This window comes from Fibrobacter sp. UWH6 (assembly GCF_900142465.1).
GTDB lineage: Bacteria > Fibrobacterota > Fibrobacteria > Fibrobacterales > Fibrobacteraceae > Fibrobacter.
On the sequence record NZ_FRAX01000010.1, the window covers coordinates 1 to 57,671 of the forward strand.

The window sequence follows — 57,671 nt, forward strand, 5'->3', positions numbered from 1 at the left end:
GCATGTATAAGACACGCCACCAGCGTTCGTTCTGAGCCAGGATCAAACTCTTCATTAATTTTTTAAAGTCTTGGTCCCGTAATCACGTTCGTATTTGACTAATTCCAAGAAATTTCTTGGGCCGTCACTAAGCACATCTCCGATTCCTTCAATCTTCTCAAAAACCTCTCGGGCTTTTGTTTTGTTCTTGTTTCGTTTCGGCTTTCTCAGCCGTCCCTCTCAGGAACGACGCCAATTATAGAATTTTGCAGAAACTTTGCAAGGGCTGTTTTACAAAAAACCGCTGTTTTTTTGCTGTTTTTTCCAAAAAACGGAAAAAACACGAGTCTTACTCCGACAATTCCCGACGATTTCACAAACTATTCACAACTATTTTGAAAGATACTTTGCAAAGTCATCATTTTTTCCGAATTTTCCATGTCAATCGGCACGCAATCCAGCTGCCAGCGGAACCAAGTAAGCTGCCTTTTGGCATAATTTCTGGTTTTCTGCTTCACATTTTCTACGATTCTTGCCAAATCAGTATGACTTTTAGCCTCTAGAAGTTCCCTATACCCCAAACTTTGCCACGCCGGAGCGTCCAAAGGCACCGTTTTCGCCAGTTCTCGGGCTTCATCCACCCAACCACCTTCAATCATCTGGTCTACGCGGCTATTTATTCGACGATACAGTTCATCTCGGTCACGCTGCAAAGAAAAAACGGATAACTTGCCGACCCCGCCTTCACGTTCCTTCTGGAATTCAGACAATTTACGACCCGTCGATTCAAAAACCTCCAGCACGCGGGTAATTCGCTGGACATTTCCGGGCACCACCTTTTCCATGGCTTCGGGATCAACTTCACAGGCACGCTTATAGACAACATCTACCCCATCGCGCACAACCAATTCTTCAATTTTCTGGCGCAGGGCCGGTTCAATTTCAGGAATCTTAGGCAAGCCTAGCATCAGACTTTGCAAATAAAGTCCGGTACCACCCACAAGGATGAAGTTCTTCTCGGGATTCTCAGCCACCAGATTTTTTACCAGGCTACAAAACGCGCCCGCAGAGAAGTTATCTGTAGGGGGCACGAAATCAACCAGGTGATGTCGCACGCGATTTAAACTTTGGATGTCAGGCTGAGCAGTCCCAATGGAAAACCCCTTATAAATTTGACGGGAATCCACACCGATAATTTCAGCGTTGTAATGTTCTGCAAGTTCCAGAGAAAAATTGGATTTACCAATTCCCGTGGCTCCAACCAAGGCAAATAGAATAGGCATGGGTTCAATGTAGTTATATTTTACGGTAGAATGAGAAAGTACAAACACATTATTGCCATTATCATTGTTCTTGCCGTACTGATCGTGGGCATCAAATTCGCACTCCCCAAAATTGCGGAACTGCAAAACGGAACAAAGGAAACGGCAACCCAGAACACCGATTCTACCGCCACCGAAGTTTCCGCTTCAAATGTTCCCGAAGAAGAGCCTCTCTCCTTTGAGGAAAAAATGCAGCAGGAACTGCAAACCTTAAAGGCGGAGTACAGCAAGCGTCGAAAGAGAAACATCTGGACTCTGGGCCGAGGCAAGACCATTATCGTCTACCTGCTCCAGGCCCAGCGTTTCATCAACAAGACTGGCGGCCAGATTCTTCGCATGGAAGAAATCCATGACGACAGAAGTTCTGCATTCCAGACCGCCCAAATCGACCTCATCAAACCCACCGGCGACACACTTCTGCTGGAACTGCAGGTTTCCGAAAGCATCTTTAGGGACGACGCTTCCATGCTGGCTGTGGCATTCCAGGTTACAAGCCTCACCCCCGAGTTGATTGTGGCTCTGAACAAGCTGGATTATCCATTCGACTTACTGATTCCGCCTTTCGGTATGAAAGACGGTTTCTATCCTGATTTAGACAAAGTAAAAAGAAAGGAACTTGTATTATGGCTGACTATGGAATCAACCAAGTTGAACAAGGTCCATAACAAGCTGCGCCCCCTACGTATTCATCATACCGAGGAACAAATCGAGATGGTGATTGACGATGCGAAAAAATTAATGCCTAACGCAGTAGGTATCGTCTCACGTTATGGAGAACAGGCTGTTGAACACAAGCAACTTCTCCAGGCGATTCTTAAGCCGGCAGATAAAAACAACCTGTGGTTCCTCGACGCGACCATGAACAACTTATCCAAGGTTTCTGAAGCCTGCAAGGACCTGTCTATTTCCTGCAAGGCATCCAGCCCCTACAATCCCGACAACAGCGCTCTGGCAGACTATATGCGAAGCAAGATGCGGGAATCCACAAAGAAAGGCCTGGCGGTCATGATCCTCCCGTTAACATTGGATAACGTGAATAAGTTGAGCGACCTTTCTTCCAGGGCAAAAAATCAGGGCACCACCTTGGTCAATTTATCTACATTTATGAAGTATTGATAAGGAATCACGTATGACAGTAAAGCTCGGTTTTAACGTAGACCATATTGCAACAATCCGCGAAGCCCGCAAGATCTGCGAACCTGATCCGGTAGCGGCCGCAGTTATTGCCGAACTGGCAGGCGTCAGCGGCATCACCGCCCACCTCCGCGAAGACAAGCGCCACATTCAGGATCGCGACGTCCGCATGCTCCGTGGCACCGTCACCACCAAGATGAACTTGGAAATGGCCCCCACCCAGGAAATGGTCCAGGTGGCTATCAACAATCAGCCGGACACTGTTACATTCGTTCCTGAGGTCCACACCGACTACGCCACAGAAGATGGTCTGAATGTTGCCGCCAAGGCTGCAGAATTGGCAAAGCCTGCCATGACACTCAAGAGCAACGATATTGCCGTAGGCGTGTTCATCGATCCCGAAACCGAACAAGTGAAGGCCGCCAAGAAGATTGGCGCAGACTTTGTCGAATTCAATACCGGCAAGTACGCAACCTCCTGCACTCTGGGAAGCCGCGAAGAAATTGAACGTGAAATTTCCGCCCTCGAAGACATGGCCGTCCTCGCCCGCAAGTACGGCCTCAGGGTAAAGGCCGGCCGCGGTCTGAACTACCGCAACATTTCCGCCATCGCCGCCATCGAAGGCATTGACGAAGTGGTCATTGGCCACAGCATCGTCAGCAAGGCCGTTATGGTAGGTATGGACCGTGCCATCAAGGACATGCTGGACTTAATCAAGGACGCTTCCAAATAACAGGAAGCATTCCCTTTTGACGTCCAAAATAAAATTCTGAAATCAATAGTCCTTGTATTCTACGTTCTCAAGGACCAAACCCTGAGGGGGAGCCCATGTGCGCTCTCCCTTAAAATTTTTATCGAAGATCTGGTTCACCGTACCCATAGGGAGCTTACCGCGACCTACATCGTACAAGGTCCCCACCATGGCGCGGACCTGCCTGTGCAAGAAACGGTTCCCTCGGATATGGAACATGCAGCTCCAGTCGTTCAACCGCTCCAGGCGGAATTCCGTCAGGATGCAGTCCGTCGGTTTTCCATCATTGCGGGGAATGCAAAAATCGATAAAGTCGTGATGACCGAGGAAAGACTTCGCCTCTTCTGCCATGGCATCGAGATCCAGATTTTGAGAGCCGCACTCCCACCCGAAGTCCCGGAGCAGGGCCACAGGTCGGGTGTACATGGTATACTGGTAATACCGGCACGTCGCGTCGAAACGGGCATGGAATTCCGGATCGCAAGGTTGCAAGTCGCGAATACGGACAAGACGTTTCGTCAAGCCGTTGATGGAATTCACCGTACGCACCAAATCCAGTTCGCCGTCATAATCAAAATGAACACACTGACCGCGGGCATGAACGCCAGTATCCGTACGACCGGAACCGGTAATGCGGATAGGAGAACGAAGCGCAATGGAAAAAGCCTCTTCCAGCGCAGACTGCACCGTTACAAATTTGGTCTTGCCACCTTCATTCTGGGCCTGCCAGCCATGAAAGGCGCTACCCAGGTATTCACACCTGAAGCGATAACGCATTAGGCCTGGGCGTCCTTAATGACTGCTTCGACCTTTTCCTGAGGAATCTTCAACTGAGAAGCGATTGCAGAGGCGGGGAATCCACGGCGAGACAGCTGAAGGATTTTCAACTTTTCAGTAGCCTCGCGATCAAAGCGGGAAGTTTCCAGGGGGTTGCTCCCCTGCAAGTTGGGATCGCCTGTAGCATTGCGGCTCTGGGCACGCAACTTCATGGTGCGTTCACGAGAAAGCCCACGAGGAGTACGCAGCACGTCAGAAAGATTCTGCATGGCAGAAGTAATACGTTCCTTGGCCGTCGGGCGAAGGGTGGGCTTGGAACCCGGGAGTCCGGTCATAATCTTGTTTTCGGGAACTCCATTTTCGTCTTCGAAGGCTATCTTCGGTTCTTCGCCAGAAGGGCTGGGAGCAGAAGCATTCAACTGCTGCTGGGCCAAGGTCTCACGCTTGTGAGCTGCGTATTCCTCGGCATCGGCAATAATGGAACGCTTCTTGGGGCGGGGACGGGGAGCCAAAGTAGTGGCATCATCCAGATCAGCCTTGACTTCCTTGAAACGTTCAGCCTTGATAGCCTCCATACGGCGAGTAATAATTTCCTGGCGACGGCGAAGTACAAACACAAGAATCACGGCGCAGGCGATTACAGCCAGGACGCCTCCAATGATCCAGCCGATCACATCGGAAGACATACCGGCAATCTTGCCATCATCGGCAGGTTCTGCAACGGCCTCACCTTCGCCTCCCTCGGCAACAGGTTCTGCGGGAGTTTCACGCATGGCGGCCAGTTCGGTCCAGGCAGTTTCCAGCTGGGTACGGATCGTCATCTGGTCAGCCGGAGAATTCTGGGCGTCCCAGAGAGCAATTTCAAGAGAATCAATCCTTGCGCGGGCCTTCAAATAGGCGTCGGAATCAAAAGACGACCTAGGACCCGAAAAGTCAACAACTAGATATGCGGCCAGGCAACAGACCAGGACCAGCAATGCAATAGGTGCAGCAAACTTCTTCATGGGGCCAAATTTAGAAAAAACCTCATTGAGAATTTCGCAACACTTGTTTCAACCTAGAATAAAAAACATATTGCACGCCTCAAAAAAACTTTATAACTTTAGGTTCAAGAACTCTTTGTTCTCCTCCTAACCCCCAAAAAAGGCATCTCGGCGTCAGCTGGGATGCCTTTGGTTTTTTATAAAAACGAACCAGGGGTAACGTCAAACGAAGAACCTCATACTTTAAAAGGGAACGAAAAAAGGCTGGCCAGAGGCCAGCCTACCAAAACTCCTTATAAACGTTAGCGGTTAATCAATGCGTCCGCAATAGTCACGCGGTTTCCGCCAGCCTGCATGGCGTGTCTCAAGGAAGCCTCGGCCATGTAAAGCAGGGATCCACCATCAGCCGCATGGGCGGGCATCACCGCAACACCCAGGCTCAACGGAGTGGCAAGCACACCAGCACCATAGGCAATCTGCAACTGGGAAATCTCGTGTCTGATTTTTTCCGCACGCTGACGTGTAATTTTCAAGTCAGCTCCCGGCAGGATGATGCAGAACATCTCTCCGTCATAACGGCAGGGAATATCTTCTGTACGGATATAACCAGGCAAGCGCTGTCCAAGTTCCCAAAGGAGCTGTTCAACAGCATGGCGACCCTTAGTCTTCTGAATCTCGGCAATAGAATCGGGATACAGCATAATCAGGCCAATGGGAGTCTTGTGTCGAGTTGCAGCAGCAATTTCCCGAGCCAGGGATTCTTCCATATAACGTCTGTTAAACAAGCCAGTCAGATTATCCCTGATACTATGTTCCTTATAGCGGACATTCAAATTCTGGTTAGACACATAAAGACCAAAAGTCGTCGCCACAAAGCTAACCTTGGCATGCCAATCATCCAGGGATTCATTGTCGGGCAAGGCATCTACCTGCAGAGAGAAAATGCCGAAATGTTCTTCCAATCCTTCAATAGGAGCGCAGAAAGAAATTCCCTGGGGACGGTGGTGAAGATGGGTACAACCACCAGACAAGTCATGCTTGGAATAATCACAAACAACAATTTCACCAGAGTTATAGCTAGCACATTCACCAGGACGAATGGAAGCATCACTGATGACAGAAGGACCAAAGGAATACAGCTTGCGAAGGTCAGTCTGGGTACCTGCATACATATATAAGATACCAGAAGCCTTGGGGAACATGGCAGGCAACAACTTTTCAAGATTCGCCAGAACTTCACCGAAAGGTCTATCCTTCAGAATACTCTTGGCATAACGCTTCCAGACATCCAGGGGGAAATTCGCCCTCAGAGGAGCCCCAGCAATCTTTTCAAGAGCCTCCCTGGCGGAAACAGCGCCCTTGGGAAGGGGAATTTCATTTTTTGCCGTTACAGGCGGCGGCTCAGGAGCCTTTACCGCAGGTTTTTCTACCGGTTCTGCAGGCTTATTGGCCTGGATTCCAGTGACCAGATCTAGCTGAGAGGCCTTCAGAGATTCCAGATTTTCGTTAAACTCGGCCTCGGCAGTTTCCACCCTACGCTTGCAGAGAGTGTAAAGAACAAATCCGAGAACGGCACCCCAGGCGCCGATAAAGGCAAACTTTCCGCCCAGCGAAATAGTCGCTTCGGGAACGAAAAACGATACGCCCACCCCAGCTACAAAAGCTATGAGCCAAACAATGTAAGATACCATAGTCATACGAAAAATTTACTTATTTAATTTCTACATGGCACCCCTATTCCGTTATAAAGCACTAATATTCTAAATTTAGACCTATGACCATTCTCGAAAAAATCGCCCTAGCTCTCCCCGCTGTCGAATCCCCGGCCCGTTATATGGGTGGCGAAGCCAACAGCGTTGTCAAAGACCACAGCAAAATGCACTGCCGCATGGCCTTCGTGTTCCCCGACAAGTACGAAATCGGCATGAGCAATAACGGCATCCGCATCCTATACCATATAATCAACAAGGAACCGGACCTGCTATGTGAAGTGAGCTTTGCCCCCTGGGAAGACATGGCTCGAGAAATGGAAAAGTACGACATTCCCCTGTACAGCTACGCCAGCTACACACCCGTAAAGGATTTCGAAGTCCTGGCCATGACCTTGCAGACGGAACTGAACTTCACAAACGTGCCCTACGTGCTGGAACTCTCCCGAGTTCCCGTATGGAGCAAGGATCGTCGAGAAGAGGATCCCATTGTTATCGCCGGCGGCCCCGCCATGGCCAACCCGGAACCCGTAGCGGATTTCTTTGACGCCTTCCAGATTGGCGACGGTGAAGAACTGATGGTCAAGTTCCTCCGTTGCGTCGGCGATGGCAGAAAGGCTGGCCTTTCCCGCAAGCAGATTCTCGAGAATTTATCAAAACTGGACGGCGTATACGTCCCCAGCCTCCGTCCCACCGTTACCAACGAATTTGGCGACATCGTTCCTGCAGAACCCGCCACCGGCCCCTACGAAAAGACCACCGGCGTTCGCCGCCAGTTCATTCCCGTAATGGACCGCAAGAACTACCCCATCAAGAACCTCATCGCCAACATGCAGCTGGTCCACAACCGCTTCAGCGTAGAAGTCATGCGCGGTTGCGCCCAGGGTTGCCGTTTCTGCCAGGCAGGCATCTGGTACCGCCCCTGCCGCGAGCTGGATCCAGACGACGTTCTTGAAATCGCCAAGGAAGGCATCAAGGCCACAGGCGAACGCGAACTGGGCCTGCTCTCCCTTTCTACCGCCGACTACAAGCCGGTGGAAGGCCTTACCGACTCTATCATCGACGATCCGTTCTTCGATACCGTAGACGTAAGCCTCCCCTCCATCCGCGTCAACGCCTTCGGCGAAACATTGGCTCAGAAAATTTCCGCATTGAAGGGCGGCCGTAGCGCCACCTTCGCCCCAGAAACTGGTTCTGAACGAATCCGCAAGATGATCAACAAGACCATCAGCGACCAGGACATGTACAACGCCGCCGAACACGCCTTCAGCAGCGGATTCAACAAGATCAAGCTCTACACCATGATCGGCTTTCCCACCGAAAACCTGGAAGACATGGAAGCCTTCTGCGGCCTGATCGAGAACCTGGTAAAGATTGGCCGCAAGTATCTCCGCGGATGCCAGATTGCCGTTTCCATGGGCATCTTGATTCCCAAGTCCTTCACCGGCCTCCAGTGGGCTCCGTTTATGGACAAGGAAACCGCCCTAAAGCATATCCGTTTCGTTCGCGAAAGATTCTTTAGACACCCCAACGTGAAGGTGAACTGGGCTGGCTGGGAAATGAGCCACCTGGAAGCCGTATACAGCCGCGGTGACCGTCGTCTTGGCCCCGTGATTTATGCAGCCTACAAGAAAGGTCTAACCTTTGAAAGCGACGCCTATCGTTTCAACTACGACACTTGGCTCCAGGTCTGGGAAGAATGCGGCTACGACACCAGCTGGGTCTACCGCACCCGCGAAAAGGAAGAAGTCTTCCCCTGGGACGTCATCCATGCAGGAACCACCAAGCAGTACCTCCGCCGCGAATGGGAAAAGGCTTTCAAGGAAGATTCCGCTCCCGTTCCCAACTGCAAGTGGGGCGACTGCCAGAAGTGCGGCATTCCTGGCTTCGGTGCAGAAATCCATCTGGCCAACGATCCGGTACGCCATAAGGCTCCCAGCCGCACACCCGAAGAAATCAAGAAGCTGGTGGCAGAACGCCGTCCCAGCCAGAAGGTCTGCTATAGCTACAAGATTACCTTCAAGAAGACTGGCATCAGCCGCTTCCTGCCACACCAGAACATGCTCAGCTTCTTCGAGCGAACCTTCCTTTGCGCAGGAATCCCCATCAAGTTCAGTGAAGGTTTCAGCCCCAAGCCCCGTATCAGTAACATGGGCGCCCTCCCCCTCGGCCTTGAAACCTACTGCGAAATCATCAGCGTGGAACTGCTACAACCGCTGGACATCAGCAAGGAAGGCCTGGAAACAACCATGAAGCAGCTTTCCGCCCCCTTCCCCCGCGGCATGGAAATCGTGAACATCGAACCGCTACAGGGTAAGCTGAGCAAGAACATGCCCAAGGCCATGATTTACAGCTTCACTCCGGACAACCTGGATCCGGAAACGGCAGCAAAAATCATGAAGTCCTTCGACGAGAAGTCCCTGCCAGTGGTCACCAACCACCGCGGTCAGGAAATCAACCTGAACGAACATATTCTCGGCATCCAGATTCAGGGCGGCAACATCATGACCAAGATCAAGTGTAATGAGATGGGCGGCACCGCCAGCCCCTATAACATCTACGCAGGTCTGCTTGGAAAAACCTACGATCCCAAGAAACTTGACGATGACACTCGCAGGTTCCTCATCAAGAAAATCGCCATGGAATTCTAGGGAAACCTCCACGAAATTTAGCCGCTCCATTCGGGGCGGCATCTTATTTTGCGGAACTTCACCTAGTCTGCATTAAGAAATTATTCTGCGGGCAGGATAATTTCAATATGACTGGTACTCACATTCAAAAAGTGAGTACGGAACAAGTCCTTTTCAGTTCTGTCGCTGACCTTTACCTGGGTAACGGCGATAAAGTCCTTGTTTTCGCGAATATAATCTGTAAGGCGTTCGTCACGAAGAGTGTCGATTTCGCCAGTAATGATAAAACTATCGGTCCAAATCTTAACGAGCATATATCAAATATAAAGTTTTTCCACATTGGAAGAAGATTAAAAGCATTTTTTCGGAGCAAATTAGTGCCGTTTTACTTTTTGAAAGTATTTTAAATCGTGTCACCCCCTCATTTCGGGGATTTAATTTGAATTTTAAACGGAAATCCGCATGATTTCAAAAGGAGTGTGTACCATGGCAACTAAGAAAAAGCAACTCCAGCTCGTCCCCGGACAGATGATGTACTACAACAAGGCTTTTATGGATAGCAACATGGGCCGCCCCATCAGAATCCTGTCGGAATTCATGTGTCCGCAGCAGATTTTTGATCAGGAAGGCATCCAGAAAACCATCGTCTTCTTCGGTTCCGCACGAACCCTCCCCATGTCAGAAATCAAGAAGCGCCGCAAGAACTGCAAGAACAAGGCAGAACTGGCCCGTCTTAAATGTCTGGAACTCGTCGCCGAGTACTACGATGCCGCCCGTGAGCTAGGTGCAAAGCTTGGCAAGTGGGCAAACAAGCGCAACGAAGGATACGCCATCATGACCGGTGGCGGCCCCGGCATTATGGAAGCAGGAAACCGTGGAGCAAACGATGTGGGAACCCCCTCCGTCGGCCTCAACATCAAGCTGCCCTTCGAACAACATCCCAACGTCTACATCGACGACGAACTGAACTTCCAGTTCCGCTACTTCTTCATTAGAAAGTACTGGTTCCTCTGCATGGCCCAGGCACTGGTGGTATTCCCCGGCGGCTTTGGTACGCTTGACGAGATGTTCGAAATGCTCACTCTCATCCAGACTCACAAGTACGCTCAGAGAATGCCCGTTATCGTATACGGCGCCAAGTTCTGGAAAAAGGTCCTTAACTGGGAATACCTGGCAGAAACAGGTATGATCAACAAGGAAGACCTCAACCTGTTCCACTTCTGCGACTCCGTAGACGAAGCCTACAAAATCATTACCGAAACCTTGGAAAAAAGGGCCTCCGAAAAGAAATAATTTCAAACCAAATTTTTATGAACAAAGGACTCCGCAAATGCGGGGTCTCTTTGTTTTTACCCGACTCAAAAAAGCTATAATTGTAGCATGCTTCGGAACATCATTGCAGAAACGTTAGACCGTGTTTCAAGAAACCTTGCGCTGCGTCCAAATTATACCATGGACGAATACCAGCGGTGGTTTGACCAGAATCCTGAATTTCTGCACAACGGTGCCGCCCAGAGGATCAAGCTCATTGAACCTCTGACTCTAGAAGGTACCAACAACCTGTACAGGGCGAACTTCTGGATAGAACACCCGGGAGATTCCACCCACTACGCCGAAAAGGAAATCGTTGTCAAGATTTGCAAATTCTGGGCTCCTCCCGGAAAGAACCGCCTGCACCGCCTCAACATGCTGCTGAGCGCATTCCAGGACGAAATCAGAATTAACAACTTGATCCACGCCACCAATATCGAAGGCGTCGTTCAGAGCATGGGCGGTGGCATCGCTGGCCGCCATCCCTATCTCAAGATGGAATTCATCAAGGGGTGCTCCCTGGACCGCACGTTCCGCACAGACCTTACCGATGATGAAGTTCTCCACCGGGTATCCCAGTTAGCCTACCTGGCCAACACCATCAGCCAGCTCCACTACTATCAAGTGGTCCATAAGGATCTCAAGCCCAAGAACCTTCTCCTGTGCCAAAACCCGCAACACAAGAACAACCACAAGATTCTTGTATGCGACTTCGGTTACGCCCAGGCCAAAATGCGGGAAACCGTCACCGAATATGGTGGACAGATGACCCCCTGTTACAGCGCACCGGAACAGGCAATCATGGGAGAAAATCTTTCGGCATCCGTAGACTATTTCAGCTTCGGCATCATTGTCCACGAATACCTGACGGGCCGCAAACTCTTCCCCAAGTCCATGGACATCTTCGTGGAAGATGGGTACCGAGTCACAGACCGTTACCTGGAGCACCTGAAAACAGGCCGCGAAAACAGTTTTAACGACCCACGATTCCCAGAACTGTCTCAATGGATCGAAAACCTCACCATATTCGACAGCTTTGAACGCATGCAGAATTGTCCGAACCTGTTCGATATTGCGCATAAACTCCGTGAAAGGGTAAATGCTCAGGGATACCGAGACGTAAACACAGACTTTTTGTGGAATCAATTGCGCGAATACAATCGTTAGATTATATTTTGCTTATATGGCAAGTTTCCCAAATCGTGAAAGATCTGTATTTCTGCAAAACAAAACACCCCTAGCCCAAATCAAGCGACGGCTAAGGATATTTTTGAAATTTGCCAAGGATATTTTACAGCAGATGAAACCGTTACACTATGTAGCGCTCATCCTGGTTGTTTCGCTAGGTGTATTCAATGGAATCACCGGTGCATACCCATACATCAAGCAGCACCAAAGGGAAGGCAATATCGTCAAGACCTTTGATACCTGGTGGCATAACGCAGGCGCCCGTGAATTTAGATCCGTGGGCCTCGAACCCACAAAAGAATTAAAAGCCGAAGAATTCCAGCGCTATCGCGAAAAATACCTTCAGCAGAACCCGTCCTACATTGTAGAAGAACGCGTTGCTGGAATGAAGAAGGAATATCGCGAATGGTGGGAAAACAACGGAGGCCGCGAAGCCTACATCCAGGACCACGGTCACTATCCTAACGAAAGCGACTATCGAGCAAGTCTAGAGGAATGGATTAACAGCTTTACCGATAGATACCTTCGTTACAGTCTCGCCTTCGCCCCGAAATACGAACAATACGAAAGAGTTCTTACCAGCTGGATTTTGATTCCTGGAGTATGCAGTTTCCTTTCGTTTGCCGGGCTGTTCATGTTCGCTATCGTGCGACTGGCTAGACGTTGGAGCCTATGGATCATCTGTCTGACGACAGCGGCAGTGACACTCACCGGCCCCATATTGGTAAGTGTACTGACAACCACGAGTTTCTTCGACCACTACTCCACAGAACGCTACATGGGCATGAGTCTCACCGTGGCATTCCTATTGGGAGCGACCGCCTTCGGAAACCGCAAGAACCAGGTCACCCCTCTAACAAGGAACATCTGTTTCTCGGGCGTAATACTGGACATGGCCATCAACTGGTTCCTCAATCCGGGGATCTTTGGTGCGGTGGCCGCCCTTTCTCCCGTATGTTTTGGAATCGGCGCCTTCGCTGGCGTCCGAATCGAAACTCGCCTTAGGAGCCAAGCCGAAATCAACGCAGACCTTTTAAGGGAACGCCTTCTGGAAAAAGCCTCCCAGAATCCGATGGCCGAAAGAAAGGCCAAGACTAGAACCCTTATCGAAGATGGATTTACAAGCGCCAAGAACTGCAGACCGGAACAAGCCCATCAGCAGCTACGTCTTGCATTGACACAACTTCTTCAGGAACACCCCGTGGATGCAGCCCTCGTAAAACAGACCGTCATCCGAATGACCGCCCCCGACCAATACCTTGATTTTTCAAGCAACCAATGGATGGAATGGGGCGAAATCGCCAAGGCTAAAAATGCACCGGACGCCGCCATCCTCCTTCTGAAAAAATGTCTCAGCAAGGAAAAGGATCCGAATTTTGCAAGACGTTCGCTGTTCACTCTGGGCGAGACCTGCGTCACCAATAAAATTGAAGTTCAGGAAGGCATCGGCTACCTTCAGAAAGTCATTGAAATGAATGAAAACGATATCCTGGCAAAGCAGGCCCGTAAAACGTTGGAAGCACTGAAATAAGTTTTAAGTCTCGCCCCCGGGCGAGGCTTTTATTTTACCGTCAGAGTTAAATCGCAAACGTAAGTATTCCCTTCGATCCAAGTTCCGTAGGAGTATTTACCAGAGAACAACAGCTCAAGGCGTTTTTCAAACGTTGCCAGACCGAGTCCACTTGCACCAGGTTTCGGCTTACGGGGGAAGTTGCTGTTTACCGATTTGAAATGAATCTTGCCATCTTTCTGACTGATGCGAATATGAGCAAAGCTTTTCCCATCAGGGTTTACACAATGCTTCATTGCATTTTCAACAAGAGGCATCATCAAAAGAGGAGGAATCTGACAATGAGGGTTCTCCAGATCCGTCTCAAAGACATACTCAAAACTTTTAGGAAGACGAAGTTTTTCAAGTTCTCCGTACTTCTGTAGCAAATCAACATCATCCTTGATATCGATAAACTTGTCAGACGTCTGATAAAGCATTACGCGTAAAAGTTTACTCAGCTTTTCCATGCTGCTTTCTGCCAATTTCGGTTCAATCCTGATTAGGCTAGTAATATTGTTCAGCGTGTTAAACAGAAAATGGGGACTCAGTTGGCTCTTCAAAAAATCAAGTTCATACTCCAGCGCCACTTTCTTCTTTTCGCGAATAATAAAGGCTCGTATAAGCTGACGACTAAATACAGAGATAATGATACACAGGAAGCTAATGGTGCTTAAGATAATCATGAACGAAACAAGAGTCCAGACAGAAAAATGATCTCTAACCGTTCTGAAACAATAAGACCCGAAAAATTCAGCAACGCCACCACTAGATTCCGACATTGTCAGGAACGAATATAGTTCACGACAAAACAGCACAATGACAAACAGAATTGAATCACAGACAAAATAGCGAACATATTTTTTCTTGAAAAAGAATTTGGGAACAAGGATTCTCTGATTCAGGAAAAAGATCAGCATCGTAGACAACAAGGGCAGATAATAACGGCCCAACGCACCCATGGTAACGTCATCCCCAACAGATCCGCTAGGATCCAACAGGATAATCAAAGGGAAAAAAAGAATAAAGCTCCAAACAAGAACCATCAACAGCGTTGCCGGCACAGGAAAAAAGCTTTTCGATTCATCATCTCCCAATATGGCAATCAATTCCCGTTCGCCGCGGTCAAACTGATCTTCCTGTAAGGAGGAAAGACGCTCGTGAATAACCTGCCAGAAGTCTTTTAAACGTTTTTTTGTGCTTTCAATTGACATTTTGTCCTCTTTAGAACAACAAAAATAGGTCATTTTAAGCGTAATTTGGGCACTTCATGACAAAAGTATGACAAAACTACGGAAAAAATGACAAAATCTGTGAAAAACTTTTGCAAACCCTACACCAATCTATGACACTTCAACTAGAACATAGAGGTATCTTTGTAAACGTAAGAAACAATACAACAAACAAGAGGCTGATATGAATACAAATACACGTACAAGAAGCGAGAAGGACGCATACTTCCGTTATCTCGACGAGATTTCCAAATATCCGCTGCTTACCAAGGAACAGGAATACATTTTACTCCGTAAGATCCAGCAGCAGGGTAGCCGTTCTGCAATGGAAATGCTGGTCAATTCCAATCTCCGATTCGTTGTAAACATCGCCAATCTGTATAAGGGTCAGGGCGTTGACGTAATCGAACTGATTAACGAAGGTAATATGGGTTTGATGCACGCCGCCAAGCGTTTTGACCTTAGCACCAATCTTAAGTTTATCAGTTATGCCGTATGGTGGGTTCGTCAGAACATTGTACGCCACATCGCAGAAAACGGCCGCATCGTTCGCATCAGCGCTGAAAAGGAACTGGTAATTCGTAAGTTTTCAAAGCACGGAGGCACCCTCCGTCAGAATATCGGTGGAACACTATCCATTGACCCCAAGAGTCTTGAAGGTGTTTCCAAGTACAAGGCAGACTCTATTGAAAAGATCTTGATGATGGCTCAGCGTTCCTCCTCTCTCGACGCCCCCTTGAGCACCAATCAGGAACTCACCTTAGGCGACACCTTGTCTGATTCAGAAAACAAGGCTGACAACCTGGCCGCATATAGCTTTGTCAAGAAGCATATGGACAAGGCCATGAAGGACAACCTTTCCGAAGAAGAAATGCGAGTGATCAAGCTCTGCTTCGGCTTCGATCGGGACATCGAATACACCCTCAAGGATATCGGTCCCATGGTTGGTCTTTCTAAAGAAAGAGTTCGCCAGATCAAGAAGGCCGCCCTGGACAAGCTCCGCGGAGATTACAGGACTCACGACCTTCACGGCGCAGCCTAGTGAAACGCCACTTTTCTTACTGAAGTTTTTTCATCTCTCTCTCCTTAAATTAAAAACCGGCCTTACGGGGCCGGTTTTTCCGTTTTTCATACAACGACTTTCCTATGAAATTGTATTTTTTCGGTATGAAATTCTATATGCCGAACTTTCGCAATTTTTTCGTAGCTTCCCTTTCTGCACTTGCTCTTGCCAACGCAGCAGGTGACAAGCAGACACCCCCGGGTGATTTCTATGACGAAGTTTCCCGACTGAACAAGGTTCTTTCTGAAGTCAACCGCAAGTATGTCGAAGACGTGAACCCCACGGAACTGACGGACGCCGCCCTGGGTGGCATCCGCAACATCCTGGACCCCCATACTACGGTATTCAGCCCCAAGGACTACGAAAGCCTCAAGGTATCCATGGAAGGCAAGTTCGGCGGCGTAGGTATTACTATCAGCCTCCGCGACAACATTCTGACCGTGATTTCTCCGCTGTCTGGCACCCCGGCATTCCGTCTGGGCATCCGCGCAGGCGACCGCATCCGCAAAATTGACGGCAAGGACACCAAGGGTCTGACCCTGGATGACGCCGTCAGCAAGCTCCGCGGCAAGATCGGTACCGATGTGACCGTCTCTATTGAACGTGAAGGCGTTCCCGACCTGATGGATTTCACCATTACCCGTGCAGAAATCATTGTGCATGCAGTGCCCCATTACGGCATGGTGACCAAGGATATCGGCTATATCAAGTTGGCAACCTTTAGCGACAAGACCACCAGCGACGTGGAAAACGCCCTCCGCAGCCTGCAGAAACAGGGCATGAAGAAGGTGATTCTCGACATGCGCTACAACCCCGGTGGACTTTTGAACCAGGCTATCGAAATTAGCGAACTGTTCCTAAAGCAGGGCAATGTCATCGTAAGTACCCGCGGCCGTACCCAGCGTACCGAAAGCCGTGCCCGCAAAGACGGTATCATAAAGCAGGACATTCCCATGGTGGTCCTGGTAAACCAGGGTTCCGCCAGCGCAGCAGAAATTGTTTCTGGCGCACTGCAGGACTGGGACCGCGCTCTCATTATCGGTAAGACCTCCTTCGGTAAGGGTTCCGTACAGACCATCTTCCCGCTGGATAACCAGGGCAACGCCCTGAAGCTGACCACCGCATTCTACTACCTGCCTTTCGGACGTTGCATCAACAAGCCCGAAAACGGGATCAAGGGTCTGAAGTTGCAGGAAGCCGAATACGACGCCGAAGAATCCGGCGACGAGGCAAAGGTTGATTCCCTGAAAAAGGATACCGTAGCCCAGGATACCTTCTACACCAACAACGGCCGTATGATGTTCGGCAGCGGCGGCATCACTCCTGACGTTGAAGTTGAACTGGACCCCATGCCCTGGGTTGTTCAGGTTCAGGAAAGAATGTCTATGTACTTCAAGTTTGCTGTAAAGGCTCGCCCGGACCTGGAAAAGTCTGGCGCAAAGATCAGTGCAGAATGGGAAGTACCCGACAGCCTGTACCTGCAGTTCAAGGACTACTGCATGAAGGATACCAACTTCACGAAAATCAAGTCTAACGCACTTGTTGGCGTCGACCAGTTGGAAAAGAGCATTATCCGTGAACAGAACTACATGGGCGATTCCTCCAAGACCGTAACCGATTCCGTCTTGGCAGCCCGTCTGGCAGAAATGCGCACAGCCCTGGAAAACAACAGGAATGCCCAGTTCGACGAAAACAAGGATTATATCAAGGACGGCATCAAGCGTGAACTTCTGACTTCCTTCATTAACGATTCTGTAAGTACCGCATTCTCCCTGAAGCGCGACAAGCAGCTGAACGAAGCCATCAAGTATCTGAGCGACATGAGCCTTTACAACAAGGCTATCGCTCCGGCAAAAAAACAGCCCGCCAAGAAGCCCACCGCCGAAAAGGCCAAGGACTCCAAGAAGAAATAAGGACTGACCTTGATAAAGACAATGGACAGAGCCGCAGAAAGTCTGGGCAAATTCATCCGGAAATTTCTGTACACCGCCGTCGGTTATCTGCACTTCGTGTGGCAGATGTTTAAGAGTGTGCCTGGAGCCTTCAGCAACTTGCACACAACCGTAGAACAGATGCAGCATGTGGGTGTCACCAGTATCCCTGTGGTGGTGGCAGCCTCCCTTGCGACAGGAGCCATCATGTCTTGGCAGCTGGCTTACCAGTTCGCCGATATGATACCCCTGATGTTTGTGGGCATGGCCGTGGGAAAATCCGTGATGGTCGAGTTGTGTCCCATTCTTACAGCCATGGTGCTGGCAGGCCGAATCGGAGCCTCCATGTGTTCTGAGCTTGGCACTATGGCGGTCACGGAACAGCTTGATGCATACAAAGTATTAGGTCTCAGTCCCTATAAGTTCTTGCTGGCCCCCCGCCTGATTGCAACAGTCATCATGTTACCCACCCTGACGGTGTTGAGTATTTTTATCGGCATTATCGGCGGATACGAAGTCGCTCACCTGTACAAGGAAGTTTCTTTTTCCGTATTCTTCTACGGTGTTAGAATGTTCTACCAGGATTGGGACCTGATCGTGGGCTTGATCAAGGCCACTCTCTACGGATTCTTTATATCCAGTTACGCATGCTATTTCGGCTTTACCACCCATAGCGGCGCCGAAGGCGTAGGCAAGGCAACAAAGGCCACCGTGGTGGCAGGCATGACCAGTATTCTTATTGGTGGTTACGTGCTTTCACAGCTGTTGCTCCTGTAAAAATCAATGGCCGCATTTGAACAAAGACGACGGAAGAATGGAGTCTGCAAGAATGGTCCTGCAGACATTAGCGTTCTTCTGAAAATGGTTCTGGACAAGAGCAATATCACCGAAGATATGACCTTCAAGACACTGTCGGAAGGGTTCGAGAAAGTGGTCGGAACATTGCTTTTACCCCACGTAAAAATTGACCGTTTTAACAAGGGAATTTTGGTGCTAAAATGCGCCAACTCAGCCTGGAAACACGAGCTGTTCCTGCAAAAAAAAGCTATTATTGACAAGTGTAATTTACTGTTGGGCAAGCCTGCAGTGCGGGATGTCCGACTGATTTAGCCAGGTGGCTGAAATGCCATCTGCAAACGAGAAAAAGATGGCAGAAAATTTGGAAAATACAGAGAACGACGTTAAGGTCGATTCCATTGAAACAGTCAATCAGAACGTTTCTACCGAAGACCTGAAGAAGGCCGAAGAAGATTATAGCGGCTCCAACATTACCGTGTTGGAAGGTCTCGAAGCGGTGCGCGTGCGCCCGGCAATGTACATCGGTTCTACCGATATTCGCGGTTTGCATCACCTGGTGTGGGAAGTGGTGGACAACTCCGTGGACGAATCCCTGGCCGGATTCTGTAACCATATCGAAATTGCAATCCTTCCGGGTAACGGAATCCGCGTGACCGACAACGGCCGTGGCATTCCCACCGACATCCACCCCAAGGAAAAGGTGGGTACACTGGAAGTGGTGATGACCAAGCTCCATGCCGGTGGTAAGTTCGACAGCAATTCCTATAAGGTTTCTGCAGGTCTCCATGGCGTGGGTGTCAGCTGCGTTAACGCCCTTTCTACCAAGCTTGTGGCTACCGTTCGCCGTAAGGGCAAGGTAGTGACCCAGACCTTTAGCAAGGGTATTCCTTGCGGACCCCAGCAGGAAATCGGAACCTGCGCCGAAAACGAAACCGGAACCACCATCGAGTTCTATCCGGACGATACCATTTTCAGCGAAACCGTTTACGTTTACGACACCCTGGCTACCCGCTTCCGCGAACTGGCATTCTTGATGAGCGGCCTGCGCCTGACCTTGACCGACGAACGTACCGAAGAAAAGGTGAGTGAAACCTTCTGCTATCCGGGTGGCGTTTCTGAATTCGTGCGCTATGTGGATGAACACCGCACTCCGCTGTTCCAGGCCCCGATTCACCTGGTGCTCCCCGATGGCCAGTATCCTCTGGAAGTGGCCATGTGGTACAACGACGGCTATCAGGAAAACTTCTTTAGCTTCGTGAACAACGTGAACACCTACGATGGCGGTACCCACGTTACCGGTTTCAAGACCGCACTGACCCGCGTCATCAACAAGTTTGCCGCCGAAATGCCCAAGGGCAAGAAGGACATCCAGATTACCTCTGACGATATCCGCGAAGGTCTTACCGCCGTTATCGCCATCAAGGTTTCTCAGCCTCAGTTCGAAGGCCAGACCAAGCGTAAGCTGGGCAACTCCGAAATCACCAGCTATGTGGCAAGTGCATTCGGTGCCAAGCTGGAAGAATACTTCCAGGAAAATCCGGCTGCCGTGAGAGTCATTCTGGACAAGGTCTACAACGCAGCCCAGGCACGCGAAGCCGCCCATAAGGCTCGTAACCTGGCCCGCCGCAAGAACGTTCTTGAAAGTGGCGGACTTCCGGGTAAGCTGGCCGACTGCAGTAGCCGCGATCCCAAGGAATGCGAAATGTTCATTGTGGAAGGAGACTCTGCAGGTGGTTCTGCAAAGCAGGGCCGCAAGCGCGAATTCCAGGCCATCCTCCCCCTCCGCGGTAAGATCCTGAACGTAGAAAAGGCAAGCCTCCACCGCGTGCTGGACACCGAAGAAATCCAGAACCTGGTGAACGCCATCGGTTGCGGCCTCGGTTCTGAATGCAAGCTGGAAAAGCTCCGCTACCACAAGATCGTGATCATGACCGATGCTGATGTGGACGGCTCCCATATTCAGACTTTGCTGCTGACTTTCTTCTTCCGCTATATGCGTCCCCTTATCGACAACGGCCACGTGTTCCTGGCCATGCCTCCTCTGTACAAGCTGAAGGTGGGCCTCAAGGAGCAGTACCTGTTCGACGAAAACGCCAAGGAAGAAGCCATGGCCAAGCTGGAAGACAAGAAGAATGTCACCATCACCCGATTCAAAGGTCTTGGCGAAATGTCTGCTGAACAGCTTTTCGAAACCACCATGGATCCCGAAAAGCGCCTGCTGAAGCAGTGCTATGTGGAAGACGCCGTTGTGGCCGACCAGATCTTTAGCATGCTCATGGGCGAAGACGTGGAACCCCGCCGTAAGTTTATTGAAAATAATGCCTACAAGGTTCTTGACGAACTGGATGTTTAATCATGAATTCCAAGGATTCCCTTCAAAGTAAAGCTGATTTTCAGACCGTTCTAAACCAAGCCCGTGACCTCGTAAAGGACCAGCTCCAGCTGACGGAAGAGGTCATCATGGACGTGGCAAGGAAAGCCCCCGCAGGCATTTCTGAACGTTTGGTATCTCTGTTCCAGCGCAAGGGCAAACGCATTCGTTCTACCCTGCTTTGCCTGATTGCCCAGAGCGGCAGCGTAAAGCCCAACGCCGACCGCGTTGCACACGCTTGCGCAGGCATTGAATTGCTGCACCTGGCAAGCCTGGTCCACGACGATATTATCGACGGAACAGACATCCGCCGCGGTCAGAAGACAGCCCACAAGGAATGGGGAACTCAGGTTGCCGTTCTCATTGGCGACTACGTTCTTTCCCAGGCCATGCGTTGCGTCATCAACGAAGAATCCCGAGACGTGCCCGTGATTCTTTCTAACGCAGCCGACAAGCTGATTGCAGGTGAAATTCTCGAGCTGGACTATTCCGGCAATACCCACCTGTCCTTTGAAAAGTATGACGAAATCATCGATGGCAAGACCGCTGCCCTGATTGACGCAGCAGCCCGTATTGGCGGCATCCTGGCCGGCTTCGATGCAGAAAACGCAGACAAGTGCGCCCAGATGGGTAGCCATTTCGGCATCGCCTTCCAGATCGTGGATGACTTGCTGGACTACGGCTTTGGCAGCCAGAACCTGGACAAGGCCAAGTTCACCGACCTTGGCAACGGCCTGATTACCCTGCCCCTGCTGTACTACTTTGACGGATGCTCCGCAGCCGACCGCAACGAGATGGAAAGTCTCATCGCCAAGGCTTCCGAGGCTGGCGTTCCCGAAAAGATTATCGCCAAGCTGAACGAAAAGGAAGCATTCAAGAAGGCCAAGGTCTGCGCTCAGGACCACCTGGAAAAGGCTCTTGAAATTGCAAACCAGCTTCCGGCAAGCAATTTCACCGACGAAATCGTTGCCATGTTCGCCTCCATGAGCGATCGCGGAAACTGACTCTGCGGCAAGGCAATTCTCTATCAAACAAAAAAAACGACCGTTGTAGCGGACGTTTTTTTATTTCCCAGCTAGCGCTTGGGATTATGCGGTTCCCTATTTTTTTCTTGTCCAGATGGCCATGAACACAAGCACAGACAGGAAGCACATGGCAATGATAATCCAGAATGCCAGGTCGCTACCTCCGGTGGCATCGCCGTTCATGCCGAAGGGCAGGCGCACGTTCATGCCGAACAAGCTGGCGAAGAACGTCGGGAGGGAAATAGAAATGGTCACGATGGTCAGGTTCTTCATCAGCGTGTTCACGTTGTTGCTGATGACGCTAGCGCGGGCATCCATCATGGACGTCAAAATGTTGGCGTAGATGTTTGCCTGCTGCAGGCTCTGGCCGTTTTCAATCTGGATGTCTTCCAGCAATTCACGTTCGGCTTCGGTCCAGTTGAGGCTGCGGCCCATCTGGAGCTTGCGGAGCAGGGTATCGTTACTGTTCAGGGCGCTGACGTAGTAGATCAAGCCCTTGTTCAGGCTGAACATGGAAAGCAGGTACTTGTTTTCCATGGCGGTACGGAGCTTCTGTTCCAGTTCGTCGTTGATGCGATTGATGATCTTCAAGTGTTCGTTGAAGTGGTAAATCGCATAGCTAAGAACCTTAAGCACGAAAGTGTTCAGGCTGTCGATCTTGGAAAAACGCTTTTCGTCGGTAATGGGAATGTCGGAGTCCGTCAGGAGCAACACCCAGTCCTTGAAAATGAAGATACCGAAAGATTCTACGCGGAACTGGAAATTATCGGCCGCAGAATAGTTCTTGGGCTTCTTAAACACGATGGTGGTAAAGTCATCATCGTATTCTATACGGGAAAGTTCGTCGGAGTCGAATGCAGACGCAATGGTATGTTCCGTGATTTCGTATTCCTTAACCAGCACGCTTCGCTGTTCCTGGCTAAGAGAACCCATCATGACGATGTCTGCCACTTCTTCGTTCGGGGCACTAGCGAGGCGCCCTGATTCGATTTTATAGTACTTCTTGAGCATAGCGCCCCCTTGATCGAACGGACCCAAAAATAGAAAAATATGTAAAAGCAAAAAGGCCCGGAGCAAGTCCGAGCCTAAAAAATCTGATTTTTTTACCAGGCCTTTACAAAGCCTAAGCTGCTATTACACACCGGTCTTGAAGCGCTTGGAGTACCAGAGCACGAAGGGAGAGCAAATGCAGACAGAGGAGTAGGTACCGATGAAGATACCGAAGACCATCACCATACCGAAGTCGCGGATGGAGGAACCGCCCATGATAGCGAGAACCAAGCAGACGAAGAGGGTGGTGAGAGAGGTAATCACGGTACGGCTGAAGCACTGGTTGATAGAGCTGTTGAGAGTCTTGTCGAAGCCAGTGAGGCCATGGATGGCGGCGTTTTCACGAACACGGTCGAACACCACGATGGTATCGTTAACGGAGTAACCGATCATGGTGAGGAGAGATGCGATGAGAGCACCGTCGAAGGAAAGGCCGAAGAGGGAGATGAAGCCCAAGGTAATGAGGGAGTCGTGGACGAGGCCGACCACAGCACCGATACCGAAGCCAAGACCCAGCTTACCGAAGCGGAACCACACATAGAGACCGATGGCGATCCATGCGAGGATGATGGCCATGATAGCGTCGTTACGAAGTTCCTTACCGATGGTAGGACCAACGTTGTCCTTAGCCACAATTTCAACCTTCTGGTTTGCAGCTTCGAAGGCCTGAGCCATCTTGACTTCAAACTGAGCGTCTTCAGAAGCGCGCATGCTGATCTGGTAGGAGTTAGCGGAGGTACCACCCAGAGAGCGAACCTTTGCACCCTTGATACCAGCATCGGCGAGAGCCTTGTTCAGGTCGCCTTCATGCTTATCGGCATCCTGATACTGGACGGTATAAACCTGACCACCAGTGAAGTCGATGCTGAAGTCGAAGCCCTTAACAGCGATAGAGGCGATACTGACCACGATCATGATGATGGAGACCAGCTTGAACTTACCGCGGTTGGGAACAACAGGCAGGTTAGCGTTGTTGAGGAACTTGAAGCCGCCACCGATAGAGAGGGTGGTTGCGTCCTGCTTAGCAAGCTTCCAGTCGAACACGGCGCGGGTAACAGTAAGAGCGCAGAAGAGAGAAGTAATAATACCGATCATCAAGGTAAGACCGAAACCCTTCACGGAACCGGTACCGATCTTGTAAAGGATCAAGGCGGTAAGCACGGTGGTCAGGTTGGAGTCGAAAATGGCGCTGAATGCACGTTCGTAACCCTTGGCGACAGCGGCGCGGGCAGTGAGGCCGCCCTTGATTTCTTCGCGGATACGTTCGTAAATAATGACGTTTGCGTCGAGAGACATACCAAGCACCAGGATGAAGCCAGCGATGCCCGGGAGAGTCAGGGTAGCGTTAAACACAGACATAACGGCTGCGGTAACCAAAGTATTGATGATCATACCCAGGCTTGCGATGAAACCACCGAGGCGGTAGTAGCCGATCATGAACACGAGGCAGAGGATAAGGCCGACAGCGCCAGAACCGAAGCCCTGAACGATGTTTTCTTCACCGAGGGTAGCACCGACGCTACGAGATTCGATGATGTTCATGGGAGCCTTGAGAGCACCGGCACGGAGCACGACAGACAGACGGTTTGCTTCAGCCATGTCGTCGAGGCCAGTAATCTGAGCTTCGCCATTGGGGATACGGTCGCGGATCACCGGAGCGGAAATCACCTGGTTGTCGAGAACGATAGCCATCTGCTTGCCGATGTTTGCAGCAGTTACAGCGGAGAACTTCTTGGGGCCGATGCCACCGAACTTGAGGCTAACGGCAACTTCGCCGGCGCTGACACCATCGCTAACGCGGTGCGGCTGAGCGTCAACAACATCGTCACCGGACATTTCGGCGCGACGCTTCAGGAGGTAAAGACGCTTGGCCTTGATCTGGGAGCCGCGCTGGACAGGTTCCAGACCGCTACCGAAGGCAAAGTTCACGTCACGGGGAATCAGCTTCTGAACGCCTTCAGTAGCGAGAAGCTTCTTGACCTTTTCAACACTTTCTTCGGCGATGAAACCACCGTTGCCGAAGTTCATGTAGTAAGCGGAAAGAGCAGTGCCGACTTCGCTTGCCGGTTCAGCCTTGGCAGTTTCTGCAGTTTCTGCTGCGGGAGCGGCTTCAGCAACCTGAGTGTTACCGAGAAGTTCGTCATCGGAGAGAGCCTTGGTGGTGTCCTTAGCGGAATCCTTGGCTGCGGCGGCGGTAGTGTCGACGGTTGCGGCAGAGTCTGCAGCGATGTCAGTAGTCTGACGGGTCAGGTACTGGTCGATGAGCAGAACGACCTGCTGGAACTTTTCAGCTTCGGCCAGAATCTTGAATTCCAGCTTTGCGGTGGAACCCACGAGAGCCTTAGCGGTGGAGTCATCCACACCTGCCAGTTCAACCACGATACGGTCGTCGCCGCTGGGAGAAATCTGAGGTTCAGAAAGACCGTACTGGTCAACGCGGTTACGAATGATTTCCAGGGACTGTTCCTGAACGTCCTTGATATCTTCGTTCTTGATACCGGACTTCTCGATTTCGAGAGTAATGGCGGTACCACCAGCGAGGTCCAAACCGAAGTTGATGGACTTTGCACCCAGCTTCGGATTTTCCTTAAGGAAGGTCTTTTTCTCATCACCCGACTTGGAGTGAACCTGAATAGAAGGCCATACAGTGTAGGCCGAAAGAATAATGACGAGGAGAATGATGAATTCTCGCATGCCGAATTTGTTCTTGTTCATTTGTAATCCCTTAATAAGGTACTAAACGCTTAGTTGGGCGCAAAGATAGCAAAACTCGGGGAAGAACCGTCCTGGGCTCCGTAGACTTTCAGCTCCAAAACGTTCTTTTTCCCATTTTCTTCATAAAATCTGCGGATCTCGAATGCATTTTCCCCTATTTTTATAGAAAAATCGCCTTTTCTGAGGGCAACGTTCGATTTTCGGAGTTCGATCAGCTCTTTTATATATGGGTAAGCAGGATGTTTCCGCAAACTTTCAAGGGAATCCCAGGGGATGGTCCGCCTATTGTCGGGGTCCTTACCGCCCTTAAGACCCAATTCCTCACCATAATATATACAGGGGGCTCCCGGCATAAAGAATAGCAGGGTCAGGGCCAAGCGCACCCGTGCCCCGTCGGAACAAGGCAGGGACTGCAAACGGATCGTATCGTGACTCCCCAGCAAGTTCATGGGAATGTCGCCGGCAGGAGTCTCCCCCTCATCGCTCCCGTACCATCGGGTTTTGGGGAAGGCCTCTTCCAGACGTCGGCAGAACTCCTCGGTACTGATGGGATTTTCGTCAAAGAGGTAAGCCAGCACCGCCTTACGGAACATATAGTTCATGACGCCGTCAAACTGGTCGCCCATCAGCCAGCGGGAAGGCTCATCCCAGATTTCGCCTACGATATAGGCCTCGGGATTGATTGCCTTGATGCGGCGACGGAATTCCTGCCAGAAACTGTCGTCATTGATTTCGTTAGGCACATCCAGGCGCCACCCGTCGATTCCTCGTTTCATCCAGAACTCGCCTACGCTCATCAGGTATTCGCGGACCTCGGGATTGTCGGTATTGAACTTCGGCAGGGCCGGAAAATTCCACCAGCATTCGTAATTGGCTTTTTTTGAGTAAGCCTTCAGGGGCCATTTCTTTATATGGAACCAGTCCACATAAGGGGAATTGCGCCCCAATTCCAGCAGACTGTTAAACTGGAAAAAACCGCGGGAACAGTGATTGAACACGCCATCCAGAATTACACGAAGTCCTAGCTTGTGGGCCTTGGCGACAAGACGGTCGAAATCCTTAAGAGTCCCGAGCACCGGATCAATTTCAAAATAATCCACCGTATGGTAACGATGATTCGAATTGCTCTTGAATATGGGACAAAGGTAAATCGCATTGAAGCCCATGTCGGCGATATACTTCAGGCGGTCTTCAATACCGGCCAGATTGCCACCGAACATATTTTCGCGGGTAGGCCTGGCGTTCCAATCTACGAACTTGCCGGCAGCCTTGTAGCGTTCGGAACGACAGAATCGATCCGGGAAAATCTGGTAAAATATCGAATCTTTCACCCAAGCGGGAGCAAAATCTTTCATAGCAGTGAAGAGTGAACAGTGAATAGTGAAGAGTGAACAATTATGAGTTGATAAATTAGGCGTCTCCGGCACGATTATCAACCTCAAAGGAGCCGCAGGCTCCGACCTCATACCTGATACCTCATACCTCATTATATCTAATAAAAAAACGGCCCCAAAGCACAGCTTTGAGAACCATTTTTCAGACTTTTCGGTGGAGTTCCAAGGTTAATGAACACTTAGGACTTTAGTCCTTAGTGAGAATTATCCACTCTGTGGACGTAGCAGAGCCCCTTGCGTCTCATTAGAACTTCCACAAGGGTCTGCGCTTACGTACATCTACCAGCTTGCGGATGTCGGAACTGAGGGATGCGTAATCCAACAATTCGTCTACAGAGCAAGGCAGACGATAGCACCAGTTTGCACCACCCACGGTACCCGGCACATTGACGCGTTCCTTTTCAGGATCCACCTGAGAAAGGCTTGCAGAAAGGGCGAAGTAATCCTGAGCAGGGAGAATGCAGAACAAGCTATTGGAGCTGAACACATGGGTCAGAATGGTACGTGCGACCGTAGGAGTAATTTCCTGGGGCGCGCTGCCCGGCAAATGAGCATGAGACCAGTAAAGACCGCGGTCGAAATCCGGCTCCTTCCACAGGCCGCGAAGGCTGGAGGTATCGTGGCAGCTGGTGGTGCAAACGGAAAGGCGGGGATATTCATCCATATCGTAGTAGGGAGAATAAGGCACATTCCAATTACGGGCCCAGCGTTCGATACGCAGAGAAAGGATATTTAACTTGTTCAAAACCGTCGGCACGCAAGACGGGACTGCACCAAGGTCTTCGGCGCAGACCAGCATGTCGGTTTCCTTGGCAAGCACAGAGAGCAGCTTGGTAGCATTCTGTTCCCACAAGCCGTTCTGGGAATCTTCGTTGCGCTTAAGAATTTCGCGAAGCTTCTGCTGTTCGTTTTCGGGCAAGGTAAACAAAACCGGCTGATTGTACCAGTACCAGTAGGGGTAGAAGGTATTCTCGTCGCCAGAGGGAATGAATACTCTATTCCAGTAAACCTTCAACAGTTTGTCCTTCACTTCCTGAGGTTCACCCATAGAAAGGATTGCCTTTTCGGAAGAGAATTCCGGCTTCAGCACCAGACGGTCGAATTCCCCTTCCAACGGCTGGAAGCAGACCGGAGCAAGGCGATCCGTATCATCGCCCAGGAAACCGCGAAGCTGGTCAATGGAGTAGTTAGGACGGCGCAGGTATTCCAGCGTAGCCTGGCAGAAACCGGCACTCTGAAGTTCGTTCAAGGTCAGCGGGATACAGGGGTTGAAACGACCCATGATGCCAGTCACTTCGCACTGGGGAATAGACCAAATACGGAAGAAGCCCAGAACGTGGTCGATGCGGTAGGCATGATAGAACTTGCTAGCCTGGGCCAGACGACGACGCCACCAGTCAAAGTTATCCTGTTCGATTACGTCCCAACGGTAAGTGGGGAATCCCCAGTTCTGGCCACTGTAGCTGAACATGTCAGGAGGAGCACCGGCACGATCATCCAGTGAGAAGAAACGGCGTTCAGACCAGACGTCTGCACTGTCTTCGTTAATCAAGATAGGAATGTCGCCCTTCAGGCGAAGACCCATATTGGAAACTTCGGTAACGGCAGCGTTAAACTGCATTTCGGCGACACACTGCATCCAGGCCTGGAACAGGCAGTCCTTAATGAACTTCTTCCAAAGCTTTTCAATATCCTTATCGGTAGGATTGCGATATTCCGCCCAATCCTTCCAGCTGGATTCGCCATTCTGGGCCTTCAGGGTAGCATACACGCAGTAAGGCTTAGCCCAGCTGTTGGAATCAATCCAGCGAGTCAGAACCTTGTCCTTCTTCAGGTAATCGTAACGATTGTCAAAAATCTTTCTGAGGATGGAACGCTTCCAGGTAGAAATCTTGTAGTAGTCAATCTTACCTTCAGCATCGAACTTGGCCTTGGCCTCATGAATTTCCTCTTCGTATTCAGAGGATCCGTCCACGGCCTGCACATTGATGAACACCGGGTTCAGGGCAAAGGCACTGCGGGCGCTATAGGGGCTGGATTCAGCACCAGTATCGTTCACCGGCAGAAGCTGAATAATGTTGAAGTCACAGACCTGAGCCCAGCGAGCAAAGGGAATCAGATCCAGGTATTCGCCGATACCGATGCTCTGCTTGCTATAAAGGCTGAAGAGGGGAACGGCCACGCCGCTCTGGAAATAAGAAAGGTCACCATATCTCATGAGTTAAAATTTAAAAACAAAAGGCAGAAGTTTAAAGGTAAAAGGATAATTAGGTATGAGGTTCGAGGCATGAGGACTGCCCTTTGAGCTAAATAATCGCGACGACACCTCCATACTTTACAACTCATAATTCATATCTCACAACTCATATCTCATAACTATATTTACAGTATGAGTTATGAATGCCGAAATCTTAGAGGAACATTTTGCGTCAAGCGGAACAAGGAATGCGATCCCGGGGCACCGGGTTGCGTCTTGCGAGGACGTTTCGTTTTCCCCTTTAGCGAATCCGCACAGGGCAGAGGCAGCGCCCAACCCGCCAACAAGGAACAGCGCCTATTTCTAGAAAAGGAATACGAGAAAAAATAAAAGAAGCCCTCGTCTGCGAAACGAGGACTTTTAATTTAAACAAACTAACTTTTTGTTTTTGCTAACCCGATTAGGGATTAGATCATTCTCAAGATTTCCTGGGTGGTCTGTTCAGCAAAAGTATTGTCCTGAACAAAGCGACGAACTTCCTGAGGATTGATGCGGGCATATTCAGACAATGCGCGACCGATTCCATTACGGATATAATAGTCGTCGTCCTTAGCGCAGGTCAGGCAGAACTTACGGAGCAAAGGCCAATCAGTGCGGTCTTTGTACTGAATCTGGAAAATGATTGCACTACGGCGAACCCACACATTGGGATCACGGATCCAGGAAGCGATTTTGGTACGGAGAGCCGGCAGACGGAGAGCCAGGTCACCCAGCACGCATGCGGCCAAGGTGTCCACGGTATCACGCCAGGCACGAGTCTTGATCAGCTTCTTCAGGAACGACAAATGCTGGCCACCCAGAAGTCCGCGATGACGGAACAGGTAGTCGCAAGCGGCGTACTGAATTTCACGATAAGGCTGCGTCCACATGTCTTCGACTCTAGCAACAAGTTCATCGCCATCCTTCGGCGGATTCTTGTCAAAAAGGGGATAAGTCACTTCACGGCGGGGAACCAGACGAATTCCGAGGAAGTCGAACTGTTCGCGAGCCTTCTTAGACATTTCATGCGCTTCTTCTTCATTAGAGATAGCGCGGAGAGCAAGTAAGATATCTTGTGTAAAACGAAGCATTGTAGGCCAAAAATAGTCCCAAAAAAAATAAATTTCTAGACCTTGACAAACACTTTTTTCATTTTTTTTTAAATTTTAACAGAATTTTTACATCAAAAAAGTTTAAAAATACTCTTGACAAATCAAAAAGTTTCCAAAGACCTATTTTTGAACCCGCAAACGTACATAAAACACCTACAAAAATACAGATAAAGTTCGCAGGGGCAAAAAAAAACATTTCAACACTAGATTTGGTTGGACAGCCCAAAAAAAGAACATCATATTGTAAAATTAAAACATTAAGAAGTATATGAGTGAAATAGCAGACGTCAAGGAAGAAATGCTCCCCATCATCGAAGTTCCGCCGGAACTCAGGGGACTCTCCGACGAAGAAATAATCAAGCGTTCCGAAAAGGAACTGCGCGAAGTTTCCGGAAAACGCAAAAAAGGGGAACGTCGCCCCGGCAAGCGAGAACGAATCGCCGCCAAGGAGAGAAAATCCCACGAAGAGGCAGCAGCCCTTTTTAGAAGTTCGGTCGAAACGCTCCCTCCGCAAAAAAGCGAAATTTTCTGCAACGCATTTACCGAAAAAAGCCCCAGCTGTACAAAGATCGAACCGGAACAGCGACACCCCGGCACAACGAACTTTCTTATGACGGCCAAGAAAACTTTCCCCTCCGGGAACGAAAAATCCGCCACGACCAAAACCTTCTTGGGCCAGACTCCCAGTTCCGGCCGCGTGCTGAAGGCATCCTTCGGAGCAAAGGTCGGAGAAAAGCCCAAGGCCGTCATCGTCTCCGCAGCTGAACTGGCACTCCAGAAAGCCGAAGAACGGGCAAAGAAAATCCGCGAGGCCCTTTTCGCCAAGCGCACAACCGCTTCTGCAATTCAGACAGACGGACCCGCCGCCCAACCGGAGGGTCAACCGGTCAAACGCCCCAGAGGGCGACCCCGCAAAAATCCCCTGCCTGAGGCCTAGACAATCAAAGACCGCCACTCATACGAGCCGCGGTCTTTTTTATGCATTCCTTTTTAAAGTCTGCGGTTCCACACCTGACGTCCATCCCTATATTTTTATATCAATAGTTTTTATATAAAAAAAAGACCTCTCTTCCGAGAGATCTTTCTTTACTTTTAGAGGCAACGATCAGACTCGAACTGATGAATAAGAGTTTTGCAGACTCGCCCCTTACCAACTTGGGTACGTCGCCAAAGTGAACCGCAATATAGATAAAAAAACAAAACCTTTCAAGGGGTATTCTCTAATTTTTTTGATTTTTTTATTTTTTGCGCCATGAACAAAGCCACCCTGAAAGTCCGCGCCGCGTCATGGCTAGCCGCCCTGTGGATCCGCAGCCTCCGCATCCGTCTGCGAACCCCAGCAGATTTCGGCCCTGGCGTTCTGGGACTCTGGCACCAGGATTTGCTCGCCAGCACCGCCGCTTTCAAGGATCGGGGCGTTCACGTCTTGGTCTCCCAATCCGACGACGGGGCTTTCTTCGCCGAAACCGCACGACGTCTCGGCTACAAAGTCACCCGAGGCTCCGACACCCGAGGCGCCACCAACGTGCGGCACCTATTGGATTCCATGAAACAGGGCGGCTTCACCGGCATGGCATTGGACGGCCCCAAAGGCCCCGCCCACAAGGTCAAGTCCGGCTCCATCTGGCTCTCTAAGGTTAGCGGCACCCCTCTTTGGCATATTCAACCCCATTACGGGGCTCATTTTATGTTAAAAACATGGGATAATTTCATCCTCCCGCTGCCGTTGTCATCAATTGACATCGAAATTAAGTATCTTTGTACCGAAAAAAATCCGACCAAGTAATTTTTAAAGGAAAATAGGTAAAAAAGTGATTTTAATGCCGCCTAAATTTGTTGCGTTTGACTTGGAAACAACTGGCCTTAACAACCAGAAAGATGAAATTATCGAAATCGGTGCCGTAAAGTTCACGGTCACGGTAGAAAAGGGACGCGTCGTCCCCAAGCTGGAAAAGGAATTCGAGACTTTCGTCAAGCCCAATATGCTGATTCCCGCCGAAGCCTCCAACGTGAACCACATTTACGACAAGGACGTCCAGGACGCCCCGGCCGTTGGCGAAGCCATCAAGAAGTTCACCGCCTTCTGCGGACAGTCTTCCATCCTTATCGCCCATAACGCAAACTTCGACGCCAGTTTCCTCCGCGTGGCTTACCAGAAGAACCCCCAGATTATTCCGGGCAACCCCATCGTCGATAGCTTGGCCATCTCCAAGGCAATCCTCCCCGAAAGCCCCTCCCACAAGTTGGGCATTCTGGCCGCCGGTTTCCAGCGCCGCGACGAAATCAACATGAAGATCGAATCCGACAAGATGCACCGCGCCGTTTACGACTGCCTGATGCTCATGGAAGTCTTCGTGGCCCTGCTCCGCCGCCGTTTCAAGGAAAAGGACTGGGAAATGGCCACCATCCTGAAGAACATCGAAAAGTACAAGGGCGTACCCCAGTTCCTGAACAAGTAGGGAACTAGCAAAGCAGTCCGCCTTACGGGCAACTAGGCTGACTTTAAAAAAGAAGCTGGATAGTCGAACTATCCAGCTTCTTTTTCACAATATCCACAAGCAGGCTCGAAAACAACAACCCTGCGGAGCCCTTGATCTATAAGGGATGAACGCCGGCACCAGGTCCGACATTCAATTCTATCAACAGATTGTTAACAATCGTCTAAATACAGAAAAGACCACCTAACAGATTATTCATCCATTAGGCGGACTTAAAAGTCTAAACTCTACAAGAAATAGAATTAGATGCCGAGTTCGCGAGCAACAGCCAGGATACCGCGCTTATTGATAGTGCGGAGACCAGCGTTGGAAACGCGGAGAGAAACCCAGCGGTCTTCTTCAGCAATGTAGAAACGCTTGGTCTGAAGGTTCGGCAGCTGCTTCATCAACTTCTTGCGGTTAGAGTGGGAAACCATGTTGCCCACGAGACCGGCTTTGCCGGTAACTTCACAAATGCGGCTCATAAAAAACTCCGTTGTTTATAACAGAAGCCAATTGTAGAAAATAATTGGGATTCCGTCAAGGTTAATTTTATCATCTTCGTTAATCTTGTAGCGCCTTAGGCAAGTTGAATTTGGTAGATTCCACCAATTTCACGAAATTCTCGATTTCGACGCCACTAAATTTTTCCTTAATCCAGTCCACCACTTCCTGAACCAGCACTTCGGGAGCGCTGGCACCGCTGGAAATACCCACGGATTCAACGCCATCGAACCATTCCAGCTCCAGGTCGTTTACAGAGGCAATCAGATGGCTCTTGATTCCCTGTTCCAAACCCAGTTCCATCAGACGGCTAGAATTGGAGGAATTCTTGGCGCCAACCACCAAAAGCATATCTACTTTCTGGCACAGGTCAAGCACAGCGGCCTGACGATTGCCGGTCGCATAGCAGAGGTCACCAGCGTCCGGGCCGATAATTTCCGGGAAACGGGTCTTGAGGGCCTTGATAATTTCGCGGGTTTCGGCAACAGACAGGGTCGTCTGGGTAATGTAGGCCAATTCCTTATTTTCGGGAACATCCACCGTCGCCACGTCAGCCTCGTTACGGACCAGCGTAATGGCACCTTCCGGCAGCTGCCCCAAAGTACCGATCACTTCGGCATGACCCGCATGACCGATCATGATAATATGACGGCCTGCAGAGAAATGACGCTTGGCACTCAGGTGGACCTTGAGAACCAGAGGGCACGTGGCATCCAGCACCTGAAGTTCACGCTTTTCGGCATCGGCGTAAATTTCTTCGGCAACACCATGGGCAGAAAAGATCACCACGGAACCTGCCGGCACTTCATCCAGCTCATCTACAAAAACAACACCCTTGGACTTGAGGGTATCCACCACGAACTTGTTGTGCACGATTTCGTGACGCACATAGATAGGCGTACCAAATTTTTCAATAGCCTTTTCCACCACATGGATGGCGCGGTCAACGCCGGCGCAGAAGCCTCTGGGAGTTGCGAGAATCACTTTTTTCATGATGCAGGTTCCTTATACGGTCGCCAAAAGGAACTTCAGCAACCGTTCATAAGAATTTAGAATTTTTTCCCGTTCCTCTTGAAGACAGGCCTGAGCAACTGCGGGGTCAAGAGCCACATTCCACCAATCCGAGCCCACATCCCCCGCACAAGAAATCCGAGCCACCACGCCACGGGACACTAAATCAGAAACAGCCTCTTCCGCGCCTTTTGAAAACGGACCTACAAAAGTTTTGACACCCTCTCTCAGCGGTTCCCAAAAATCATGAATACCAGGATTCGCCACGAACGAGCCGCCCACCACGGCCACCCCACATGACCGGAGGATTTCAGGAACTAGGCCGAATCGGTTCACGATGGTGACGGAACCTTTCTGGACCGCAGGCCAATCAAGCGCTATCTTTTTTTGGGAAAGGAGGAATTCGCGGAAAAGTTCCGCTTCTTCGAGACGTCGGGGAGCGAGAACAACAGACTTACCTGCAGACGCCGCAGCAGAAACCAGCGCACCGAAAGCGGCAAGTTCTTCCTTATGAAAAGAAACCAAGGCGACGTCAATTAAGGGATTGTCTTTTGGAGCCGCAAATTCACCAGCAGACGATTTCGGGGCGGTTACGTCGCGGGTCCAGTCCAGCAATTTCCAGTTTCCACCGTCAGATTGCAGAGTCACAAAGCCAAGGTCATCGAGGCTCACACCGGGCGCCAGCTTACGGACCCGCCCAGAAACAAGAGCCACCGCCGGCTTTTTGCAATGGCGGTTCATCGCCTCCACATAGCCAGGCCACAGTTCGTTTTCGCCAAGCACAAGAGCCGCTGGATTCACTTCCTTCAAGAATCGCTCCAGGGTATCGGGCAAATCTGCAGGCGACATGGCGACACGACAAACACCTGCAGCCTTATTCCGCAAAGTTTCTAGTGCCTCCGCCTTTTGAGTCGTCAGCAAAATCTCAGGGCATTCACCGTCACAGGAAGGCCAGTCCGCCTTCAGGGCCCGAGCCACCGAAAGCAACATCTTGCACTCTCCGAGACTCGCTCCGTGAAGCCAAAGACGTTTTGAAATTTTCGGACGTTCGTACTGCGAGCCGCTCGTTGGCGAAGCCAGGTTCTTCGGACTTTCGCACCAGGGGCCGTCCAACCGCTCCCGCAATTTGTACTTGCGGTCTAACGCAGGAACACAGGTGCCCCCGCGGGCAACCAGGCGCAGACAAACTCGGGCAAACCACAAAGCAATTCGGGCCGTCAAGGAAAACTTCATCCGACTACCCCAGGAACTTGCGTCCAACAACGACCGCAATCATCACCAGCAGCCAGAGCCACGTAGACGTATCCGCCTTAAAGGCCGCCGCAAAAGAACGACGGGCAGGGGACTTCGCGGAACGTTCAGCCGAACCCGTTGCGGAACCTTCGCGAGCAGTCGCAGGCTGTCCGCCAACTGAAGGTCCCACACCCGAACCACTTAACCGCGGGAAAAAGGCAGGCGTCTCTGCGGCCCAGGTTCGCCATTCTTCGCCGAACCGATTTTCCAGGTAGCGGTCTTCCATCCGCGATAACAAATATTCAAAAGCAAAAAGTGCCACCACAAAAGCCAAGGCCACCAGGGCGAATCCAAAATGCAACACCACGAAAGCGTAACCGACCCCGGCGTTAGACAAGTACAGCGGGTGGCGAATGCGGGAGTACACGCCTTCCGTTACAAGTCGGTCCGCATCGTGAGAAAATCCGCGGGTATGTTCCCCGATGATGCGGCGGGCCTGCACACGCAAGAGCACGAAGGCAATCAAGCAAAGGGTTGGCAGCGGCAACATATCAAACCAATCGTCCGATATGGGCATTCCCGGCAAGGCCAGCATGGTTCCCGCCATGGCCCCAAGAATCCAGCCGCGATAGGCATAAAGAATTTTCATCGTTCCCCCGCGCCATCAAAGTTCACGATACTGAAGCGGCCTTCCATTTCGGGAGAAAGTACGTCGTGACTTACGATCACCACCCACTTGTCAAGAGCGGCAGCCGCCTGCAGGAACGCAGCCAACAACGGCTCCCGATCCGCCAAGGCGATGGACGCAAAAGGTTCATCCAGAAGGACCGTATCGCAGTCCGAAACGAGAGCCCACAGCAAGGCCACGCGGGAACGCTCGCCGCCTGAAAGCCCCTGCTTTTCTACCAGCGGAAGGATCCCGAAATTTTCCGCGAAAGCGAAAAGTTCGCGGCAGCCCGCAACGCTAAACCCACAACCCGCAGCGGTTGCAGACGAACCTTCCGCAGCGGCGCCCCCAACAGAGCCCGCGGCCCCCTGCTTCAAACTTTCCAAAATTCCGCGGAGCAAGCGTCGGGGAGGCAACTCCAAATCCTGAGCCACAAAAAATACGGCATTTGCGGCAACCGGCAACGACGAACAAATCCCGTCTGCGGCACCTTCAGCATCCCAGCTTTCCAGGCCCGCAAGCAACCGCAAGAGCGTCGACTTCCCTATCCCATTTTTTCCACGGACAAGAACCGGCTTCGAACGGGACCATTCCAGATTCAAGCCCGCAAAAACCGGACGTTCCGAACCAGCGTACTTAAACGAACCATTCTTCACGAACAGCCCGTCAGGGCTATAACCATTTGCGGAACCCGCCCCACGTCCACCAAAATCAGAACTCCTGATTTCGGCCTTTTCAAATTCTTCCAGGATTTTCAAGGCGCTTACCGCAGACCGGAATTGGGGCAGCACCCGGGCGCATTCCTTTACAGGCTTGTAACTGAGCAAGACCGCCGAGCAGAACAGCACCAAACCGGAGCCATTCATCCACCCGCAGCGAATCAGCACCGCGCAAAAACCCAGGACCAGGACCATGGCCACCACCGACACCGATTCCGCCACCAGCGAAAGTCCATTTTTCCGCAGGCCCGCAGCCAGTCCGTCATTTCGCAAATGGCGGTTCTGCTGCAAAAGTTCGTCAGACAAAAGCGTACGCTCCCGGCGGGAACTCCACTGCAAAAAGAGGCGGCGGGCAAGAGTCAGGTCGCCCCGGAACCGCGAACGGTCGCGAAGCAGATTTTCCTCCACAGGCCCAAGCTTATGAAGTTTCCGCTGAAGGGCGCCCACCACCGGAACCACCACCGCGAAAAGGAACAAGGTCAGCGGCCAGGAAATGTACAGCAACACCGGCAAGAACACCGCCAGCTGCAACACCGCCTGAGCCCCCTGAAAAAGAACCGCCCCATTATTCTGAAGAACCAGCGTCGACTCATAAGCGGATTCCACCAAGAGGTTTCCGGCAGAGGTATGGAAATTCCGCGGATGGAGCAAGCGCAAACGGTGAAGGAACCAGCCCATGATACGAGCGCCCGCCGCAAAAACCCAGCTCTCGGAAACTCGGATTTTCAAGGTCAGGAATATCAGGCGTAAAAAAGTCAGACCCAACATCAGGCCCACCCATCCATAAAGGGGCATGGGGCCCTCCCCCGAGAGGATATCCATAAAGGCACGGATCCCCCAGAGGACGGCAGCGTCGGCACCGCTGGCAAGCAAGGCCACCGGCAAAAACTTCAAAATACCCCTAAAAAGAGACTTTTTTAACCAATTTTTCAAAAACACAGAGAAAAATTAACTTTTTTTGCCTTACACCCTTTACAAGATTAAAAATCTAACCTATATTTGGCCTACCTAAACGCCTCCATCGTCTAGTGGCCCAGGACTCGGGATTTTCATTCCCGCAACAGCGGTTCGAAACCGCTTGGAGGTATAAGAGAAGCTCAACCGAAAGGCTGGGCTTTTCTTATTTTACAACCGCCCTTAGTTTTATAACCGCAAAAAAGGGCCCGCCTTACGGCGAGCCCAGAGTACACGAAGATCTTTCCCGCGAAAAATTCGCGCGACACCTCCCATAATTAGAAGAACACCTTCACAATCAAAGAACCCACAATAGTGGAAACGATAACGCTGGTCATGCCCGGCAGCATAAAGCTGTGGTTCAACAGGTACTTACCGATTACCGTAGTGCCGGAACGGTCGAAGTTCACGGTGGCAATGTCGGAAGGATAGTTGGGAATGAAGAAGTAGCCGTATACGCTGGGGAGCACGCCCAAGAGCACCGCACCTTCGATACCCAGACTGTACGCCAGCGGAAGCATGGCCACCACCACAGCACCCTGAGAGTTGATCAGCACAGACACCGCAAAGAAGGCCAGGGCTATCGCCCAGGGATAATGCTGAACAATATCCTTCAGGCCGCCCTGCATCACGTCCATGTAGTTGGCGAAGTAAGTATCAGCCAGCCAGGCGATACCGTAGATAGCCACCACAGCCACCATGCCAGACTGCCAAACGGCACCAGCCACAGCCTTCTTGGGTTCAGCCTTACAGAAGATAATCATGAAGGCGGCTGCAGAAATCATCACAATCTGAATGATCAAGTTCATGCCCATGGGCTTCACCTGAGCCACACCATCCACAACCTTGCCGGTGGGGAAAGCGGGACGAATGTCATGGCCCGCAATCTGGAACACAGAGAACATCACAATCACAGCCAAAGCAGCCAGGAAGATAAACACGGAACGTTTTGCTTCCTTGGAAACAGCCTTGTCCAGCACAGAAGCGGTATTGCCGTACATGTATTCACGCTGCTGAGGGTCTTTCAGCTTAGCCTGGAAAACCGGATCCTTGTCCAGATCGAGACCGCGCTTGTAGCTTACGGCAGCAGCAGCCATCAAACCGCAAAGGCAAGCAGGAATGGTTACCGCAATCACCTGCAAGTTGTTGATTTCAAAACCGTTGGCGTTGGAAATCACCACGAAAGAAGCCACGGCGGCCGCAATGGGAGAGCAAGTAATACCCACCTGGGATGCCACAGAAGCAACAGCGCAGGGACGTTCCGGACGGATACCCTTCTTCAGGGAAATATCGCAGATAATGGGCATGAGGGTGTAAACCACATGGCCGGTACCCACGAGAACCGTGAGGAAGAAAGTGCAAAGCGGAGCCAGGAAGATAATCTGGTTAGGGTGTTTACGCAGAAGTCTTTCCGCTAACTGGATTAACCAATCCATACCGCCCGCAGCCTGCATAATACCGGCGCAGGTCACAGCCGCGATAATGATGTAGATAACATCGGTAGGCGGCTTACCCGGCTGCATACCAAAGCCCAGCACCAAGATGGCAAGGCCAATACCAGAAATTGCACCCAAGGCAAGGCTACCATAACGTGAACCCACGTAAAGAGCAGCCAGCACAATCAAGAGCTGAATAATCATTACAGCCATAATCCCTCCGCTTTTTCAAAAGCAACCAGAAAAAAAGTTATCAGTACGATAACATTTTTCTATTGAAATTACTCTAAAGTTTTGAAAAAAGAACGGGGAGCGCCAAATAAATTATCAAAAAGAAAATCAAGCCTTTTTGTACATATTCAGCGTTTTCTTTAGCAAGGGAATATCGATGGGTTTGGCCAAGTGACCGTTCATGCCGGCGTCCCTGGACTTTTTCACATCTTCTGCAAATGCATTGGCAGACAAGGCCACAATGGGAATTTCAGCACCTTCCTTCTTAGCAGAAAGACGGATTTTCCTGGCAGCCCCAAAACCATCCAGCACAGGCATCATCAAGTCCATCAGAATCAAGTCCAGTTCGTTCTGGCCAGCGCTTTCAAAGACCCGCACCGCTTCTTCGCCATCTCTAGCGCTAGTCACCACCACGCCCATGTCTTCCAGGATTCGGCGGGCAATTTCCAGATTCAAGTCGTTGTCTTCCACCAGCAAGACCTTCATACCATCCAAGGATTCGCTTTCCGCACCTTCAGTGAGGCAAACACGAGAACTCTGATCAATCTTGAAGGGAATCGTCACAGCAACGTGAGTTCCAACGCCCTCTGTACTACGGACCGTAACCCGGCCATTCATCTTTTCCACAAGAGCCTTTACAATCGCCATGCCCATACCGGAGCCCCGATAAGTGCTTCGGGCATCATTACGTTCCTGGGTAAAGGGTTCAAACATCCGTTCAAGGAATTCCTTACTCATACCGATACCCGAATCCACCACGTGGAAACAGTAGGTCAAAACATCCGACGTCTCATTCACGATTTCGGAATAACAGTCTACGGAACCGCCCTTCTTGTTAAACTTAATGGCATTGGTCAAAATGTTCAGGAATACCTGACGGACATGGAGCGGGCTCCCCAGCAAATGGGGACATTTTACACTCAACACACCATCATATCTAACGACAACATCATTTTCATCAGCACGGAGATTGGCAATAGAACGAACTTCACCAAGAACCTGCTGAAGATCAAAAGGCTCTTCCAACAGTTGAGTTTCGGCGTCATCGAACTCGCACATATCCAGCACATCGTTCAACAACGACAGCAAATGATTGGCGGCGTTCTTCGCCTTCCTGCGGCCTTCCGCCCGCTCTTCCGGACTTTGTTCCTTACGGTCAGCAACTTCAAGCAGACCGATAATTCCATTCAAAGGCGTGCGGATATCATGAGACATCCTGGCCAGGAACTTGGACTTGACCTCACTTCCCCGCTCCGCTTTTCGGAGGGCGTCCTTCAGCTGAACCTTGTAAGCTTCTTCCCTAGCCACTTCTTCGTTAATGGAACGAACAACCCACAGAACATGGGAGCACCGACCATTCTTGTCTCGGCTGATGACAACAAATAGACCTTCACACCAACCCGCATTCAAGCCCTTAAAATGGATACCAATGGAATCGCGGTTAGCTAGGCGGCCAGCCAAGGTATGAATGTTCGTAAAGTCGAGAAATTCCTGGACCTGTTCCGGCGCCACTGTCGTCTGGCAAATGGCCCTGAACTTTTCCATGGACTCACCCATCTGACCGATGACGTTGGAAATATAATCTCGGGTAGAATCGCCCAGTTCGCGGAAATGCCCCGTAGAAAGGTCAATATCATAGGCACAGAAGTAAACCTTGGCCAAGGTACTGATAATGGAATTACGGAAAATTTCGGTATCCAACAATTTGTCCACGTTCTGGAAACCCGCAATAATCTCGGAGGATCCCTCGATTTTTACGTACTTGTACTGGAAGTAATGAATATCTCCATTTTCAACCACGCGGTAGGTGCCCACATAGTTTTCATGATCCTTGAGATAGGCAAGGACCTTCTCCTTTTCCATGGCCTTGTACATCATTTCGCGATCTTCCGAGAAGACGCGGTCTTCAATGTAGTGAGCCCACATGGCATCATACGGGAACTTGTTTTCAGCCCCAAGGTCGCTACGGACCATGAAGCCGTCCTGCTTGACAATGGAGATCTCATCTTTGTCAGGATTCCAAAGGTACACATAACGGAAATCCTGGCTTAAGGCAGTAACGAAGTTCAGCTGACGTTCCTGAGCCAGTTTCTCTTGAGAAAGATCGACTCCATAGATAACCGCTTCCAGATGACCGTTGATGGGGTTCATCATATAGCGGACGCAAGCACGGTACGGAATAATTTCATCGTCCCTAAAACATTCCATCTCCCGTTCGAAGGACATCTTGCCCTCTTCATAATGCCGGATCAAGGAAGCACAAGCAAAATCCTTGAGGTAAGCTATACGGGAAACCTGCTTGGGGATATTACAGGAAAGTATTTCCACAATGGAATCTACTGTCGTGGATTCCTGACGCGAAGCCATCCAGGACTTAAGCCCCTCGATGTAACCGTCCTCGCCATCTACCCCCAGGACCGCATTGCCGGTAAGGTCCAAATGAAAAACCACATCGGTATTGGGAATGGAATCCTTCAGCAATTTAAGCTGATCTACATACTGTTTTTCGGTACGGCGAATGGAGGTTACGTCAGCAACATACTCAACAAAAACCTTCCGGCCATCCAGCTCCTTGTATTCAACCTTGGTATTATAAACTCGGTCACCAAGATTCACATCGGCATTTAGGGAATCGCGTTTTTCTGACTTGCGGAGGGGGCAAAAAGGGCACTGACTATCCAGGCCCATCATATACTTGAAACAAGGCACCCCCTTATAGGGAGTTTCACCCTGTTTTGCATAATCTCGGGCCATCTTATTCGCATAAACCACAGAAAACGATTCTGCATCGCAAACCAGGACCAGACGATCAGAGCCGTCCAAAACAGTTTCAAGCAATTCAACACAGCTAGACATCAATCACATCCGCCTTAATCAGCCTCACAAAAGGCCCAAAATACTACGAAAATCTTACGAAGCGCAAATATAATACAATGTGAGGCAAAACGGTAAATTTGTACGAAAAAAAAATTTTATGCAACACCCTTGACTAATTCAGATACTTTCCTATATTTGGTCGCACCTAAACGCCTCCATCGTCTAGTGGCCCAGGACTCGGGATTTTCATTCCCGCAACAGCGGTTCGAAACCGCTTGGAGGTATACAAAAAACACCGCTCACTTGAGTGGTGTTTTTTGTATACCCCCCCCGTTCCACGGGAACTACGGTTGGAAATTCATTTTTTTTCAAAAATAAACCGTACCAGTAATCAAAAATCAAGCTCCACAACAACAATCATACGGTCTAATTCAGGAAAGACATCTTCTTCAACCGTAATTTCCCAACAAAAAAAGAAAGAACCCCACCGGATTCTTTCTTTTTTCTGCGACGCTCGGCTCTTAATAGTTCTCAGCGTTGACTTCGAAGTAGGACTGGGGGTGAGCGCAAGTGGGGCAGACTTCGGGAGCCTTGGTACCCACGACAATATGACCGCAGTTGCGGCATTCCCAAACCTTGACTTCGCTCTTTTCGAACACGGCGGAAGTTTCCACATTCTTGAGAAGTGCGCGGTAGCGTTCTTCATGATGCTTTTCAATAGCTGCTACCAGGCGGAACTTCTTTGCAAGGGCGGCGAAACCTTCAGCTTCAGCAGTCTTTGCGAATTCTTCGTACATGTCGGTCCATTCGTAGTTTTCACCGTCGGCAGCAGCCTTCAGGTTTTCTGCGGTGTCACCGATGCCGCCCAATTCCTTGAACCACATCTTGGCATGTTCCTTTTCGTTTTCTGCAGTCTTCAGGAACAGCGCTGCGATCTGTTCGAAACCATCCTTCTTTGCGCGGGATGCAAAGTAAGTGTACTTGTTACGAGCCTGGGATTCGCCTGCAAATGCAGCTTCGAGGTTCTTTTCGGTCTGGGTACCAGCGTACTTATTAGCCATCGTGTCTCCTTGAATTGAGGTTAAAACGTTACTGAAACAATATACAATGTTTTTTTTAGAAAGAACAGTTCGCCTACGGCTCTCGCGAAGTCAAGCGAACCCTCTTAATCGAGGGCTCGACTCCCGATCGTCTATAGAATAAAAGACGCCCCACCTGGGGGCGTCTTTTATTCAAAGGAGAGAGAGGGATTCGAACCCTCGGTCCTGTTACAGACTCCGGTTTTCGAGGCCGGCTCAATCGACCACTCTGACATCTCTCCGACGTAAGGCGCAATGTAGTATAATTTCTCTGCTTTGTCTATTAAGGCTCCTTTACAGGTGGCCGTTTTTAGCGGCGGTCCATTCAACCCTTAGTGCAGGTCCAATTAGCTACATCATCAGCCGTTGGCCAGAGCTTCCTCCACTTCCTTTCGCAAGGGGATCGAGGGTACGGCACCGGGGCGGCTTACTGCAATGGCGGAAGCGCGGGCGCTCACGCGGAGAGCCTGAGCAATGGGCATGCCTTCTGCGAGACCTGCCAGGAAATAGCCGGTAAAAGTATCGCCTGCAGCGGTAGTATCCACTGCCTTCACGGGGAAGATGGGCTGGAACACCTTTTCTTCGCCGTCGCTATATACCGCGCCGTCCTTGCCCAAGGTAAGCACAATGCGGGCCTTGGGGAAACGCTTGCGCATTTCAGCCAGAATTTCATCCGGGTCCGTCTTGCCGGTCACCTGATTGCCTTCCACCTCGTTCAGCAAGAAGATGCTGATCTTGGTCATATCCACCGCATCCAGCTTTTCGTTGAATGGGGACGGATTCAAGGCGATCTGCATTCCCTTTTCGTAAGCCTTGTCCACGATGTAGGGCAAAAGGTTCACTTCGTTCTGCAGCAACAGAATGTCGCCGGCAGCAAAGTGGCCGAGAACGCCATCCACATATTCCTGAGTCAGACGCTGGTTTGCACCACCATACAGCAAGATACTGTTCTGGGCGTTCTTGTCAATCTGGATGATGGTATGGCCAGTTTGATCATCGACTTTAGCAATGAATTCCCCGTGAACACCATACTCTTTACAAGCGTCCAGGAAGGGCTGACCATCTTCACCAATCATACCGCCCTGATAAACTTCAACGCCAGCCTTAGCAAGAGCAACAGACTGATTCATACCCTTGCCGCCCAAGTAATGCTTGACGGCTCCGGTAGCTTCAGTTTCGCCCGGCAAGATAATGTGGTCCACGCTATAGACGTGGTCAAGGTTCATGGATCCGATATTTAGAACTTTCATGATACCTTCCTACTTACCTGCATTTTCAGCAGTGACCAAAGTGACCTTCACCGGGATGTTCTTTTCTACAACCTTGCCGTTGGCGATGTCCATGGCAGTACGGACAGCAGTTTCGCCAATCAGTGCGGGCTGCTGAGCGATGGTTGCAGCCATACGGCCAGCCTTAATGGCTTCAACAGCGTCGTCGGTTGCATCAAAGCCAACGACCATCACCTTCTTGCCTGCACCGCTGCTAGCTTCTACGGCACCCAGAGCCATTTCGTCGTTAGCGGCAAAGACTGCAGCAATCTTGCCATTAGCCTGGAGCATATTTTCCATGACGCTCATGCCTTCGGTACGGTTGAAGTTTGCGGTCTGAGAGGCAGCCACTTTAAGTTTCTTATCGGCAATGTTGTGGAAACCCTTACCGCGATCGATAGCGGCAGAGGAACCCAGAGTACCCTGAAGTTCAGCGGTAATAACGCCTTCACCCAGCTTGTCTACGATGTACTGGGTAGCCAATTCTGCACCGGCAACGTTATCGGATGCAATCTGGCAATCCACTTCCACACCGTTGATGGCGCGGTCCACGCTAATGACCTTTACACCCTTGGACTTGGCCACCTTTACGGCACCGGTCAGAGCATCGGAATCCACAGCGTTCACGATAAGGATGCTAACGTTCTTGCTGATCAAATCTTCAATGTCGCTAACCTGCTTGGAAACATTGTCACCAGCGTCAACCACAGTGAGGGCAAGCTTCAATTCAGCAGCAGTCTTCTTGGCTCCTTCAACCAGAGTAACGAAGAAGGGATTGTTCAGAGTAGAAACAGACAGACCGATGGTACCGCTGAAGCTGGGCTTATCAGCATTCAACTTGTCTGCATTTTCAGCAGTAACCAAGGTGACCTTCACCGGAATGTTCTTTTCGATGGACTTGCCATTGTTCAGATCCACTGCAGCGCGAACAGCAGTTTCACCAATCAGGCCAGGCTGCTGAGCGATGGTTGCAGCCATGCGGCCAGCCTTGATAGCTTCTACAGCATCGTCAGTTGCATCAAAGCCAACCACCATCACCTTCTTGCCTGCACCGCTGCTAGCTTCAACAGCACCCAGAGCCATTTCGTCATTGGCAGCGAATACGGCAGCAATGTTGCCGTTGGCCTGGAGCATATTTTCCATAACGCTCATGCCTTCGGTACGGTTAAAGTTTGCAGTCTGGGATGCGACCACATTCAACTTTGCATCGGCAATGTTGTGGAAACCCTTACCGCGATCAATAGCAGCGGAAGAACCCATGGTGCCCTGCAGTTCTGCAGTCACAACACCTTCGCCAAGCTTGTCTACGATATATTGGGTTGCAAGTTCAGCACCGGCAACGTTATCAGAAGCAATCTGGCAATCCACTTCCACGCCGTTGATGGCACGGTCAACGCTAATGACCTTCACGCCCTTGGACTTGGCTGCCTTTACAGCACCAGTCAAGGCGTCGGAATCCACAGCGTTCACAATCAGGATGCTGACATTCTTACTGACCAAGTCTTCGATGTCGCTCACCTGCTTAGAAACATTATCACCAGCATCCACCACAGTAATGTTGACATTCAGTTCCACGGCAGCCTTCTTGGCGCCTTCCACAAGAGTCACGAAGAAAGGATTGTTCAGAGTAGAAACAGACAAGCCGATTGCGCCCTTGGAATCAACCTTCTGGGCAGTAGTCTTTTCTTCACCGTCAATGACAATAGAACATGCGGCCATCATCACAGACACAAAAGAAGCGAAAAGTAAAGCAAAAATTCTTTTCATGATTCAAATCTCCTTATCTCTTACGATCAGCAAGCACAGCAACCAAGATCACTACAGCCTTGATCACGTTCTGATAGTAGGAAGTGACACCCAAGATGTTCAAACCGTTGTTCAAAACAGCAATGATCAGAACACCTGCAATTGTACCGGTAATTCTTCCGCGGCCGCCATTCATACTGGTACCGCCAAGGGCAACAGCAGCGATGGCATCCAGTTCATAACCGCTACCCATAATGGGCTGTGCGGAGTCCACACGGCTAATCATGATCAGACCGGCCAATGCGCTGAGGAAACCGGAAATACCATAGACACTCATCTTCACGCGATCGATGTTCACGCCAGAAAGTGCGGCGCACTTGGCGTTAGAACCGGTAGCGTAAAGGCGGCGACCGAAAGTGGTATGCTTCAGCAAGAAATAGAAGATTCCAAAGGAGGCCAACAGGATCAAGATAGGAATAGGAATTTTAATAGCCGGCAAGAAATCGCAGACCACATTACCCTTACCCAGAGCCTTGAACAAAAGGCTATCACCAGAACTTTCTGCCAGGCGGGAAATGGGCTTACCATCGGTAAGGATCATGGCGAGGCCACGATAAGCCGTCATGGTAATAAGGGTTGCAATGAACGGTTGCAAACGACCCTTGGTCACCAAAAGACCACTAATCAAGCCGAGAGCCACACCCACCAGCAATGCTACGGGAACCGCAACAATGACAGGTACGCCATGGCCAATCATTTCGGCACAGACAATGGCGCTCAAGGCAAAGGTAGAACCCACAGAAAGGTCGATACCTCCACTGAGAATGACACAGGTCATACCGAAGGCAATCAAGCCGTTAAAGGAAGCCTGACGCAACAAGTTCAGGAAGTTACCCGGCTGGCGGAATTCCGGACTAATGGCACTAATGACCACCACCAGAATAGCTAGCGCAATAAAAACGCCATATTCCGATAAAAAAGCACCTAGATTCTTATTTTCCTTTTTCATTAGATTTTACCTCCTGTAGCAAGAGTCATAATTTTTTCCTGATCCGCATCGGCACCATTAATAATGCCAGTCACATGTCCTTCGTGAACCACCATAATGCGGTCACTCATGCCCAGAACTTCGGGCAATTCAGAGGACACCATGATAACGGCGACGCCCTTGGCGGCCATATCATTGATTACGTTGTAAATTTCCTTCTTGGCGCCGATATCCACGCCGCGAGTGGGTTCATCCAGAATGAGAATCTTGGGGTCCGTATAAATCCACTTGGCAAGAACCACCTTCTGCTGGTTACCACCGCTCAAGTTACCGCACTCATGCTGAGGGCCGAAACAGCGGATGCGGAATTCCTCGATACCGCGCTTCACAAGGCTGGACTGCTTGGCAGCATCCAGAACACCCTTCTTGGAAACGATTCCCAAGTTGGTCAGTTCGATGTTTTCAGCAATGCTCTTTTCCAGCAGCAGGCCTTCGGTCTTACGGTCTTCAGTAATAAAGCCGATACCCGCTTCAATAGCCTGACGCGGATTGCGAATGAATACTTCCTTACCGTTGATAAAGACCTTGCCTGCTACCGTAGGCATATTGCCGAAAACGGCATGCATAATCTCGGTACGGCCAGCACCCATAAGGCCCGACACGCCAAGCACTTCGCCGGCACGGACATTAAAGCTTACGTCGCGGAACAGCTTTTCATGAGTAAGGCCTTCCACGCGGAGCACTTCACCGCCGATGGCGTTATCGCGCTTGGGGAAACGTTCACCGATTTCACGGCCGATCATCATCTTCACCACGTCATCCATGGTGATATCCTTGATGTACTTGGTATCGATATAGGTACCATCGCGGAGGATGGTGATACGGTCGCACAATTCAAAGATTTCTTCCATGCGGTGAGAAACGTAGACGATAGAGACGCCCTTCTTGCGCAGGGAATTGATGACCTCAAACAGGACTTCAGTTTCGCTCTGGGTCAATGCGGCGGTAGGTTCATCCATAATCAGGACCTTGGCGTCCACCATAAGGGCCTTACAGATTTCCACCATCTGCTGCTGGCCCACAGACAAGTCGCTCATGACCGCATCCACGGGAATATGGACACCCATGCGGTCCATGATTTCCTGGGCCTTAGCGCGCATGGCCTTCTTGTCGCAGACACCAAAGCGCTTGGTAATTTCGCGACCCATGAACAGGTTTTCTTCAACCGTCAGGTCAAACAGAACGTTCAATTCCTGATAAATAAAAACGATACCCGCCTCTTCGGCTTCCTTGGGACTGTGGTAGGTCACTTCCTTGCCATCCACAATCACGGTACCGGAATCGCGGGTATACACGCCCGTCAGGATCTTCATCAAGGTCGACTTTCCGGCCCCGTTTTCACCCATCAAGGCGTGGATTTCACCGTCTTTCAGGAAGAAGCCGGCATCCTTCAATACCTGGTTGCTTCCAAAAGACTTGTTAATGCCTTTCATTTCAACATGCATAGAGTATTACGATCCTCCTATCAGGCGAAAATGCACCCGGATTGCAAAATTATGTTGGCATAAGGAGTAGTTTCCCCAGTTCTAATTACAGCCTTGCAAGTCTGGGTGCGTGCCTTCAGTTCCGTATGAGGTACATATTCCACTTCAACACCCTTTAACAGTTGCAGCACCAGACCCTCAACCTGGGGATTCTGGGTCTTGATTTCTTCGGCCAAGACAATCTTTTCCACCTTCATATCCTTCACCACTTCGGTCAAGGTCTGCATAAAGGTGGGGATTCCGAACGCAAGCGCAAGGTCGATGCGCTCCGTTTCGTCGGGAATGGGCAGGCCACAGTCGCCAATGCAAATGCAGTCCGTATGGCCCAAATACCCTAAAACTCGGGAAATTTCACTGTTTAAAATTCCATTTCGCTTCATTAATTGATCCCTTCTTTCCTTTTACGTTTTGTTTCTAACTTATTTTAATATTACACAAAGGGGCAGAAAGCAAGACCCGAATATATTCCATATTGGAATATGTGCTTTTTATAACCTTTGATTTTCCGATACACATTTCTACCTTTGTGCCCACATTTGAGTTAGGTGACCTAACGAACTTCAGGTTTTTTGAGTGCGAGTGCACTTCGGGGCTTATTTTAAACGCTTTACAGCGACGAGATGACGCGGCATGGGCCGCAGATGAAGTTTACGGGTCCCCGAAGGTGATTTATGAAGAATCCTGAAAAGCAGGGTGCGGAAGATCGCATCCCCGAAGAAACTATTGACTCCAAATCCAAGATTGCCCGCGAAGCCGATGCCTTTTTGGCATCCATTGCTGGTGGGGCCGACGAAGACGAAGCTGACGAAGCCGCTTTTTTGGCATTGAATCCCGATGGAATCGTCATCGATGATGATTGCAACATCGTAAAGGCTGGCGCAGAAGCCAAGGCAAATGTTGGTGAATCTATTGAATTCGTCGACGAAGAACAGCAAACTACGGAACAAGAGCAAGAAGAAAACATCGAAACCGTCGAAGAATCCGCAGACGAAAATGATTCCGCAGACAAAAACGATTCCACAGAGGACGAAGACGAAGAACTGAGCGACGAAACCGAAGGTGACGAAGCACTGGTCACTTTCGAGGACCTGGACTTGGCTCCCGCCGTTCTGGACGCCATCAAGGCCATGAACTATGTGACCCCCTCCCCCATTCAGGTGAAGGCTATTCCCGCACTGCTTCAGGGCGGAAACCTCCTGGGTACGGCACAGACAGGTACCGGTAAGACAGCCGCCTTCTCCCTGCCCCTGCTTTCCCGCCTGGAATTCAACGGTCACGAAACCTCTATGCTGGTGCTGACTCCTACCCGCGAATTGGCCATCCAGGTCGCCGAAGCCATCCAGCAGTATTCCGTAAACCTGCCCAAGGTCCATGTGGTTCCCGTTTACGGTGGTCAGGATATCGCCGTGCAGATCCGCGCCCTCAAGCGCCAGGCCAACATCATCGTTGCCACTCCGGGTCGTCTTATTGACCATATCAAGCGCGGCACCATCACCCTGGGCGGCGTGAAGGCTATCGTCCTGGACGAAGCTGACGAAATGCTGGACATGGGTTTCGAAGAAGATGTCGAAACCATCCTGAAGGAAATTCCCGCAAGCGCACAGCGCGCCCTCTTTAGCGCCACCATGCCCAAGAAGGTGAAGGCCATTATCGACAAGTACCTGGGCGAATACGATGAGGCTTGCATCGAAAGCAAGACCACCACCGTTGAAAACATCCGCCAGCGTTACCTGATGGTAAAGAACGAGCACAAGGTCGAAGCCTTGGCCCGCGTCCTGGAAGGCGAAGAATTTGACGGCGTGCTGATCTTTGTGCGCACCAAGCAGAACACCACCGAAGTGGCCGAAAAGCTGGAAAGCCGCGGCTTTACCGTCGCCCCGCTGAATGGCGACTTGGCCCAGTCCATGCGCGAACGCACCATCAACCGTTTAAAGATGGGCAAGCTGGATATCGTGGTGGCTACCGACGTGGCCGCCCGCGGTATCGACGTGGACCGCATTTCCCTGGTGGTGAACTACGACATTCCTTTCGACACGGAATCCTACGTACACCGCATTGGACGTACAGGTCGAGCAGGCCGTAGCGGCGACGCCATCCTCTTCATCACTCCCCGCGAAAAGCGCATGCTGAAGATTATCGAACGGGCCACCCGCCAGCCCATCGACGTGATGGAAATGCCCACCGGCGAAATCATCAGCCAGAAGCGCGTGGCCGCCTTCAAGGAAAAGGTGAACAGCGTCTTGAGCTACGGCGAACTGGACAAGTTCAAGACTTTGGTCCAGGAAATGGTAGCAGCCGGCTGCAATAAGACCAACGGCGTTGAAAACGAAGATGGATCCGTTACCGAAATCACCGCCGAAGACGTAGCCGCCGCCATCATCAAGATGTACCAGAAGAAGCAGCCCCTGTTCCCGGAATTGCAGCCCCTGGACGCTCCCCGCGAAGCACGCCGTGAAAAGGCCCGCCGCGAACGTGACGACTTTGGCGTAGGCATGAACGGCGAAGAAAAGCAGCGCCTGCGCAAGGAACGTAAGGAAGGCAATAACGGCGTTGAAGAAGGTTACCTGCGTTACTACATGGGCGTGGGCCGCATCGACCACGTTACCCCCCGCGACATCGTAGGCGCCATCGCCGGCGAAGCAAACATCAGCAGCTCCATCATCGGCCGCATCAAGCTCTTCGACAAGTTCAGCACCGTTGAACTGCCCGAAGACACTAGCCAGGAAGTTCTTGACATTCTGGCAGGCATCACCATCCGCGGAAACGACGCCCGCTTCCGTCTGATGACAGACGAACCTCCTACCGGCCCCGCTCCGGGAACTCGCCCCCGCGAAGGACGCAGCTTCCACCGTGAAGGCCGCGGCGGTTTTGGCCGAGGCAATCGTGAAGAACGCCGTGGCGGATTCCGCAAGGAACGTGAAGGTCGCGGTTTCGGTGTCGATCACGGCGAACGCGGAGACCGCAAGTTTGCAGGCAACCGCGAAGAACGCCGTCGTGAAAAGTTCGGCGAAAAGCCTTTCCGCAAGGACCATGACGAACGCGACTTCGGCGACAAGCCCTTCCGCAAGACCCGCCGCTTCGGAAGACATTAATACGGCAAGTTCGCAATCAACCAACGCGATTTTAAACGGCTCGCTAAATGCGAGCCGTTTTCGTTTGCATAAACCATTCTGTAAAAATTTTAGCGGAACATTTTTCTTATACTTTCGCCATGACTTCCACCATCGTTACATTGCTCGCCATCATTTTGCTTTTGGCCTTCGTATTTTTCAAGACAAAGGCAGCCAAGCCTAAACCAGGGCAGTTCCATAATGATGGTCGCCGCAAGACTTTCAAGGACTTCCAGAAGGAACAGTTGGAAAATGATCCCGACGGAGTCTACGGCGAAGCGGCCACTTTCAAGACACTGACCAGCATTTGCAACGACGACGGACGCAAATTCGTGCTGATGAAAAACCTGTACATTCCAAGCCACGGCGGTACCACCGAAATCGACGCCCTGCTCTTGCACCAGTCCGGCATCTACGTGCTAGAAACCAAGAACATCTCCGGTGAAATTACCGGCACTCTGGAAGAGGAACGTTGGCACCAGCGCCTGAACGCCCGCACCACCCACACCTTCCACAACCCCATCCAGCAAAACGCCGGACACATCCGCGCCCTCCGACATTTTCTGAAAGAGAACTTTTCCAAAAGCGATCTGAACGTTGACGAGCTTCCCGTCTTTTCAGCCATCGTCTTCAGCGACCGCTGCGTTCTCAAGGGAATCCCAACCTCCCCAAAGGTTAGCGGTTCTTCACTAGACGTAAACTGGATCATCCTCCATATTTTTCAATTGCAAAAAAAGCTGTCTAACATCATAAAGAACCAAAAGACAATTCTCGAAACAGAACAGCTTGAAAGCCTATACTGGAAACTGAAACCCTGCGCCATGGCAAACGAAAAGACCAAGGCAGAACACAGGGCCTACATCCAGTCAAAACACCGCTAATTTATATGAAGCAGATTATCAAAGAGACAAAGCTTTCTAACGGCGTTGTGGTCATGACCGACTACATGCCCCATGCCTATTCCGTAACCGTTGGCGCCTGGTTCCCCCGGGGCAGCCGACACGAAGCCAAGGGCGAATTTGGTTTGAGTCATTTTTATGAACATCTGGTTTTTAAGGGTACCGAAAATCGTACCGCCCTTGAAATCGCCCGTGCCATCGAAGACCGCGGCGGAAATCTGGAAGCCTACACCACTCGCCAGGAAACCGGCTTTTACGCCAACGTAGAAAGTGGCGACTTGGCTCTCGCCATCGACGTCATCGCCGACATGCTCATGAATCCCCGCTTCGAAAAGAAGGAAATGGAAAAGGAACGGAAAGTCATCATCGAGGAAGTCCACAGCTACGATGACATTCCCGAAGAACTTGTAGGCGACGTTTTTAATGCCATCCATTTTAAGGGTTGCGGTATCGCCCACTCCATTACCGGCACCGTCAAGGAAGTCAAGGAACTGACCCACAAGCAGATGCTGGCTTATCGCGACCAAGTCATTAATGAATTGCCCATTTACGTCTGCGCCGCAGGCAAGGTGAACCACGACGCATTAGTGGAACTCTGCCTGCAGAAATTCGCCCGCAAGAAATCCGGCGGGATCGCACCCGCCAACATCTACAAATCCAACCAGAGCGTAAAGGTGGTGCAGAAGCAGGACATCACCCAGTCCAATCTTTTCTGGGGCATGAGTTTCGACAAGAGCCGCATGGACGAAAAGGGTCGCTGCGCCCTTTCCATTTTTAATGTGGCCATGGGCGCAGGCATGGCCAGCAGACTTTTCCAGAAGATCCGCGAAGACAAGGGCCTTGCCTATTCCGTCTATTCCACCGCCGACATCTACCGCGACTGCGTGGACTGGGGAGTGGCCCTGGCAACAGAACCAAAGCAGTTGAAATTGGCCCTGGAATTGAGCGTCAAGGAAACGAAAAAATTCCTAAAGCAAGGCTTCATGAAAGACGAACTGGAACGGACAAAAGCCAACATTTTGGGCGGCATGCACTTGGGTGCAGACAATCCCGAAAAGCGAGCCATCCGCATGGCGGAACAGATTCTGCACCTGGGCGAATTCCACACCATGGAACACTCCGAAAAGATCATCCGGGATTTGACCGCCGAAGATGTGACGGGCCTCACAAACGACCTGTTCGCAAACGCCAAATACTCCGCCGCCGTGGTCGAACCCAAGAGCAAGAAGAAGTCAGAAATCACAACAGATTTTTTCTAGGCCCTCAAAACGCCCCACAAGAATCTATATTAAAAATGTATGGATTCAACCCTGTCGTGCATATATGTGGTTAACATCTTCGGTGCAGTACTTCTGGCCGTTGTTGCCGCAGGTAACGTCTGGAAGCTTCCCCGCAAGAATCTGGAGAACACGTCTCTCCTGGTCATGCTGATCCTCGGATTCCTGAATTGCCTTATCGACCCCATTGTTTTCACATCGGAAGGTCGCCCCGGAGCCCTCGCAAAATTCATCAACATCTATGGCAACGGTTGGCTCTACGGATCCAACATGTATTGCTCTACCCTGTGGTTCGTCTTCCTTTCGCAACACATTTGTGGAGGCGTATCAAGGATTCACTCCAAGATTCTGAAAACCGTCGTGGGGCTTGGAACGTTGGGCGTACTCATCAACTTTTTCTGCCCGTTCATTTTTTCCATCGATGGCAACAACCACTACCACAGAATGTGGGGCTATTGGATTTACACCGTTATCGACTACGGCATCACCATGGACAGCATCGTGGTCTACTTCTGGAGCCGCAGGCGTAACGGTATCCTGAAGTACTTCCCCATCTGGGTGTATTTCTTCCCGCTGATGATTGGCACTTTTGCCCAGACCCTGTTCTACGGCATTTCCACCATTTCGGCAGGCTTGGCCGTTTCTATTGCCGGCATCTTCTCTAGCCTGCAGAACGAACTCATCTTCCGCGACCGACTGACGGGCCTATACAACCGCGTGTACCTGGACCGCCACATGAACGTCTTCTCACGAAAACGTAGAACCGTCATGACCGGTCTGATGCTGGACCTGAACTCCTTCAAGAAGATCAACGACGACTTCGGCCATTCCGTTGGCGACCGCGCCCTGATCGCCATGGCCGACATCCTCCAGAGGACCATCCACGACGAAGGGGTCGCCATCCGCTATGCCGGCGACGAATTTATCGTGCTGTTGAACACGGCGGACCAAGAAAAGGCAGACGGCCTCATCCGCGAAATCCATTACCGCATCGAAAAGTTCAACAACAATTCCAAGGCCCCCTTCAAACTCTCCACCTCCATCGGAAAGGGACTGCTCGATCTGAAAAAGGGAACGATGGACGAGTTCATCAACACCATCGACCGAGAGATGTACGAAAACAAGAAGGCCTATTATGCGGTTCACTCAGAAAATGACCGCAGACTGAGATAGTACATTAAGAAAGAACGTCTGCCAGGTACTTCAGACAAAGTACGTTCATTCAAAGTACGTCCGCCGTGTGCGCCAGACAAAGTACGGCCCGGCCGGGGCAGACTACACAAAAAAATACCCCACTCCGGAGAGCGGGGTAAATTTCTCGCTAGATGATGCTAGAGCGAATTTAGACTTGCGTCTAAATTATGCAGCCTTAACAGCGTCCACGACCTTGGCGAAGGATGCAGGATCTGCAACTGCCATATCAGCGAGAACCTTACGGTTCATCTTGATGTTAGCCTTGGAGAGCTTGTAAATGAACTGGCTATAGCTGATGCCGTATTCACGAACTGCAGCGTTCAGACGAGTGATCCACAGAGAGCGGAAGTCACCCTTCTTGTCGCGGCGGTGTGCGTAGGCATACTGACCGGCGTGAGCAACTGCGTCAATAGCAAGGCGAATGTTGGACTTGCGACGACCGTAGAAGCCCTTAGCGGCTTTGAGGATATTTTTGCGGCGTTCGCGGGAAGGAACTCTGGATTTTGCGCGGGGCATTCTTACACTCCTTATGCTACTACAAGCAGACGCTTGACGTGATACATGTCGACCTTCTTAATGAGAGCGCCCTTACGCAGGTTACGCTTACGCTTAGTGGTCATCTTGGTTTGAATGTGGCGCATACCAGCGCGCTTGAACTTGACGTGGCCGGAGCCGGTCAGGCGGAAGCGCTTCTTGGAACCGCTGTGAGTTTTCATCTTAGGCATTTTTACCTCGTTAGGTTATTAAGTTAAGCCTCACCTGCTGCCATGGGCTCGGTTACGGGCTTCGGTGCATCCTGCTGCTTTTTGGCGGCAGCGGCACCACGCTTAGGACCATAGATAGAAAGCATAGTATTGCCTTCGACTCTAGAGTCCATTTCAAGGTCGCCAAAGGCGGCCAAGTCTTCTTTTGCACGTTCCATGAGACGCTTGCCATAATCCATATGGGCCATTTCGCGACCGCGGAACTGCATGATAAGCTTCACCTTCATGCCATCCTGAAGGAATTCACCTGCCTGCTTGATGCGGTACTGGTAGTCGTTTTCGGCGGTCTTGGGGTGCATCTTGATTTCTTTCAGCTTCACCACATGCTGCTTGGCCTTGGCGGCCTTAGCCTTCTTGACCTGCTCGAACTTGTACTTACCGTAGTTGATGATCTTGCATACGGGGGGCTTAGCATTGGGAGACACTTCCACCAGGTCCAGACCGGCGTCCTTAGCCATCTGCAAAGCCTTGTGGGTTTCGATGATGATGGCTTCGCCTTCTTCCTTCACAAGACGGATGGGGGAAATACGGATGTCTTCGTTGATGCGGGTGCCGTCGCTCTGACGGTTGGGCATCTGACGGCCACGGGGGGGTTGTAAAGCCAAGTTAAGCTACCTCAGGTAAATTGTTTAAGTGGCGTAAATTTAACATTTTTTTTGAAAAATTACAATACTTTTTTATTTACCCCTTTAAAATCGGGTGTTTTTTTGTATAATTGAGCACAAATTGCGGCGGTAGCTCAATGGTAGAGCTTTAGCCTTCCAAGCTAATGGTTGCCGGTTCGATCCCGGTCCGCCGCTTTTACAAAAAGGCCCCTTCCTCTGGAAGGGACCTTTTTTAGCACCCTCCCCCAACCCCCTCCTCAAAGGAGGGGGACTTTTTTGCTGGACGAACCCGATCTTAGCACCCTCCCCCAACCCCCTCCTCGATGGATGTTTTGGGTCCATTTGGCGATGGTTACTAACCAGACCCTCTAGTCATCGGCGTTTAGTTAGTAAAAATTACTTTGTCCACAACCATTTTACTAACCAAATTCCATTTTTCAGGGAGCTTGGTTAGTAAAGGTATCTCTTTATCTGGATCTTTTCCATAAAAACTACTATCCAATCCAGCATTTACCCGAAGATTAGCTAGTAACCGGAAGCAAGAAACATTTTCAAACGTCCAAAATATTGTAATCCAACGCCGTTTTTCTACATTTGCACTTGTAAAATTTTGCCGCCACGGAGGCACCTATGTTTTTTGAGCAGGCTATTGCAAACTGCGTCCCCAATTACACCCGCGAAGCCGATTCCGCCCACGGCGAATCTTTGGCCATGTTCGACTACAAGGACGAACTGAAAATCAAGAATCAGGCCATCAAGGAATTCTGGGACGTGAACCGTCTGGCAGGCAATCCGCAGAACGTCATCGCAAGCCCCATGCCCCGCGGTTACCGCACCACCAGTAAGCGACGCGTGGCCATGGTCCCGGGCAACCTGCAGTTCGACCGC

General features: G+C 50.7%; 47 protein-coding genes, 5 tRNA genes and 1 pseudogene (1 of these 53 running past the window's edge). 23 read left to right on the forward strand and 30 right to left on the reverse strand.

Features of this window, described 5'->3' with window-relative positions:
- Window positions 1-359: 359 nt before the first annotated feature.
- Window positions 360-1,262, reverse strand: coding sequence for a tRNA (adenosine(37)-N6)-dimethylallyltransferase MiaA (gene miaA, locus BUB73_RS09490; RefSeq protein ID WP_073158919.1), 903 nt, complete (start codon window positions 1,260-1,262; stop codon window positions 360-362).
- Between the two features lie 30 nt (window positions 1,263-1,292).
- On the opposite strand from miaA, the gene BUB73_RS09495 reads away from it, so the two are divergent.
- Together BUB73_RS09495 and BUB73_RS09500 are read left to right on the forward strand one after the other, a co-directional pair.
- Entirely contained in the window at window positions 1,293-2,417 is a 1,125-nt protein-coding gene (locus BUB73_RS09495) for a divergent polysaccharide deacetylase family protein (protein ID WP_073158918.1), read from the forward strand.
- Between the two features lie 13 nt (window positions 2,418-2,430).
- Entirely contained in the window at window positions 2,431-3,168 is a 738-nt protein-coding gene (locus BUB73_RS09500) for a pyridoxine 5'-phosphate synthase (RefSeq protein WP_073158916.1), read from the forward strand.
- A 42-nt stretch (window positions 3,169-3,210) separates the two neighbouring features.
- Here BUB73_RS09500 and truA read toward each other — a convergent pair whose 3' ends face one another.
- The 3 genes from truA to BUB73_RS09515 form a co-directional block, all read right to left on the reverse strand.
- Window positions 3,211-3,963 carry a tRNA pseudouridine(38-40) synthase TruA gene (gene truA, locus BUB73_RS09505; RefSeq protein ID WP_073158914.1) on the reverse strand — a complete coding sequence of 251 codons (753 nt, stop codon included), beginning with the start codon at window positions 3,961-3,963 and terminating at the stop codon, window positions 3,211-3,213.
- Window positions 3,963-4,967 (reverse strand): hypothetical protein, encoded by a 1,005-nt coding sequence (locus BUB73_RS09510; protein WP_073158912.1) that lies wholly within the window; start codon window positions 4,965-4,967, stop codon window positions 3,963-3,965. Before BUB73_RS09510 ends, truA begins: the two co-directional genes overlap by 1 nt.
- A gap of 281 nt (window positions 4,968-5,248) precedes the next feature.
- Window positions 5,249-6,643, reverse strand: a complete 1,395-nt coding sequence (locus tag BUB73_RS09515; RefSeq protein ID WP_073158910.1) for a GGDEF domain-containing protein — start codon at window positions 6,641-6,643, stop codon at window positions 5,249-5,251.
- 77 nt (window positions 6,644-6,720) lie between these two features.
- Between BUB73_RS09515 and BUB73_RS09520 the strand changes: the two genes are divergently transcribed.
- Window positions 6,721-9,306 (forward strand): TIGR03960 family B12-binding radical SAM protein, encoded by a 2,586-nt coding sequence (locus BUB73_RS09520; protein ID WP_073234549.1) that lies wholly within the window; start codon window positions 6,721-6,723, stop codon window positions 9,304-9,306.
- An 80-nt stretch (window positions 9,307-9,386) separates the two neighbouring features.
- Here the strand turns inward: BUB73_RS09520 and BUB73_RS09525 are convergent, their stop codons facing one another.
- Window positions 9,387-9,599 (reverse strand): DUF6812 domain-containing protein, encoded by a 213-nt coding sequence (locus BUB73_RS09525; RefSeq protein ID WP_073158906.1) that lies wholly within the window; start codon window positions 9,597-9,599, stop codon window positions 9,387-9,389.
- Between the two features lie 172 nt (window positions 9,600-9,771).
- Between BUB73_RS09525 and BUB73_RS09530 the strand changes: the two genes are divergently transcribed.
- The 3 genes from BUB73_RS09530 (at window position 9,772) to BUB73_RS09540 (ending at window position 13,315) form a co-directional block, all read left to right on the forward strand.
- Window positions 9,772-10,578, forward strand: a complete 807-nt coding sequence (locus tag BUB73_RS09530) for an LOG family protein (RefSeq protein WP_073285290.1) — start codon at window positions 9,772-9,774, stop codon at window positions 10,576-10,578.
- 87 nt (window positions 10,579-10,665) lie between these two features.
- Entirely contained in the window at window positions 10,666-11,763 is a 1,098-nt protein-coding gene (locus tag BUB73_RS09535) for a protein kinase domain-containing protein (RefSeq protein WP_073158902.1), read from the forward strand.
- Between the two features lie 103 nt (window positions 11,764-11,866).
- Window positions 11,867-13,315, forward strand: coding sequence for a tetratricopeptide repeat protein (locus BUB73_RS09540; protein ID WP_073285293.1), 1,449 nt, complete (start codon window positions 11,867-11,869; stop codon window positions 13,313-13,315).
- A gap of 29 nt (window positions 13,316-13,344) precedes the next feature.
- Here the strand turns inward: BUB73_RS09540 and BUB73_RS09545 are convergent, their stop codons facing one another.
- Window positions 13,345-14,547 (reverse strand): sensor histidine kinase, encoded by a 1,203-nt coding sequence (locus tag BUB73_RS09545; RefSeq protein WP_073285296.1) that lies wholly within the window; start codon window positions 14,545-14,547, stop codon window positions 13,345-13,347.
- Window positions 14,548-14,749: 202 nt separating this feature from the next.
- Between BUB73_RS09545 and BUB73_RS09550 the strand changes: the two genes are divergently transcribed.
- The 6 genes from BUB73_RS09550 to BUB73_RS09575 all read left to right on the forward strand — a co-directional run bounded on the left by BUB73_RS09550 (window position 14,750) and on the right by BUB73_RS09575 (window position 21,732).
- Entirely contained in the window at window positions 14,750-15,607 is an 858-nt protein-coding gene (locus BUB73_RS09550; protein ID WP_073158896.1) for a sigma-70 family RNA polymerase sigma factor, read from the forward strand.
- A gap of 104 nt (window positions 15,608-15,711) precedes the next feature.
- Entirely contained in the window at window positions 15,712-17,541 is a 1,830-nt protein-coding gene (locus BUB73_RS09555) for a S41 family peptidase (RefSeq protein WP_254794891.1), read from the forward strand.
- A 21-nt stretch (window positions 17,542-17,562) separates the two neighbouring features.
- Window positions 17,563-18,336 (forward strand): MlaE family ABC transporter permease, encoded by a 774-nt coding sequence (locus BUB73_RS09560; protein WP_249269457.1) that lies wholly within the window; start codon window positions 17,563-17,565, stop codon window positions 18,334-18,336.
- Between the two features lie 6 nt (window positions 18,337-18,342).
- Entirely contained in the window at window positions 18,343-18,669 is a 327-nt protein-coding gene (locus BUB73_RS09565; RefSeq protein ID WP_073158890.1) for a DciA family protein, read from the forward strand.
- A gap of 37 nt (window positions 18,670-18,706) precedes the next feature.
- A complete protein-coding gene (gyrB, locus tag BUB73_RS09570) occupies window positions 18,707-20,710 on the forward strand; it encodes a DNA topoisomerase (ATP-hydrolyzing) subunit B (RefSeq protein ID WP_083538106.1) in 2,004 nt (667 codons plus the stop codon).
- 2 nt (window positions 20,711-20,712) lie between these two features.
- Window positions 20,713-21,732 carry a polyprenyl synthetase family protein gene (locus BUB73_RS09575; protein WP_073285299.1) on the forward strand — a complete coding sequence of 340 codons (1,020 nt, stop codon included), beginning with the start codon at window positions 20,713-20,715 and terminating at the stop codon, window positions 21,730-21,732.
- Window positions 21,733-21,828: 96 nt separating this feature from the next.
- Here the strand turns inward: BUB73_RS09575 and BUB73_RS09580 are convergent, their stop codons facing one another.
- The 5 genes from BUB73_RS09580 to BUB73_RS09600 form a co-directional block, all read right to left on the reverse strand.
- Window positions 21,829-22,764, reverse strand: a complete 936-nt coding sequence (locus BUB73_RS09580; protein ID WP_073234543.1) for a magnesium transporter CorA family protein — start codon at window positions 22,762-22,764, stop codon at window positions 21,829-21,831.
- Between the two features lie 123 nt (window positions 22,765-22,887).
- Window positions 22,888-25,518: a protein translocase subunit SecDF gene (locus BUB73_RS09585; RefSeq protein WP_073158884.1), complete on the reverse strand. Its 2,631-nt coding sequence runs from the start codon at window positions 25,516-25,518 to the stop codon at window positions 22,888-22,890.
- Window positions 25,519-25,547: 29 nt separating this feature from the next.
- Window positions 25,548-26,873 (reverse strand): glycoside hydrolase family 13 protein, encoded by a 1,326-nt coding sequence (locus tag BUB73_RS09590; protein WP_083539728.1) that lies wholly within the window; start codon window positions 26,871-26,873, stop codon window positions 25,548-25,550.
- Between the two features lie 283 nt (window positions 26,874-27,156).
- Window positions 27,157-29,130 (reverse strand): 4-alpha-glucanotransferase, encoded by a 1,974-nt coding sequence (locus BUB73_RS09595; RefSeq protein ID WP_073158882.1) that lies wholly within the window; start codon window positions 29,128-29,130, stop codon window positions 27,157-27,159.
- 446 nt (window positions 29,131-29,576) lie between these two features.
- Window positions 29,577-30,239, reverse strand: a complete 663-nt coding sequence (locus BUB73_RS09600) for a DNA alkylation repair protein (protein WP_073158880.1) — start codon at window positions 30,237-30,239, stop codon at window positions 29,577-29,579.
- Between the two features lie 289 nt (window positions 30,240-30,528).
- On the opposite strand from BUB73_RS09600, the gene BUB73_RS09605 reads away from it, so the two are divergent.
- Window positions 30,529-31,197 (forward strand): hypothetical protein, encoded by a 669-nt coding sequence (locus BUB73_RS09605; protein WP_073285302.1) that lies wholly within the window; start codon window positions 30,529-30,531, stop codon window positions 31,195-31,197.
- A 159-nt stretch (window positions 31,198-31,356) separates the two neighbouring features.
- Here BUB73_RS09605 and BUB73_RS09610 read toward each other — a convergent pair.
- Window positions 31,357-31,429, reverse strand: a tRNA-Cys gene (locus BUB73_RS09610).
- Between the two features lie 83 nt (window positions 31,430-31,512).
- Here BUB73_RS09610 and BUB73_RS09615 point away from each other — a divergent pair.
- Both BUB73_RS09615 and BUB73_RS09620 read left to right on the forward strand, forming a co-directional pair.
- The gene (locus BUB73_RS09615) at window positions 31,513-32,046 is read left to right on the forward strand and encodes a lysophospholipid acyltransferase family protein (RefSeq protein ID WP_073285305.1); all 534 of its coding nucleotides are present in this window, start codon (window positions 31,513-31,515) and stop codon (window positions 32,044-32,046) included.
- Between the two features lie 34 nt (window positions 32,047-32,080).
- Window positions 32,081-32,719 (forward strand): 3'-5' exonuclease, encoded by a 639-nt coding sequence (locus BUB73_RS09620; protein ID WP_249269459.1) that lies wholly within the window; start codon window positions 32,081-32,083, stop codon window positions 32,717-32,719.
- A 281-nt stretch (window positions 32,720-33,000) separates the two neighbouring features.
- On the opposite strand, the gene rpmB is transcribed toward BUB73_RS09620, so the two are convergent.
- The 5 genes from rpmB to BUB73_RS09645 all read right to left on the reverse strand — a co-directional run bounded on the left by rpmB (window position 33,001) and on the right by BUB73_RS09645 (window position 37,765).
- Window positions 33,001-33,222 (reverse strand): 50S ribosomal protein L28, encoded by a 222-nt coding sequence (gene rpmB / locus BUB73_RS09625; protein WP_073158872.1) that lies wholly within the window; start codon window positions 33,220-33,222, stop codon window positions 33,001-33,003.
- A gap of 79 nt (window positions 33,223-33,301) precedes the next feature.
- Window positions 33,302-34,234, reverse strand: coding sequence for a 4-hydroxy-3-methylbut-2-enyl diphosphate reductase (gene ispH / locus BUB73_RS09630; RefSeq protein ID WP_073285308.1), 933 nt, complete (start codon window positions 34,232-34,234; stop codon window positions 33,302-33,304).
- 12 nt (window positions 34,235-34,246) lie between these two features.
- Complete coding sequence (locus BUB73_RS09635) at window positions 34,247-35,485, reverse strand: 3-deoxy-D-manno-octulosonic acid transferase (RefSeq protein WP_073285311.1); 1,239 nt, start codon at window positions 35,483-35,485, stop codon at window positions 34,247-34,249.
- A gap of 4 nt (window positions 35,486-35,489) precedes the next feature.
- Window positions 35,490-36,134 carry a methyltransferase family protein gene (locus BUB73_RS09640; RefSeq protein WP_073285314.1) on the reverse strand — a complete coding sequence of 215 codons (645 nt, stop codon included), beginning with the start codon at window positions 36,132-36,134 and terminating at the stop codon, window positions 35,490-35,492.
- Window positions 36,131-37,765, reverse strand: a complete 1,635-nt coding sequence (locus tag BUB73_RS09645; protein WP_249269460.1) for an ATP-binding cassette domain-containing protein — start codon at window positions 37,763-37,765, stop codon at window positions 36,131-36,133. Before BUB73_RS09645 ends, BUB73_RS09640 begins: the two co-directional genes overlap by 4 nt.
- A 120-nt stretch (window positions 37,766-37,885) precedes the next feature.
- Between BUB73_RS09645 and BUB73_RS09650 the strand changes: the two genes are divergently transcribed.
- Window positions 37,886-37,958: transfer RNA gene (locus tag BUB73_RS09650), tRNA-Glu, on the forward strand.
- A gap of 145 nt (window positions 37,959-38,103) precedes the next feature.
- On the opposite strand, the gene BUB73_RS09655 is transcribed toward BUB73_RS09650, so the two are convergent.
- Window positions 38,104-39,474 carry an anaerobic C4-dicarboxylate transporter gene (locus tag BUB73_RS09655; RefSeq protein ID WP_073285319.1) on the reverse strand — a complete coding sequence of 457 codons (1,371 nt, stop codon included), beginning with the start codon at window positions 39,472-39,474 and terminating at the stop codon, window positions 38,104-38,106.
- A gap of 126 nt (window positions 39,475-39,600) precedes the next feature.
- Window positions 39,601-42,348, reverse strand: a complete 2,748-nt coding sequence (locus BUB73_RS09660) for an ATP-binding protein (protein WP_073285322.1) — start codon at window positions 42,346-42,348, stop codon at window positions 39,601-39,603.
- A gap of 172 nt (window positions 42,349-42,520) precedes the next feature.
- Between BUB73_RS09660 and BUB73_RS09665 the strand changes: the two genes are divergently transcribed.
- Window positions 42,521-42,593, forward strand: a tRNA-Glu gene (locus BUB73_RS09665).
- Window positions 42,594-42,830: 237 nt separating this feature from the next.
- Here BUB73_RS09665 and rbr read toward each other — a convergent pair.
- The 8 genes and pseudogenes from rbr to rbsD form a co-directional block, all read right to left on the reverse strand.
- Window positions 42,831-43,370: a rubrerythrin gene (rbr, locus tag BUB73_RS09670; protein ID WP_073158858.1), complete on the reverse strand. Its 540-nt coding sequence runs from the start codon at window positions 43,368-43,370 to the stop codon at window positions 42,831-42,833.
- A 175-nt stretch (window positions 43,371-43,545) separates the two neighbouring features.
- Window positions 43,546-43,630: transfer RNA gene (locus BUB73_RS09675), tRNA-Ser, on the reverse strand.
- A 117-nt stretch (window positions 43,631-43,747) separates the two neighbouring features.
- Window positions 43,748-44,638, reverse strand: a complete 891-nt coding sequence (locus BUB73_RS09680) for a ribokinase (RefSeq protein ID WP_073285325.1) — start codon at window positions 44,636-44,638, stop codon at window positions 43,748-43,750.
- A gap of 9 nt (window positions 44,639-44,647) precedes the next feature.
- On the reverse strand, window positions 44,648-45,520 hold the full coding sequence (locus BUB73_RS17990; protein WP_346348710.1) for a substrate-binding domain-containing protein: 873 nt from the start codon (window positions 45,518-45,520) through the stop codon (window positions 44,648-44,650).
- Window positions 45,515-46,423: pseudogene (locus BUB73_RS17995) on the reverse strand (substrate-binding domain-containing protein); the annotation flags it as partial. The gene BUB73_RS17990 and the pseudogene BUB73_RS17995, both read right to left, overlap by 6 nt.
- A 13-nt stretch (window positions 46,424-46,436) precedes the next feature.
- Entirely contained in the window at window positions 46,437-47,411 is a 975-nt protein-coding gene (locus BUB73_RS09695; protein ID WP_073285328.1) for an ABC transporter permease, read from the reverse strand.
- A complete protein-coding gene (locus BUB73_RS09700) occupies window positions 47,411-48,895 on the reverse strand; it encodes a sugar ABC transporter ATP-binding protein (RefSeq protein ID WP_073285331.1) in 1,485 nt (494 codons plus the stop codon). The genes BUB73_RS09695 and BUB73_RS09700 overlap by 1 nt, the downstream gene beginning before the upstream one ends.
- Before the next feature lie 20 nt (window positions 48,896-48,915).
- Window positions 48,916-49,314 (reverse strand): D-ribose pyranase, encoded by a 399-nt coding sequence (rbsD, locus tag BUB73_RS09705; protein WP_073285334.1) that lies wholly within the window; start codon window positions 49,312-49,314, stop codon window positions 48,916-48,918.
- Window positions 49,315-49,605: 291 nt separating this feature from the next.
- Here rbsD and BUB73_RS09710 point away from each other — a divergent pair, with 291 nt between their 5' ends.
- From BUB73_RS09710 to BUB73_RS09725, 4 genes are all read left to right on the forward strand, one after another.
- Window positions 49,606-52,026 carry a DEAD/DEAH box helicase gene (locus tag BUB73_RS09710; protein ID WP_083539730.1) on the forward strand — a complete coding sequence of 807 codons (2,421 nt, stop codon included), beginning with the start codon at window positions 49,606-49,608 and terminating at the stop codon, window positions 52,024-52,026.
- A 47-nt stretch (window positions 52,027-52,073) separates the two neighbouring features.
- Complete coding sequence (locus BUB73_RS09715; protein WP_083539731.1) at window positions 52,074-52,925, forward strand: nuclease-related domain-containing protein; 852 nt, start codon at window positions 52,074-52,076, stop codon at window positions 52,923-52,925.
- 5 nt (window positions 52,926-52,930) lie between these two features.
- Entirely contained in the window at window positions 52,931-54,202 is a 1,272-nt protein-coding gene (locus tag BUB73_RS09720; RefSeq protein ID WP_073285340.1) for a M16 family metallopeptidase, read from the forward strand.
- 66 nt (window positions 54,203-54,268) lie between these two features.
- The gene (locus BUB73_RS09725; RefSeq protein ID WP_158535439.1) at window positions 54,269-55,393 is read left to right on the forward strand and encodes a GGDEF domain-containing protein; all 1,125 of its coding nucleotides are present in this window, start codon (window positions 54,269-54,271) and stop codon (window positions 55,391-55,393) included.
- 186 nt (window positions 55,394-55,579) lie between these two features.
- Here the strand turns inward: BUB73_RS09725 and rplT are convergent, their stop codons facing one another.
- From rplT to infC, 3 genes are read right to left on the reverse strand one after another with little or no spacing between them, the layout of a single operon-like run.
- The gene (rplT, locus tag BUB73_RS09730) at window positions 55,580-55,930 is read right to left on the reverse strand and encodes a 50S ribosomal protein L20 (RefSeq protein WP_073158843.1); all 351 of its coding nucleotides are present in this window, start codon (window positions 55,928-55,930) and stop codon (window positions 55,580-55,582) included.
- Between the two features lie 11 nt (window positions 55,931-55,941).
- On the reverse strand, window positions 55,942-56,139 hold the full coding sequence (rpmI, locus tag BUB73_RS09735; RefSeq protein ID WP_073158842.1) for a 50S ribosomal protein L35: 198 nt from the start codon (window positions 56,137-56,139) through the stop codon (window positions 55,942-55,944).
- 23 nt (window positions 56,140-56,162) lie between these two features.
- The gene (gene infC / locus BUB73_RS09740) at window positions 56,163-56,783 is read right to left on the reverse strand and encodes a translation initiation factor IF-3 (RefSeq protein ID WP_249269383.1); all 621 of its coding nucleotides are present in this window, start codon (window positions 56,781-56,783) and stop codon (window positions 56,163-56,165) included.
- A 123-nt stretch (window positions 56,784-56,906) separates the two neighbouring features.
- Between infC and BUB73_RS09745 the strand changes: the two genes are divergently transcribed.
- Together BUB73_RS09745 and BUB73_RS09755 are read left to right on the forward strand one after the other, a co-directional pair.
- A tRNA-Gly gene (locus BUB73_RS09745) sits at window positions 56,907-56,978 on the forward strand.
- Between the two features lie 435 nt (window positions 56,979-57,413).
- A protein-coding gene (locus BUB73_RS09755) for a class I SAM-dependent RNA methyltransferase (protein ID WP_073158837.1) crosses the window boundary here: on the forward strand, window positions 57,414-57,671 show its beginning. It continues 903 nt past the right edge of the window; only the first 258 of its 1,161 coding nucleotides appear in the window; it begins with the start codon at window positions 57,414-57,416; the stop codon falls past the right edge of the window.

What these genes read in the sequence shown, in the direction of transcription:
- miaA (WP_073158919.1), bottom strand. Translation starts at nt 1,262, where the DNA reads ATGCCTATTCTATTTGCCTTGGTTGGAGCCACGGGAATTGGTAAATCC.
- BUB73_RS09495 (WP_073158918.1), top strand. Translation starts at nt 1,293, where the DNA reads ATGAGAAAGTACAAACACATTATTGCCATTATCATTGTTCTTGCCGTA.
- BUB73_RS09500 (WP_073158916.1), top strand. Translation starts at nt 2,431, where the DNA reads ATGACAGTAAAGCTCGGTTTTAACGTAGACCATATTGCAACAATCCGC.
- truA (WP_073158914.1), bottom strand. Translation starts at nt 3,963, where the DNA reads ATGCGTTATCGCTTCAGGTGTGAATACCTGGGTAGCGCCTTTCATGGC.
- BUB73_RS09510 (WP_073158912.1), bottom strand. Translation starts at nt 4,967, where the DNA reads ATGAAGAAGTTTGCTGCACCTATTGCATTGCTGGTCCTGGTCTGTTGC.
- BUB73_RS09515 (WP_073158910.1), bottom strand. Translation starts at nt 6,643, where the DNA reads ATGACTATGGTATCTTACATTGTTTGGCTCATAGCTTTTGTAGCTGGG.
- BUB73_RS09520 (WP_073234549.1), top strand. Translation starts at nt 6,721, where the DNA reads ATGACCATTCTCGAAAAAATCGCCCTAGCTCTCCCCGCTGTCGAATCC.
- BUB73_RS09525 (WP_073158906.1), bottom strand. Translation starts at nt 9,599, where the DNA reads ATGCTCGTTAAGATTTGGACCGATAGTTTTATCATTACTGGCGAAATC.
- BUB73_RS09530 (WP_073285290.1), top strand. Translation starts at nt 9,772, where the DNA reads ATGGCAACTAAGAAAAAGCAACTCCAGCTCGTCCCCGGACAGATGATG.
- BUB73_RS09535 (WP_073158902.1), top strand. Translation starts at nt 10,666, where the DNA reads ATGCTTCGGAACATCATTGCAGAAACGTTAGACCGTGTTTCAAGAAAC.
- BUB73_RS09545 (WP_073285296.1), bottom strand. Translation starts at nt 14,547, where the DNA reads ATGTCAATTGAAAGCACAAAAAAACGTTTAAAAGACTTCTGGCAGGTT.
- BUB73_RS09550 (WP_073158896.1), top strand. Translation starts at nt 14,750, where the DNA reads ATGAATACAAATACACGTACAAGAAGCGAGAAGGACGCATACTTCCGT.
- BUB73_RS09555 (WP_254794891.1), top strand. Translation starts at nt 15,712, where the DNA reads ATGAAATTGTATTTTTTCGGTATGAAATTCTATATGCCGAACTTTCGC.
- BUB73_RS09560 (WP_249269457.1), top strand. Translation starts at nt 17,563, where the DNA reads ATGGACAGAGCCGCAGAAAGTCTGGGCAAATTCATCCGGAAATTTCTG.
- BUB73_RS09565 (WP_073158890.1), top strand. Translation starts at nt 18,343, where the DNA reads ATGGCCGCATTTGAACAAAGACGACGGAAGAATGGAGTCTGCAAGAAT.
- gyrB (WP_083538106.1), top strand. Translation starts at nt 18,707, where the DNA reads ATGGCAGAAAATTTGGAAAATACAGAGAACGACGTTAAGGTCGATTCC.
- BUB73_RS09575 (WP_073285299.1), top strand. Translation starts at nt 20,713, where the DNA reads ATGAATTCCAAGGATTCCCTTCAAAGTAAAGCTGATTTTCAGACCGTT.
- BUB73_RS09580 (WP_073234543.1), bottom strand. Translation starts at nt 22,764, where the DNA reads ATGCTCAAGAAGTACTATAAAATCGAATCAGGGCGCCTCGCTAGTGCC.
- BUB73_RS09585 (WP_073158884.1), bottom strand. Translation starts at nt 25,518, where the DNA reads ATGAACAAGAACAAATTCGGCATGCGAGAATTCATCATTCTCCTCGTC.
- BUB73_RS09590 (WP_083539728.1), bottom strand. Translation starts at nt 26,873, where the DNA reads ATGAAAGATTTTGCTCCCGCTTGGGTGAAAGATTCGATATTTTACCAG.
- BUB73_RS09595 (WP_073158882.1), bottom strand. Translation starts at nt 29,130, where the DNA reads ATGAGATATGGTGACCTTTCTTATTTCCAGAGCGGCGTGGCCGTTCCC.
- BUB73_RS09600 (WP_073158880.1), bottom strand. Translation starts at nt 30,239, where the DNA reads ATGCTTCGTTTTACACAAGATATCTTACTTGCTCTCCGCGCTATCTCT.
- BUB73_RS09605 (WP_073285302.1), top strand. Translation starts at nt 30,529, where the DNA reads ATGAGTGAAATAGCAGACGTCAAGGAAGAAATGCTCCCCATCATCGAA.
- BUB73_RS09615 (WP_073285305.1), top strand. Translation starts at nt 31,513, where the DNA reads ATGAACAAAGCCACCCTGAAAGTCCGCGCCGCGTCATGGCTAGCCGCC.
- BUB73_RS09620 (WP_249269459.1), top strand. Translation starts at nt 32,081, where the DNA reads ATGCCGCCTAAATTTGTTGCGTTTGACTTGGAAACAACTGGCCTTAAC.
- rpmB (WP_073158872.1), bottom strand. Translation starts at nt 33,222, where the DNA reads ATGAGCCGCATTTGTGAAGTTACCGGCAAAGCCGGTCTCGTGGGCAAC.
- ispH (WP_073285308.1), bottom strand. Translation starts at nt 34,234, where the DNA reads ATGAAAAAAGTGATTCTCGCAACTCCCAGAGGCTTCTGCGCCGGCGTT.
- BUB73_RS09635 (WP_073285311.1), bottom strand. Translation starts at nt 35,485, where the DNA reads ATGAAGTTTTCCTTGACGGCCCGAATTGCTTTGTGGTTTGCCCGAGTT.
- BUB73_RS09640 (WP_073285314.1), bottom strand. Translation starts at nt 36,134, where the DNA reads ATGAAAATTCTTTATGCCTATCGCGGCTGGATTCTTGGGGCCATGGCG.
- BUB73_RS09655 (WP_073285319.1), bottom strand. Translation starts at nt 39,474, where the DNA reads ATGGCTGTAATGATTATTCAGCTCTTGATTGTGCTGGCTGCTCTTTAC.
- BUB73_RS09660 (WP_073285322.1), bottom strand. Translation starts at nt 42,348, where the DNA reads ATGTCTAGCTGTGTTGAATTGCTTGAAACTGTTTTGGACGGCTCTGAT.
- rbr (WP_073158858.1), bottom strand. Translation starts at nt 43,370, where the DNA reads ATGGCTAATAAGTACGCTGGTACCCAGACCGAAAAGAACCTCGAAGCT.
- BUB73_RS09680 (WP_073285325.1), bottom strand. Translation starts at nt 44,638, where the DNA reads ATGAAAGTTCTAAATATCGGATCCATGAACCTTGACCACGTCTATAGC.
- BUB73_RS09695 (WP_073285328.1), bottom strand. Translation starts at nt 47,411, where the DNA reads ATGAAAAAGGAAAATAAGAATCTAGGTGCTTTTTTATCGGAATATGGC.
- BUB73_RS09700 (WP_073285331.1), bottom strand. Translation starts at nt 48,895, where the DNA reads ATGCATGTTGAAATGAAAGGCATTAACAAGTCTTTTGGAAGCAACCAG.
- rbsD (WP_073285334.1), bottom strand. Translation starts at nt 49,314, where the DNA reads ATGAAGCGAAATGGAATTTTAAACAGTGAAATTTCCCGAGTTTTAGGG.
- BUB73_RS09710 (WP_083539730.1), top strand. Translation starts at nt 49,606, where the DNA reads ATGAAGAATCCTGAAAAGCAGGGTGCGGAAGATCGCATCCCCGAAGAA.
- BUB73_RS09715 (WP_083539731.1), top strand. Translation starts at nt 52,074, where the DNA reads ATGCGAGCCGTTTTCGTTTGCATAAACCATTCTGTAAAAATTTTAGCG.
- BUB73_RS09720 (WP_073285340.1), top strand. Translation starts at nt 52,931, where the DNA reads ATGAAGCAGATTATCAAAGAGACAAAGCTTTCTAACGGCGTTGTGGTC.
- rplT (WP_073158843.1), bottom strand. Translation starts at nt 55,930, where the DNA reads ATGCCCCGCGCAAAATCCAGAGTTCCTTCCCGCGAACGCCGCAAAAAT.
- rpmI (WP_073158842.1), bottom strand. Translation starts at nt 56,139, where the DNA reads ATGCCTAAGATGAAAACTCACAGCGGTTCCAAGAAGCGCTTCCGCCTG.